The organism is Lysobacter gummosus (assembly GCF_001442805.1).
GTDB classification, from domain to species: Bacteria; Pseudomonadota; Gammaproteobacteria; order Xanthomonadales; family Xanthomonadaceae; genus Lysobacter; species Lysobacter gummosus.
Genome location: NZ_CP011131.1, coordinates 3,781,150 through 3,838,820, shown reverse-complemented (window position 1 = coordinate 3,838,820; position 57,671 = coordinate 3,781,150). Strand labels below are relative to the sequence as shown.

41 protein-coding genes (2 of these 41 only partly in view) are annotated in these 57,671 nt (G+C 64.6%); 30 read left to right on the top strand and 11 right to left on the bottom strand.

Translation table 11 applies throughout. From position 1 onward, the window contains the following. From queA to LG3211_RS15610, 11 genes are all read left to right on the top strand, one after another. Window positions 1-439 carry the final stretch of a tRNA preQ1(34) S-adenosylmethionine ribosyltransferase-isomerase QueA gene (queA, locus tag LG3211_RS15650; RefSeq protein WP_057943647.1) on the top strand. It extends 608 nt beyond the left edge of the window, so only the last 439 of its 1,047 coding nucleotides appear in the window; its start codon lies beyond the left edge, outside the window; its stop codon occupies window positions 437-439. A gap of 88 nt (window positions 440-527) precedes the next feature. Beyond that, the gene (gene tgt, locus LG3211_RS15645; protein ID WP_057943646.1) at window positions 528-1,634 is read left to right on the top strand and encodes a tRNA guanosine(34) transglycosylase Tgt; all 1,107 of its coding nucleotides are present in this window, start codon (window positions 528-530) and stop codon (window positions 1,632-1,634) included. A gap of 276 nt (window positions 1,635-1,910) precedes the next feature. Continuing rightward, window positions 1,911-2,276, top strand: a complete 366-nt coding sequence (gene yajC, locus LG3211_RS15640; RefSeq protein WP_057943645.1) for a preprotein translocase subunit YajC — start codon at window positions 1,911-1,913, stop codon at window positions 2,274-2,276. A gap of 58 nt (window positions 2,277-2,334) precedes the next feature. Further along, window positions 2,335-4,197 carry a protein translocase subunit SecD gene (secD, locus tag LG3211_RS15635; protein WP_057943644.1) on the top strand — a complete coding sequence of 621 codons (1,863 nt, stop codon included), beginning with the start codon at window positions 2,335-2,337 and terminating at the stop codon, window positions 4,195-4,197. Window positions 4,198-4,212: 15 nt separating this feature from the next. Further along, the gene (gene secF / locus LG3211_RS15630) at window positions 4,213-5,178 is read left to right on the top strand and encodes a protein translocase subunit SecF (protein WP_057943643.1); all 966 of its coding nucleotides are present in this window, start codon (window positions 4,213-4,215) and stop codon (window positions 5,176-5,178) included. 139 nt (window positions 5,179-5,317) lie between these two features. Then, window positions 5,318-6,175: a class I SAM-dependent methyltransferase gene (locus LG3211_RS15625; protein WP_057943642.1), complete on the top strand. Its 858-nt coding sequence runs from the start codon at window positions 5,318-5,320 to the stop codon at window positions 6,173-6,175. A gap of 225 nt (window positions 6,176-6,400) precedes the next feature. Then, window positions 6,401-21,127: a LysM peptidoglycan-binding domain-containing protein gene (locus tag LG3211_RS15620; RefSeq protein WP_057943641.1), complete on the top strand. Its 14,727-nt coding sequence runs from the start codon at window positions 6,401-6,403 to the stop codon at window positions 21,125-21,127. Between the two features lie 9 nt (window positions 21,128-21,136). Further along, window positions 21,137-21,601 (top strand): hypothetical protein, encoded by a 465-nt coding sequence (locus tag LG3211_RS15615; RefSeq protein ID WP_148648939.1) that lies wholly within the window; start codon window positions 21,137-21,139, stop codon window positions 21,599-21,601. Then, window positions 21,601-21,972 (top strand): hypothetical protein, encoded by a 372-nt coding sequence (locus LG3211_RS25800; protein WP_148648938.1) that lies wholly within the window; start codon window positions 21,601-21,603, stop codon window positions 21,970-21,972. Before LG3211_RS15615 ends, LG3211_RS25800 begins: the two co-directional genes overlap by 1 nt. 331 nt (window positions 21,973-22,303) lie before the next feature. Continuing rightward, on the top strand, window positions 22,304-22,609 hold the full coding sequence (locus tag LG3211_RS25795; RefSeq protein ID WP_148648937.1) for a hypothetical protein: 306 nt from the start codon (window positions 22,304-22,306) through the stop codon (window positions 22,607-22,609). A gap of 345 nt (window positions 22,610-22,954) precedes the next feature. Then, on the top strand, window positions 22,955-25,006 hold the full coding sequence (locus tag LG3211_RS15610; RefSeq protein WP_148648936.1) for a hypothetical protein: 2,052 nt from the start codon (window positions 22,955-22,957) through the stop codon (window positions 25,004-25,006). A 491-nt stretch (window positions 25,007-25,497) separates the two neighbouring features. Here the strand turns inward: LG3211_RS15610 and LG3211_RS15605 are convergent, their stop codons facing one another. Then, the gene (locus LG3211_RS15605; protein WP_057943638.1) at window positions 25,498-25,764 is read right to left on the bottom strand and encodes a hypothetical protein; all 267 of its coding nucleotides are present in this window, start codon (window positions 25,762-25,764) and stop codon (window positions 25,498-25,500) included. 230 nt (window positions 25,765-25,994) lie between these two features. On the opposite strand from LG3211_RS15605, the gene LG3211_RS25790 reads away from it, so the two are divergent. Together LG3211_RS25790 and LG3211_RS15600 are read left to right on the top strand one after the other, a co-directional pair. Then, a complete protein-coding gene (locus LG3211_RS25790) occupies window positions 25,995-26,330 on the top strand; it encodes a hypothetical protein (protein ID WP_148648935.1) in 336 nt (111 codons plus the stop codon). Further along, entirely contained in the window at window positions 26,327-26,614 is a 288-nt protein-coding gene (locus LG3211_RS15600; protein ID WP_057943637.1) for a hypothetical protein, read from the top strand. The genes LG3211_RS25790 and LG3211_RS15600 overlap by 4 nt, the downstream gene beginning before the upstream one ends. A gap of 613 nt (window positions 26,615-27,227) precedes the next feature. On the opposite strand, the gene LG3211_RS15595 is transcribed toward LG3211_RS15600, so the two are convergent. Together LG3211_RS15595 and LG3211_RS15590 are read right to left on the bottom strand one after the other, a co-directional pair. After that, window positions 27,228-27,479 carry an XAC0095 family protein gene (locus LG3211_RS15595; RefSeq protein ID WP_148648934.1) on the bottom strand — a complete coding sequence of 84 codons (252 nt, stop codon included), beginning with the start codon at window positions 27,477-27,479 and terminating at the stop codon, window positions 27,228-27,230. A gap of 350 nt (window positions 27,480-27,829) precedes the next feature. Further along, the gene (locus LG3211_RS15590) at window positions 27,830-28,648 is read right to left on the bottom strand and encodes an inositol monophosphatase family protein (protein WP_057943635.1); all 819 of its coding nucleotides are present in this window, start codon (window positions 28,646-28,648) and stop codon (window positions 27,830-27,832) included. Window positions 28,649-28,744: 96 nt separating this feature from the next. Here LG3211_RS15590 and LG3211_RS15585 point away from each other — a divergent pair, with 96 nt between their 5' ends. The 3 genes from LG3211_RS15585 to LG3211_RS15575 all read left to right on the top strand — a co-directional run bounded on the left by LG3211_RS15585 (window position 28,745) and on the right by LG3211_RS15575 (window position 32,832). Next, window positions 28,745-29,608, top strand: a complete 864-nt coding sequence (locus LG3211_RS15585; RefSeq protein ID WP_083512574.1) for an RNA methyltransferase — start codon at window positions 28,745-28,747, stop codon at window positions 29,606-29,608. A 252-nt stretch (window positions 29,609-29,860) separates the two neighbouring features. Continuing rightward, window positions 29,861-30,694, top strand: coding sequence for a phosphate/phosphite/phosphonate ABC transporter substrate-binding protein (locus LG3211_RS15580; protein ID WP_057945522.1), 834 nt, complete (start codon window positions 29,861-29,863; stop codon window positions 30,692-30,694). Continuing rightward, window positions 30,691-32,832 carry a putative bifunctional diguanylate cyclase/phosphodiesterase gene (locus LG3211_RS15575; protein WP_057943634.1) on the top strand — a complete coding sequence of 714 codons (2,142 nt, stop codon included), beginning with the start codon at window positions 30,691-30,693 and terminating at the stop codon, window positions 32,830-32,832. The genes LG3211_RS15580 and LG3211_RS15575 overlap by 4 nt, the downstream gene beginning before the upstream one ends. 408 nt (window positions 32,833-33,240) lie before the next feature. On the opposite strand, the gene LG3211_RS15570 is transcribed toward LG3211_RS15575, so the two are convergent. Both LG3211_RS15570 and LG3211_RS15565 read right to left on the bottom strand, forming a co-directional pair. After that, on the bottom strand, window positions 33,241-33,957 hold the full coding sequence (locus LG3211_RS15570; protein WP_083512573.1) for an exopolysaccharide biosynthesis protein: 717 nt from the start codon (window positions 33,955-33,957) through the stop codon (window positions 33,241-33,243). Further along, on the bottom strand, window positions 33,941-35,278 hold the full coding sequence (locus tag LG3211_RS15565) for a hemolysin family protein (RefSeq protein ID WP_057943633.1): 1,338 nt from the start codon (window positions 35,276-35,278) through the stop codon (window positions 33,941-33,943). The genes LG3211_RS15570 and LG3211_RS15565 overlap by 17 nt, the downstream gene beginning before the upstream one ends. A gap of 424 nt (window positions 35,279-35,702) precedes the next feature. Here LG3211_RS15565 and LG3211_RS15560 point away from each other — a divergent pair, with 424 nt between their 5' ends. Together LG3211_RS15560 and LG3211_RS15555 are read left to right on the top strand one after the other, a co-directional pair. Beyond that, window positions 35,703-36,329: a DUF47 domain-containing protein gene (locus tag LG3211_RS15560; RefSeq protein WP_057943632.1), complete on the top strand. Its 627-nt coding sequence runs from the start codon at window positions 35,703-35,705 to the stop codon at window positions 36,327-36,329. A gap of 10 nt (window positions 36,330-36,339) precedes the next feature. After that, a complete protein-coding gene (locus LG3211_RS15555) occupies window positions 36,340-37,467 on the top strand; it encodes an inorganic phosphate transporter (protein ID WP_057943631.1) in 1,128 nt (375 codons plus the stop codon). Between the two features lie 149 nt (window positions 37,468-37,616). On the opposite strand, the gene LG3211_RS15550 is transcribed toward LG3211_RS15555, so the two are convergent. After that, a complete protein-coding gene (locus LG3211_RS15550) occupies window positions 37,617-38,024 on the bottom strand; it encodes a hypothetical protein (RefSeq protein ID WP_057943630.1) in 408 nt (135 codons plus the stop codon). Between the two features lie 40 nt (window positions 38,025-38,064). On the opposite strand from LG3211_RS15550, the gene LG3211_RS15545 reads away from it, so the two are divergent. The 3 genes from LG3211_RS15545 to LG3211_RS15535 all read left to right on the top strand — a co-directional run bounded on the left by LG3211_RS15545 (window position 38,065) and on the right by LG3211_RS15535 (window position 39,615). Then, window positions 38,065-38,403, top strand: a complete 339-nt coding sequence (locus LG3211_RS15545) for an MGMT family protein (protein ID WP_057943629.1) — start codon at window positions 38,065-38,067, stop codon at window positions 38,401-38,403. A gap of 92 nt (window positions 38,404-38,495) precedes the next feature. Continuing rightward, complete coding sequence (locus LG3211_RS15540; protein WP_057943628.1) at window positions 38,496-39,218, top strand: rhomboid family intramembrane serine protease; 723 nt, start codon at window positions 38,496-38,498, stop codon at window positions 39,216-39,218. A gap of 67 nt (window positions 39,219-39,285) precedes the next feature. After that, on the top strand, window positions 39,286-39,615 hold the full coding sequence (locus tag LG3211_RS15535) for a hypothetical protein (protein ID WP_057943627.1): 330 nt from the start codon (window positions 39,286-39,288) through the stop codon (window positions 39,613-39,615). A gap of 15 nt (window positions 39,616-39,630) precedes the next feature. Here the strand turns inward: LG3211_RS15535 and LG3211_RS15530 are convergent, their stop codons facing one another. The 3 genes from LG3211_RS15530 to LG3211_RS15520 are packed head-to-tail and all read right to left on the bottom strand — an operon-like array spanning window position 39,631 to window position 42,391. Beyond that, window positions 39,631-40,563 (bottom strand): tetratricopeptide repeat protein, encoded by a 933-nt coding sequence (locus tag LG3211_RS15530; RefSeq protein ID WP_057943626.1) that lies wholly within the window; start codon window positions 40,561-40,563, stop codon window positions 39,631-39,633. Next, on the bottom strand, window positions 40,560-41,036 hold the full coding sequence (locus tag LG3211_RS26485) for a hypothetical protein (protein ID WP_057943625.1): 477 nt from the start codon (window positions 41,034-41,036) through the stop codon (window positions 40,560-40,562). Before LG3211_RS26485 ends, LG3211_RS15530 begins: the two co-directional genes overlap by 4 nt. Next, window positions 41,036-42,391: an ATP-binding protein gene (locus tag LG3211_RS15520; RefSeq protein ID WP_057943624.1), complete on the bottom strand. Its 1,356-nt coding sequence runs from the start codon at window positions 42,389-42,391 to the stop codon at window positions 41,036-41,038. The genes LG3211_RS26485 and LG3211_RS15520 overlap by 1 nt, the downstream gene beginning before the upstream one ends. 228 nt (window positions 42,392-42,619) lie before the next feature. On the opposite strand from LG3211_RS15520, the gene LG3211_RS15515 reads away from it, so the two are divergent. Genes LG3211_RS15515 through LG3211_RS15500 form a run of 4 tightly spaced genes read left to right on the top strand, consistent with a single transcriptional unit; the run spans window position 42,620 to window position 48,853 of the window. Beyond that, window positions 42,620-43,762, top strand: coding sequence for an AAA family ATPase (locus LG3211_RS15515; protein ID WP_057943623.1), 1,143 nt, complete (start codon window positions 42,620-42,622; stop codon window positions 43,760-43,762). Beyond that, window positions 43,759-44,178 (top strand): bpX5 domain-containing protein, encoded by a 420-nt coding sequence (locus tag LG3211_RS25785; protein WP_057943622.1) that lies wholly within the window; start codon window positions 43,759-43,761, stop codon window positions 44,176-44,178. The genes LG3211_RS15515 and LG3211_RS25785 overlap by 4 nt, the downstream gene beginning before the upstream one ends. Before the next feature lie 3 nt (window positions 44,179-44,181). Further along, entirely contained in the window at window positions 44,182-46,095 is a 1,914-nt protein-coding gene (locus LG3211_RS15505) for a hypothetical protein (protein ID WP_057943621.1), read from the top strand. 19 nt (window positions 46,096-46,114) lie between these two features. Beyond that, window positions 46,115-48,853: a bpX6 domain-containing protein gene (locus tag LG3211_RS15500; RefSeq protein WP_057943620.1), complete on the top strand. Its 2,739-nt coding sequence runs from the start codon at window positions 46,115-46,117 to the stop codon at window positions 48,851-48,853. A 67-nt stretch (window positions 48,854-48,920) separates the two neighbouring features. Here LG3211_RS15500 and LG3211_RS15495 read toward each other — a convergent pair whose 3' ends face one another. Continuing rightward, window positions 48,921-50,936, bottom strand: coding sequence for a M13 family metallopeptidase (locus LG3211_RS15495; protein ID WP_057945520.1), 2,016 nt, complete (start codon window positions 50,934-50,936; stop codon window positions 48,921-48,923). A gap of 311 nt (window positions 50,937-51,247) precedes the next feature. On the opposite strand from LG3211_RS15495, the gene LG3211_RS15490 reads away from it, so the two are divergent. The 5 genes from LG3211_RS15490 to LG3211_RS15475 all read left to right on the top strand — a co-directional run bounded on the left by LG3211_RS15490 (window position 51,248) and on the right by LG3211_RS15475 (window position 55,948). Then, the gene (locus LG3211_RS15490; protein WP_057943619.1) at window positions 51,248-51,874 is read left to right on the top strand and encodes an FMN-binding negative transcriptional regulator; all 627 of its coding nucleotides are present in this window, start codon (window positions 51,248-51,250) and stop codon (window positions 51,872-51,874) included. Between the two features lie 694 nt (window positions 51,875-52,568). Further along, entirely contained in the window at window positions 52,569-52,949 is a 381-nt protein-coding gene (locus LG3211_RS15485) for a hypothetical protein (RefSeq protein ID WP_057943618.1), read from the top strand. A 461-nt stretch (window positions 52,950-53,410) separates the two neighbouring features. Further along, window positions 53,411-54,187 carry a hypothetical protein gene (locus LG3211_RS15480; RefSeq protein ID WP_057943617.1) on the top strand — a complete coding sequence of 259 codons (777 nt, stop codon included), beginning with the start codon at window positions 53,411-53,413 and terminating at the stop codon, window positions 54,185-54,187. 86 nt (window positions 54,188-54,273) lie between these two features. Next, on the top strand, window positions 54,274-54,657 hold the full coding sequence (locus LG3211_RS25780) for a hypothetical protein (protein WP_148648933.1): 384 nt from the start codon (window positions 54,274-54,276) through the stop codon (window positions 54,655-54,657). A 310-nt stretch (window positions 54,658-54,967) separates the two neighbouring features. Then, the gene (locus LG3211_RS15475; RefSeq protein ID WP_222837510.1) at window positions 54,968-55,948 is read left to right on the top strand and encodes a zinc metalloprotease; all 981 of its coding nucleotides are present in this window, start codon (window positions 54,968-54,970) and stop codon (window positions 55,946-55,948) included. A gap of 261 nt (window positions 55,949-56,209) precedes the next feature. Here the strand turns inward: LG3211_RS15475 and LG3211_RS15470 are convergent, their stop codons facing one another. After that, window positions 56,210-57,671: the 3' portion of a M13 family metallopeptidase gene (locus LG3211_RS15470; RefSeq protein WP_057945519.1), read on the bottom strand. The gene runs 629 nt beyond the window's last position; 1,462 of the gene's 2,091 nt are visible here — the last part of the coding sequence; its start codon lies beyond the right edge, outside the window; it ends in the stop codon at window positions 56,210-56,212.

Sequence of the window (57,671 nt, the reverse complement as noted above, 5' to 3'; positions counted from 1 at the left end):
GCACGTGGGCGCCGGCACCTTCCAGCCGGTGCGCGCGGACCATCTCGACCAGCACGTGATGCACAGCGAGTGGCTCAACGTCGGCGCCGGCCTGGTCGAACAGATCCGCCGCACCCGCGCCGCCGGCGGCCGCGTGATCGCGGTCGGCACGACCGTGGTGCGCGCGCTGGAAAGCGCGATCCGCCTCAATCAGGACGCCGACGGCGAACTGCGCCCGTTCGCCGGCGAAACCCGTTTGTTCATCCTGCCGGGCTACCAGATCCGTTCGGTCGATGCGCTGATCACCAACTTCCATCTGCCCGAAAGCACCCTGCTGATGCTGGTGTCGGCCTTCGCCGGCAAGGAGCAGGTGTTTTCCGCCTACGAGCACGCGATCGCCGAGCGTTACCGGTTCTTCTCGTATGGCGATGCGATGCTGCTATGGCCGCAGGCGTCGTGATGCGGTTGTCCGGCCGCGCGCGCGGCGAGCCGCGTTTTCCTCTTTCGAACCACCGCGGCACTGCGTCCGCTTACTCCGGAGCAAGCGCATGAGCCGCATGTCCTTCCAACTGCTGGGCAACGACGGCGCCGCGCGCCGCGGCCGGCTGACGTTTCCGCGCGGCACGGTGGAAACCCCGGCGTTCATGCCGGTGGGCACCTACGGCTCGGTCAAGGGCATCATGCCCGAGCACGTCGCCGAACTCGGCGCGCAGATCATTCTCGGCAACACCTTCCATCTGTATCTGCGTCCGGGCCTGGACGTGATCGGCGATCACGGCGGTCTGCACGGCTTCGCCCGCTGGAACGGCCCCATCCTGACCGACTCCGGCGGTTTCCAGGTGTTCTCGCTGGCGCACCGGCGCAAGATCACCGAGCAGGGCGTGACGTTCGCATCGCCCGTGGACGGCAGCAAGGTGTTCCTCGGGCCGGAGGAGAGCATGAACATCCAGCGCGTGCTCGATTCGGACATCGTGATGATCTTCGACGAATGCACGCCGTATCCGGCGACCATCGATGTCGCGCGCAAGTCGATGGAGCTGAGCCTGCGCTGGGCCGAACGCTCCAAGCGCGCGCACGAAGGCAACGACGCGGCCTTGTTCGGCATCGTCCAGGGCGGCGTGCATCACGAACTGCGCACGCGCTCGGCCGAAGCCTTGAGAGCGCTGGACTTCGACGGCTACGCGGTCGGCGGCCTGGCGGTCGGCGAGCCGGAGGACGAGCGCAACGCCATGCTCGAACACACCTGCCCGCAACTGCCGGAAGACCGTCCGCGCTATCTGATGGGCGTGGGGCGACCGGAGGATCTGGTCGAATCGGTCGCGCGCGGCGTGGACATGTTCGATTGCGTGATGCCGACCCGCAACGCCCGCAACGGCCACTACTTCACCGCCCAGGGCACGGTGCGCGTGCGCAACGCCAAGTACGAGCGCGATCTGCGCCCGATCGAGGAAGGCTGCGACTGCTACGCTTGCCGCAACGGTTTCAGCCGCGCCTACCTGCGCCACCTGGACCGCTGCAACGAGATGCTCGGGCCGATGCTGGGCACCTTGCACAACCTGCGCTACTACCAGCGTTTGATGGCGCAGATGCGCGAGGCGATCGAGCAGGGAACCTTTACCGCCTTCCGCGAGTCTTTCTACGCCGCACGCCAGTAGAAAGCCGTTCGCCCGCAAAGCGGGCGAACACCCTGTCCCCCTCTCCCGTTCACGGGAGAGGGCAGGGGTGAGGGCCCGCCCCGCCGTTTCCGCCATCCCAGCCCCGGCCGGGCCCGGGATCGCGGCCAGGCCCAAAGGCCGGCGAACCGCGTCCGGCCCCGCCCGGACACCGGCGAACCCATCGAAAGCGTGCGCCGCGACCCATTTCGGCCCCGACCGTGGCCCCAACCCAGCCGTGGCATAATCCCCGGCTATTTTTCGTTTCAGGACATTCAGATGAATCTGCTCGACCTTCTGATCAGCCCCGCTTACGCCCAAGGCGCCGCCGGCGGCGCTGCGGGTCCGGCTCCGGGCGGCCTCTTCGGTGGCGGTCTCGGTGGCCTGGTCCTGCCGCTGGTGCTGATCGCCGTCATGTACTTCCTGATCTTCCGTCCGCAGATGAAGCGCGCCAAGGAACACCGCGGCATGCTCGAGAAGCTGTCCAAGGGCGACGAAGTGCTGACCAACGGCGGCATCGCCGGCACCGTCACCGATATCGGCGAAAACTTCATCACCGTGGAAATCGCCGCCAACGTGCGCATCCGCGTGCAGAAGGGCGCGATCGCCAACGTTCTGCCCAAGGGCACCTTGAAGTCGGCCTGAGCCGACGCCACGCCATCTTCAAACGCGGCGGCCGGGGAGGTCGCCGCAGGGGTTCTCGATGCTGACCTTTCCGCGCTGGAAATACTTCGTCATTCTGGTCGTGCTGATCATCAGCGTGATCTACGCGCTGCCTAACGCCTATCCGCAGGATCCGTCGGTGCAGATCACCGCGGCGCGCACCGGCGGCACCGCGATCGACGCGGCGCTGGCCAAGAAGGTGGACGGCATCCTGGCCGGAGCCAAGATCCCCTCCAAGTCGATCAAGGTCGAAGACGGCAACCTGATGGTGCGGCTCAACGACACCGATCAGCAGACGAAGGCCTCCGACTTGCTGCGCCCCCAACTGGGCAGCGACTACGTGGTCGCCCTGAGCCTGGCGCCGACCGTGCCGAACTGGCTGGCCTCGCTCGGCGCCAAGCCGATGCCGCGTGGCCTGGACTTGCAGGGCGGCGTGCACTTCGTGATGCAGGTCGATCAGGCCGCCGCGCTGGACAAGCGCCTGGAAGCCTACGTGGAAGACGTGCGCGCGACCTTGCGCGACAACTCGGTGCCTTACACCTCGGTCGTGCGCCGCGGCAACGAAGCCATCGTGACCACGCTGGCCGTCAACGCCGACGCCGACAAGGCGCAGAAGCAACTGCGCATCGCTTTCCCGACCCTCACGCAGAACCTCGATGCGCGCACCCTGACCCTGGAAGTGCCGCAGTCGGAACTGCAGCGCATCTCGCTGGAAGCGATCGAACAGAACCTCACCACCCTGCGCAACCGCATCAACGCCTTCGGCGTGGCCGAGCCGGTGATCCAGCGCCAGGGCACCGACCGCATCGTGATCCAGCTGCCGGGCCTGCAGGACACCGCCGAAGCCAAGCGCCAGATCGGCGCCACCGCCACCTTGGAATTCCGCGCCGGCGTGGGCGACCGCGCCGCCGCCGCGGCCGCGGTGCGCGACCACAACGTTCCGCCGGAAGCGCGCGTTTACTACGACCAGAACAAGCAGCCGGTGCTGCTGTCCAAGCGCCTGCTCGTTTCCGGCGATCAGCTGATCAACGCCGTGCCGGGCACCGACTCGCGCACCGGCCAGCCGCAGGTGAGCATCACGCTCAACGCCATCGGCGGCCAGCGCATGCTCAACCACACCCTGGAAAATGTCGGCAAGCCGCTGGGTATCGTCTATGTGGAACAGGTGCCGATCACCCAGATCGTGGACGGCAAGGAAGTGCGCACCACCCGTACCGAAGAGCGCGTGATCAGCAACTCCACCATCCAGGGCGTGTTCGGCAAGGAATTCCAGACCACCGGCCTGTCCCGCGAAGAGTCCACCAGCCTGGCCAAGCAGCTCAAGTCCGGCGCGCTGGCCGCGCCGATGACCTTCGTCGAAGAGCGCGTGGTCGGCCCGAGCCTGGGCGCGGACAACGTCAAGCGCGGCACCACCGCGGTGATGTTCTCCTTCATCTTCGCGCTGACCTTCTTCCTGGTCTATTACCGCATGTTCGGCCTGATCACCTGTCTGGCCCTGCTGCTCAACCTGCTGATGGTGGTCGCGGTGATGTCGCTGCCCTTCGTCGGCGCGACCATGAGCTTGCCCGGCTTCGCCGGCCTGGCCTTGTCGGTCGGCATGTCGGTGGACGCCAACGTGCTCATCAACGAACGAATAAGAGAAGAGTTGCGCGCCGGGATGCCGCCGCAGTCGGCGATCGCCACCGGTTACGACAAGGCTTCGGGCACCATCTTCGACTCCAACATGACCGCGCTGCTGGCCGGCCTGGCCCTGCTGATGTTCGGCACCGGCCCGCTCAAGGGTTTCGCGATCACCATGATCGTGGGCATCCTGACCTCGGTGTTCACCGCCGTGACCGTGTCGCGCGGCATCGCCACGCTGATCTACGGCAACCGCCGCAAGCTCAAGTCCATCGCGATCTGACGGGAGAACCCAGACATGAAAATTTTCCCGCTGACCCTGCTGCCGAACGACGCCAACATCAACTTCATGAAGATGCGGTGGGTGTCGATCGTCATCGCCGCGATCATCATGTTCGTCGCGATCGGCGCGATGGTGACCCGCAACTTCAACTTCGCCCTGGACTTCACCGGCGGCAACCTGGTCGAGGTACATCTGGAAAAGCCGGCGAATCTCGATGAGGTGCGCAACCGCCTCGCCGCCGACGGCTACGACAGCGCTCAGGTCCAGACCTATGGCGCCGGCAACGAGTTGCTGATCCGCCTGCAACCGCGCGAAGGCGACAGCACCGCGGCCGCCACCAGTCACGCCGCCGCGTCGGTGATGAAAGCGGTCAGCGTGGACGGCAACACCGGCAAGGTGCTGCGCAACGAGTTCGTCGGCCCGCAAGTCGGCAAGGAGCTCGCCCTCAACGGCCTGTACGCGCTGATCTTCGTGATCGTCGGCTTCCTGATCTACATCGCCTTCCGCTTCGAATGGAAGTTCGCGGTGGTCGCGATCATCACCACCTTGCACGACGTGATCGTGGTCGCCGGCTGGTTCGCCATCAGCGGCCACGAGTTCGACCTGACCGTGCTGGCCGGCATCCTGTCGGTGATGGGCTACTCGATCAACGACACCATCGTGGTGTTCGACCGCGTCCGCGAGAACTTCCGCTCGATGCGCGCCGACCCGGAAACCGTGCTCAACAAGTCGATCAACCAGACCCTGTCGCGCACGGTGATCACCTCCTTCGTCGCCTTCCTGACCGTGATCGCCCTGTACATCTACGGCGGCGGTTCGCTGCGCGGCATGGCCGAATCGCAGATGCTCGGCATCGTCATCGGCACCCTGTCCTCGATCTTCGTCGCCTGCCCGCTGTTGACCCTGGGCATCCTGAAGGTCACCAAGCAGGACTTGCTGCCCAAGGCCAAGGACGACGCGGCGCTGGCGCGCCGGCCGTAAGGGTTTGTGGTTGTTGTACGGAAAAGGCCGCGCATGTCGCGGCCTTTTTCGTTTTAGCCGGCGTTCGCGCCGATGGCAGTTTCGAAAAGGCCGTTCCGCATTGCATCATGCGTGTTCGGCATGAATCGTGAGAGTGGCGATGACCGCAAGCAACCAGCAACAGATCAACGATTGGAACGGCCCCGTCGGCGAGCGTTGGCTGACCTATAACGAGTGGCTCGACGAGCGCACCGCCGCCTACGGTCGCGCCGCGTTCGACGCGGCTGCGGTACGGCCCGGCGAGGCGGTACTGGACATCGGTTGCGGCGCGGGCGCGACCTCGTTCGAACTCGCGCGGGCGGTGGGCGCGGGCGGCTCGGTGATAGGCGTGGACGTGTCCGAACCGCTCATCGGTCGCGCGCGCGACCGCGCGCAGCCGCTCGGCCTGCCGGTCGAATTTCGCCTGGCCGATGCCAGCGCGCCGCTATTTCCGCCGCAAAGCTTCGACCTGCTGTTCTCGCGCTTCGGCGTGATGTTCTTCGACGACCCCGTCGCCGCCTTCACGCAATTGCGCAAGACGCTCAAACCCGGCGGCCGCCTCGCGTTCGCGTGCTGGCAGGAACCGGCGAAGAACGACTGGTACGTGCTGCCGTTGAACGCCATCGGCGGCATCGTCGAACAGGCGCCGATCGACACCCAGGCGCCCGGTCCGTTCAATTTCAGCGATCCGCAGCGAGTGCAGCGGATCCTGAGCGAAGCCGGCTTCGAGCAGATCGAACTGAAACCTTTCCAGGCGCCGTTCTATTGCGGCCGCGGCGACACCCGCGAAGCCGTCGCCGAGGATGCGCTGGAGCAGGTGTTCCGCGTCGGCCCGATCTCGCGCCTGCTGGCGGCGCAGAGCGAGGAGATCCGCGAGCGAGCGACCGCGGCGATTCGCGCGGCCTTGGCCGGTATCGCGACGGAGCAGGGGATCGAGGTGGGCGGCGCGACTTGGGTGGTTACGGCGCGGTCGCCTTGATCTATGTTGGGCGGTATTTCTCGCCTCCGAAACCGCTGGCTTGGCACCCTCGATCCCTGAGACGGGTTCGGGTTTCAATGTTTCCCACGCCGCTCAATCGGTGTGACGGATGCCTGGTTCAGCAAGTTCAGCCTAATTCCACGAGCGACTAAACTTTTCAAAAAAAGTGCCGAGAAGTCCATTGAGAGCCGCAAGAGCTGCGGCAACAACGGAACGGATAGGCACATGGTCGCGATCGTCACAGGGAATGGTCTGGGTCTGCAGTCGTCTTCGGCGCTGGGACTCGGCGGCAGGGGGCAGGTCGGCAGCGCGGGCTTCGGCAAGAGCGGCGAACAGGTGTTCGTCAACGCCGCGACCGGCAACCTGATCCTGCGCGACCGCGACCAATGGCTGCTCGGCCGCGGCGTGGACGCCGAGCTGTACCGGGCCTACAACAGCCAGGCGCAGCTGGTCGGCGAGGCCTGGCGCTCGGGCACCAGCAAGCAGGTCAACGGGCTGACCGGCACGGTCAATACGGCCGGCAGCACGGTCACGCGCACCGACTGGGACGGCAGCCGCACCACCTACGCCTGGGACACGGCGCGTTCGCTGTACGTGGCGACCTCCGGCGCCGGCACCCGCGACGCCCTGGCCTGGGACGGCGGCAACCAGCGCTGGACCTGGACCCAGGGCGGCAGCCAGTTGATCGAACGCTATGACGCCACGAAGAACGGCCGGCTGTTCGAAAGCGTCGATCGCGACGGCAACGCCGTGCAGTACAGCTACAACGCCGCCGGCTCGCTCAGCCAGGTGGCGACCGCCAACGGCGAGACGACGATCCTCGACTACGACGGCTCCAACCGTCTGAGCAAGGTCCGCACCGTCACCCAGAACGGCGCCGGCCCCCAGACCTCCACCGCGGTGCGCTACAGCTACGACGGCAGCGGCCGCCTGAGCACGGTGACCCTGGACCTGAGCCCGGACGACAACAGCGTCAGCGACGGCAAGGTCTTCACCAGCACCTACGCCTACGACGGCAGCAGCGCGCGCATCGCCTCGATCACCCAGTCCGACGGCGCCAAGGTCGCTTTCACCTATCAGCTGGTCGGCAGCGATTACCGCGTCGCCAGCATCGCCCAGACCAGCGACACCGGCGTGCTGCGCACGACCACGCTGAGCTACGACGTCGCCAACCGCCGCACCACGATCACCGATCCGCTGGGCCAGGACACGATCCTGAGCTACGACGACCAAGGCCGCTTGCTGCAGACCAGCAGCCCGGCGGTGGCCGGCGTGCGCCAGACCCAGGTGTTCACCTACAACGCCGACGGCCAGGTCGCGATCATCCGCGACGGTCTCAATAACGAGGTGAAGTACACCTACGATGCAGCCGGCAACCTGATCAAGCAGGAAGACGCGATCGGCACGATCGTCGAGCGCACCTTCGGCAGCGACAACCAGTTGCTCAGCGAAACCGTGTCCGGCCCGAACACGGTCACCGCGACGACGCGTTACGTCTACGACGCCGAGCAGCACCTGCGTTTCAAGATCAGCGCCGAAGGCCGCGTGACGGAGTATCGCTACAACGCCGAAGGCCAGATGACGGCGACGATCGGTTATGCGGACGAGCGTTATCTCGCGGCAGATCGCGGAGAATCAGCCCTGGCGAGCTGGGCGGCGGCGCAAGCCGCATTCGGCGAGCGCGTCGATTATGGCTACGATTTTCGTGGGAATTTGTTCCTGGAGACCCGTTATCTCGATCGCGGCGCCGACGGTATCGGCATCAATAACGGCGGCCTGATTTCGATCCGTTATGTCTACGATGCGCAGGGCCGTCTATTGCAACGCTATAAGGGGGAAGGCGCCGGAAGCGACGTCGAGCAGTTCACCTACGACGGCTTGGGCAGGACGCTGACCTCGACCGGCTTCAACGATGCGATAACAGTGACGCAGTACGACGATGCGCAGCGTCGTGTCGTGACGACATTCGCAAGCGGTCTGGTGCGCACCTCCAGCTACAACCATGCGGGTGAGCTGGTCGCATTGTCGGAATCGAGCAATGGGGTGGTTCTGTCGCAGGTGAGCTATCGCTACGACGCCGACGGCCGTTTGCGTATGACTGAAGACGCAATCGGCTCGCGTACGCACGTTCTGTACGACGAGGCTGGGCGGCGCGCGGGCGAGATCAGTGCCGATGGCGCGCTCACCGAATATCAGTACGACTTCAATAATCAGGTCATCAAAACCACACGCTACGCGAAAATTTCTTCCGCGCAGGCTACGTTGGTTAGTGCTGGCGGAAATCCGAAGCAGAAGATCACGATTAACGGCCAGACGGTAATGCTGACACTGGCTAACTCGGGAGTTAGACCGGCAGCAGATTCGACCGCGGACCGTTCGCAGTGGCGCTTCTACGACGCTACCGGACGTTTGTCCAAGACGGTCGATGCCGATGGGGCCTTGGTCGACTATGTCTATGATGCCGCGTCGCGACTCGTTTCGACCCTGGCCAGCTATAAGCGCGTGGACATGGCGGTATTCGCGGCCGACCCCAGCGCAGCGAACGCCGTGTCGCTGGGGTCGGCGTCAGATGCGGCCAAGAATCGCGAGACTCGATACCTTTACGACAGCGACGGTTTACTGCGCGGACGCTTGGATGCGGAAGGCTATCTGACTGAAACGTTTTACGATGGGGCGGGTCGCAAGATTCGGGAAGTGGCCTATGCGCGCCCGGCGATAGCCGGTAGCGACCTCGATCAGATTCGCCCCGGCCGTGACTTGGGCGATCGGACGCGTCATTACATTTATGATGCGCGCGGTCTCCTGGCCGCCGAAGTCGACGGTGAAGGCTACGTCACTCGCTATCAGTACGATCAGGCCGGCAACGTGTCATCGCGTCAGCGCGGCAGCAAGATCGCTCCTGTCGCCTTTCCACTGACTGCGTCGATGCCGTACCCCGGCAGTTTCACGGCCCGTGCCGAAGCAGGAACGGACGGGAGCTGGCCTCAGATCGAGGTGTGGGTGGATGGCGTTAAAGTACAAGCGTTCACGCTCAGCGCCAGTTCCAGCGTCCATAACTTCACGGCCCAAGTCGCATCAGGCGCGAATCATCGAATCGCGTTGGTCTATCCCGGTGCGAGCAGCGGGCGCCAGGTCTGGATCGAGCAAGCGAGTTTCGCCGGCGTCGCCTTCGACGCTGCCGGCGCGGTTTGGGATGCCGGTGGCGTGGCCGATTCGGGCGGCACCGCGCCGCGTCCGGCTTCCGGAACTCAGCAGCTGAACGAAGCGGGCGCCCTGCGCTGGGCCGTCAGCGCCACGACGCTGTTGACAGCGGTGAGCTACCTGCCAGGTGTGATCGAGACTACCGAATACCAGTACGACCTGGATGGGAGGTTGCTCAAGCAGACCGAGTATTCCTCTGCCGGAAACACGGTGTCGCAGTATCGCTATGACAGTCAAGGACGGCGGGTCGAACAAGATCGCGCGGGCCAGAGGTCTTTGTATCGTTACGACGCTCAGGGTCGGATGACGGGGCAGTTGTCCGGTGAAGGCGCCAAGGCGCTGGCTGCGCTTGAAGGCAACGCCACCGCTGCGCAGGTCGAGGCGGTTTGGCAGGATTGGGGTATGCGCTTCACCTATGACGCTGCCGGCCGCTTGGCATCGCGCGTGGATGCGTTGGATCGTACGACCTTGTTTTACTACGATTCGGTCGGCCGCCTCACTCACACCATCAATCCGATGGGAGAGGTGACCGAGCAGCGTTACAACATGTTCGGCGAGGTGATTGAATCCATCGTCTACGCCAAGCGCCTGACCTCATTGTCGCTTGGACAGATGTACGGCGGCCAGATGAGCGACTCGGCGTACGAGGCGATCGCTGCGCTCGACGACGCACAGGCCAGCCGAACCAGTCTTGGTTACGCCATCACCGGGCTGTTGAACCGGCGTGTCGACGCGCTAGGCGGCTATACCCAGTACGAGTATTCAAGTTTCCGCGAGGCCGAAAGCCTCTCGCAGTGGACCGACCGCGCCAACCGAGTGGCGGCCAATGAAGCAAAGACGTTGTGGGGCTACGATCGGATTGGGCGCCAGAACCGCCAGGTCGACGACAGTATCAATAACGGCCGTATCACCACTACGGCTTTCAATGCGTTCGGAGAAGCGAGCGCAGTCGATGTCTACGGTATTCGCCAGTTTCAGGGGTGGTACGATCATAACGGACGCTTGGTGTATCAGTTCGATGCGAATAACCTCTGGGCCTCAAGGGAGTACGATGCCTTCGGCAACGTGTTGAGCCAGACGGATCGTAGCGGAAACAAGGTCGAATACAGCTTCGCCGCGTTCAATCGCGAAGTCCGCACGACTACGGCTGAAGGTGTGGTGACCGTCGCCAAATACGATGCCTACGGGCATGTGATCGAACTGGCCGACGGTCGCGGCAATAAAACCATCTACGAGTACGACCAGGGCGGCCAGGTTGTCCGCGTGACAACGCCGACCGGGATCACGCGTTCGGTATACGATCAAGCCGGACAGGCTATTGAAACCTACGATGCCAATGGCGTTCGCACCACATACCAATACGATGCGGCGGGCAGGATGCTGGTGCGGCTGCAGGACCCGGACGGGCTGAAGATTCGTACGGCGTACGAGTACGACGCCAAGGGGCAATTGGTCCGCGCTACCGATCCGCTCGGGGTGGTGACCGAGACCCATTATGACCTGTCTGGTCAGAAGATCACGATCGTGGTGGACGCCGGCGAAGGGCGCCTCAACCTCACTACGACCTTCGATTACGACGCTTTGGGGCGAGCCTTAAGAGTGACCGAGGGCGCCGGCACTGCTTCGGCCAGAATCACGCTCAATACCTATGACAAGCAAGGGCAATTGCTGAGCAGTACCATCGACCCGGACGGTCTGGCGCTGAAGACTCAGTTCGCGTACTTGCGCGGAAATCTTTCCTCCAAGATCGATGCCAACGGCAATGTTGTTCGCTATGTCTATGACGAGAACAATCGTCTTACTCATACCGTCGATGCGACCGGAGCTGTCACGGTTCGCAGCTACGACGCGGATGGCCGCCTCGTCGAATTGCGTTCGTTCGCCCTGCGTATCGATCCGAACTCGCTCGGGTCGAGCCCGACTGCGGAAGATATAAACGAAAAGTTTCAGCTCGATCCGAGCGGACAGAGGGTTCGCTACGCATACGATCAAGACGGTCGCTTGCGGTACGCGGTGGATTCGCTCGGATATGTCGCCGAGTCGATTTACGACAAGTCAGGCAACATCGTAAAGAAAGTGGCTTATCAGGCGGCTGTCGAGGTAGGCGGCTCGCTATCGGTTGCGGTGGTCGCCGCCGCGCTCGCTGCGCAGGGGGCGGCATCGCACTATGACGACCGGATTTCAAGGGCTGTGTACGACGCTGTTGGTCGCGCGATATTCACGATCGACAGCTATGGAAATGTTGTCCGGAACCGTTACGATGCCAACGGCAACCTGCTGTCGCAGGCTAAGTTCCAGGGCATGTATATGCAAGCCGCGCCGGCCGACCAGGCCGCGCTGGAAGCATGGGCTTCGTCGTTCGACACGTCCGCGATCTCTGAGCAGCGCTGGGTCTACGATGCTGCCGGGCGCGCCATCTGGAATGTGGATGCCGGCGGCCAGGTAACTCGCACTTACTACGACGCCGCGGGTCAGCGCCGCAAGCAAGTGCGGTACGGGCAACTGGCTGCTGGAACGGCGCGGCCGTCCACGTACAGCCTCGACGGCATGGCCGCGTGGCAAGCCCAATACGGCCAAGGCGACGCGCGCGCGACACAGCCCACCACGCTTTGGTTCTATGACGCCGCGGGACGCGTCGCATTCAGCTATGACGCGGAAGGCTATTTCTCACAGACGCAATACGACGGCATCGGAAATGTCGTGTCCAGTACGCGCTACGAGCGACAGTGGGGCGCGTCCGGCGGCGATCGCGAGATCCTGCTGAGCGACAGCGGCGTCGATTTGTCGGCGCTCCTGGTAGGCTCCGGCAAGCAGACGACCCAATATCTTTACGATAAAGCCGGGCGCGTTTCTGATCGCATCGATGCCGCCGGTGGCCGAGTCCATTACCAACGTGACGCATTGGGCCAGGTCGTCGCTGAGTTCGCGGCTTGGGGTACCAGCCAGCAAACTATCATCGAGCGTCGTTACGATGGTGCCGGTCGCCTGATCGAGGAAACCCGAGGTGCGCGCAGTTTGGCCTCGGCGACCGGCCGCTACGTCTACGACGCGTTTGGCCGGATGGTCGCGAGTATCGACCCTCGCGGCGTGGAGCTGGCCGAGTCGGATTCACAGTGGGCCAAGGAACAGCGTAAAGCGCTGGGCTACGTAAGCAACAACGTGGCCTTGCCGGCGAGCAGCCTGAGCGCGGCGCAGAAGGCCGAACTGCTGGCGCGTTATACCAGCCGCTCCACCTACGACCTCAACGGCCGCCTGCTCAAGTCCATCGATCCGCTAGGCGCTACCGTAAGCCGGACCTACAACGCCTTCGACGATGTCGCAAGCGTGACCGATGCGATGGGCCGGGTCGGCTATTTCTACTACGACATGCGTGGCTTGATCACGGATCATGTCGATCCCGAAGGTTATCTGACCCGCACAGAACGCGACTCATTCGGAAATCCTACGAATGTCACACGCTTCGGTCTGCGTGTGGATCCGCAGCGCGATCTGACCCGGCCGCCGTTGCTGCCTGCCGGCAGCATCGAGGCCACCACCGAGATGCGCTACGACCTGCTCGGTCGTCTGGTCAAGACCATCGATGCGGAATCCGGCGAGGAATCCTTCACTTATGACGCATTTGGAAATCGCGTCACTTACCTCAATAAGCTGGGCGGCCTGACCCGCTACGATTACGACAAGCTCGGACGAGTGCGGCAGGAAACCTTGCCGATCAAGACCGTGAATCGCACCACCGGCATCGAAACTGAGGTGATTAACCGTTACGAGTACGACGCGCACGGCAACCGTGTACGCAGCATCGAATCGGCGGATGGCAAGGAAGCACGGGATGTCCGCTTCGGCTATGACGCGTTGAATCGCAAAATCTCCAGTTCGAGCATCGTCGCCTCCGGCAGCGGCGACGTCACCGTGAATGAGGCTTTTGTTTACGATGCACACGGCAATCTGGTTCAGAGCACCGACGCCAATAACCGCCGTACCCTCTACTATTACAACGAATCCAGCCGCTTGTCGGCTCAGGTCGATCCGACGGGGCTGTTGACCGAGTATGTGTACGACGCGGTCGGGAATCTCATCCGTTCGAGCGCTTATGTGCAGCCGGTAGCGATTCCGGCCGGACCTGCCGATCCAAAGCCTGCCGGCAGCGGCGAGGCGCGCATCACCGCCTATGGCTACGATGCCGTCAACCGTCGCGTTTCCTCGGCGATGAAGAACATTCGGGTGTGGGGCAAGGACGAAAAAGGCGACGACGCGATCCTCGAACCGCGCGATGTCGCCGAAAGCTGGATTTACGACCTCGGCGGCCGGCTGCTGCGTCATACCGACGCCAACGGAGGGATTACCCGCAGCTACTACGATGCACTGGGCCGCAAGCGTCTGAGTGTCGACGCGGAAGGATACGGAATATCCTACGTCTACGACGCGGAAGGTCACGTCGTACGTGAAATGCGTTACGCGCAGCGCTATAGCGGCAACTTCCCCGAGGCGCCGGATGGGGCTGCGTCCGGGTTCAATCTGGATGCGCTGCTCGCCGGCTGGCCGCAAGACGGCAAGGACCGCATCACCGAGTACACCTATGACCTGATGGGGCGGCGCTTGACCGAGTCGCGGCTCAACGTGGCGTATGGCGTGGTGAACGGGTCCGGTCAACTGACGCAGGCTGTCGGCAACGCGATCACGAGCTACGGCTATGACGCCGCCGGCAATCTTCTGCGCCGCACCGATGCCAACGGCAACGTGTTCGGTTGGGAATACGATCTTAGCGGACGAAACACCGCGGCGATTCTGCCGTCAATGGTCGATTACGCCGGTCGCGCGGTGTCCGCGCGTACCGAATACCGCTATAACGGTCTCAACCAAGTGGTTAGTGAGACGCGCCGGGGCGTAGTCGCGGGCGAGAATCAGGCCGACAGCTACGACTACGGAAGCGGCGGACGTTTGCTGTCCAAGACCAATGCGCTGAACTACACCGTCCGCTTCGGCTATGACGCGGTCGGCAACATGACGTCGATGAGCTACGTGCGCACCGACTCGGCCGGCGTGCAACGTACCGAAACCTTGCAGACCAGCTTCGATTCGGGCAATCGCGAGATTCACCGGGTCACTGTCGGCAGCGACGGCAGTCGTAGCGTGGAGCGCCGAACCGCTTACAACCTCTTTGGCGATGTCGTGGGACGAGGCACCGGCGTTGGTAGCATCTTGCAGGAGTTCGCCGAGTACGACCTGGCCGGGCGCATGATTCGTAGCAACATGGAAGGCGGCGCGGTCAAGCTTCACGCGTACGACGGCAACGGCAACGCCGTGGTCAAGATGGAGTCGCAGACCATCGATCTGAAGGATGTTGCCTACCAAACCGTACCCGGATTGTCGGGCGTATTCACCACGATCACGCTGTACGACAAACGCAATCAGGTCGTTGACGTCATCCAGCCTACGATGACTTCGGATCCGGATCGTTGGAATTTCAGCCCCACGCCGGCCAGTCCAACCCGTACCGGCCAGATCTCCGTCGGCGTCGGCGGTCCAGTCGGGGGGCCGCCGACTGTGCCGCAGCTCAATGCGGCGACCCACGGCGGCTTGTCCATCAATGGTGACGGCGGTGCGATGGCGCCGATCTCGAACTCCGCCGGCTTCGAAAAAAGTGGCGCCCATGGCTCGGTACCGGACACGGTGACCTTCACGCTCAATCTGCCCGATTACACAGCGCAGTTCGGGCCTCAATACCAGATCCGGGTTGTAGTCAGCGGTGAAGAGTCTTACTGGGTAGGGGGCAGTCCGCAAATTCCTGGTGAAGGCGGCAGTGCCGGTGGCGCGCTTGATGGCCAGTTCGTAGGCACGCAGGCCGATCGGCGCGCGACGATTCGTATGCCCTCTTCCTACCACGAAGGCGGGTTCCTGCCGTCCGATGGCGAGATCAACGGCAGGGCCAACTTCTCGGTCACGGTGTTCGTGATTTCCCGGTCGATGGGCGGCGGGCGTGAGTACCAGATCGCGCAAGGCACCGGTAAGGCTGATGCCCGGGGCAGCGCTTATAGCGCGGAGTTCTACTTCAAACAGCCGGTCGAAACCTTCGTCGTGCTCAATCCGGTTGCGCCGTCGGTGTTCTCGATCGGTACCATCCGCATGCCCAACGACGCGTTCGCCGAAGACAATACGCCGCGTCTGTACTACCGGACCTGGAACTCCAACGGTACCTTTCAGGAACTGTCGATCAGCCGCAGCGCTGCGCAAGGTGTGGCCACGGCCGATATCTCCGGCTTACCGGCAGGGGACTACGAGGTGCTGTATGTCTCGGTAAAGAACGACGGCACGCTGATGCGCCGCGAGCGTTACTGGATGCGAGCCGGGGCAGGCGCGGCGATAAACATCGAGGCAAATCAGTTCTCGCCGGCGTACTTCGTCAACGGCGTAGGCACGTTCATCTGGAGCGGGAATTCACTGCACGTCTTGGATCTGCGCGCGGTAAATGGGGTCAAGGCTGTCTGGTCCGCGGTCGAATACCGACGCAAGGGAACGCAGGACGCATGGGCGATCGATTACATTCCCTATCTCATCCCGACCAACAGCTTCGTCTGGACTCCTGCCGGCCTCAGTGGCGATTACGAAGTCCGCGTACATGCCTCGTATCCCGGCGGCGGCGGCCATTCGGTGGGTGAGATGACCATCGGCGCCGCGCCTCGCACGCAGGTGGGTTATGAGCACGATTCGAACGTGCTGCGTTTCGGCAACTTGCCGCTGGGCGCGACCACCGCGAGCTTCTCGCTCAAGCGCCCCAACGGAAGCATCGCGCTCACTGTCAACGACCTGCCGATCAACAACGGCTTGCTGGTGTGGGATATCCCGCAATGGTTGCTGGACGAGGCTGGAACCTCGTTCACCGAATACACCCTGGACGCCACCCTAAGCAGCGCCGGCCGGACCATCCCCGCGGTCACCTACGGCGCCAGTGGCAAGGTGCAGATCGGCCCGATGCGCCAGCTCAACCACACCATCGCTGTCGCCGCCGACTTGTACACCCTCAGCCTGAGCCCGCCGCCGCCGGCCACCGGCGAGTACGCGGTGTTGCATTACCGTCCGGAAGGCGATCTCAATCAATCCTTCCAAAACCTCATCGTGCGCCGGGCTGCCGACGGAAAGTTCCATTGGGACGCGGTCGGGTTGGATAAGAGCAAGATCTTCGAGTACTACTACGACGTCTACGCCACCCTCGATCAGGCACAGAATCCCGGCGGCGCAGTAAGCCAGGGGCGCTACAACGGGTACTTCCTGCCGGTGGCGAATGGCTCCTCGGCGGAGGTGCGCTGGGTCTACAAAGACCTGCAAGAGAGATCGGATAAAATTATCCGGAGCCAGAGCTGGAACGCATTCGGCGAGATCGCCACCGAGACGGTCAGCGTCGATAACACAGGCAACCCGAACGTCAAGAGCCTTGAATACAACACGCTCGGCAAGTTGACGCGGGTGCGCGACCCGAGCGTCAAGGTCATGTACGCCAATGGCTACGACAAGGAGCGCGCGCAGCCGGAACAGGTCTATTACTACGATCTGGCCGGCAGCGTGGTCGGTTATCGCGACGCCAACAATAATCTGACTACTCAAGCCTGGAATTACGGCACCGCCAAGCCCAGTCTGATTGCGGAGTGGCACCCCGATGGCGGCGTCAAGCGCTTTGAGTACGACGTGCTCGGTAATCAGCGGGTAGCCATCGACGAGTTGGGCTACCGCACCGATTACAGTTACGACGCGGGCAACCGCCTGAGCCGGATCGATCGCCCGGCACGCACCGACGGTCAACGCGGCTGGGATACCTACGCCTACGACGAACAAGACCGCCGCATCCGCCACACCAACATCCTCGGTACCGACACTGCCGATTACAGCATCGAAGGCGAAGTCAGTCAGACCGTCAGCGCCGAAGGCCGCATCACGCGCTACACGGCCACCTGGGATGCGTTGGGCGACGGCGGCAACGGCGTGTGGGAGCGCGTCACCATCATCTCGACCGAGGCAGCCAACGACAAGCGTTCGACCGACATCGTCAACGCCTACGGCCAAAAACTGCGGCACCAGGATTTCGGCGATCACCGTTTCGTCTACCGCTATAACAAGGCCGGTCTGCTCGCCAGCACTAATATCGAAGGCGCCGCCGACAACCAGGCCACGGTGTATGAGTACTACAACAACGGCTTGATCAAGACGCTCAACGATCAACGCAGCGGCATCGTCGCGCGCTACGAATACGACCGTAACGGCAATCGCACGTTCGAAGGTCTGACCGGTAGCAGCGGCGCGTGGGTGTTCCAGCAGTCGACCGCCCAGTACGACGAGTTGAACCGTCTGATTCGCGTCCAGGACCCGCGCTACGTCATCGATTACTCGTATGACGCGCAGGGAAATCGGATTCGGATGAAGTCCTCCTACGTCGATCCCATCACCCTCACGCTGGATGAGAGCAAAGGCCAGACCTATTGGTATCGCTACGACAGCATGAACCGCTTCACGGTGACGATGGGCGCGCTGCGTGGCGGCGAGGCAGCCAACAAGGACGACACCTCGGTTTCGGTCTGGGAAGGCCCGTTGGGCGGCGACGGCGTCACCATCGGCTATAACGCCGCCGGCCAGCGCGGCCTGGCCACTTACGCCAGCGATGGTCACACCGAAACCTATCGTTACGACGCGATGGGTTACCTCACCGACACGATCGTCAACAACATCGCCCGCGCCAGCCGCGTCAACGATCTGGCCGGCCGGGTGATCGACTACTACGAACGCGACAGCAGCGGCGCGGTACGCAGCCACATCACCCACACCTGGGATCGCGACAGCCTGCTCAAGCAAGATCACGATAACCTGAATAACAAGGGCACCAAAACCTATCGCCTGGCCGACGGCACAGTGAGTTACACCGAGACCTACGGCGAGGCGACCGTGGTCAAGAGCCAATACAGCTACCAGTGGTTCGACAGCGCCAAGCAGACGAAGATCGATATCCAGGCCAGCAACCCCGATAGCCCGAATTGGCAGCCGGGCTTCACACGTTTCGTCTACGACGAGATGGGACGGATCAAGACGGCGGTGGACGACAAGGGTCATCGCGCATTCGTCTATCAAGTGGATGGCGAGGGGCGGATCCTTCAGCGCGATGAGTGGATCGGTGGTTACGTCGATGGTGCTGGCGTCCCCCACGACTCGGCCCAGAATCGTAATCACAGCTACTTCCTGTTCGACGATCGCCAGGTAGGCAATGTCGGCAACGACGGCATCGACCGCATCGACTACGTCAAGGAACTGGCGCAGAACCAGGCGCCCACGGGCGCTCGCAACGACGACCGGCACAAGCGCTTCACGCCCGTGTCGGGTGTGGACTTCGATCAGAACTACCAGCCGATCAACAGCCTGTACCCGACCGCGGCACCGGGCAGCTACATCGTCAAAGCCGGCGACACCCTGCAAAGCATCGCCACCGCGCTGTGGGGCGACGGTGCGATGTGGTACCTGTTGGCCGACGCCAACGGCTTGGCGCCGAACCAACCCTTGATCGCCAACACCGTGCTGACGGTGCCGAACAAGGTCACCAACATCCACAACAACGCGAGTACGTTCAAGCCGTACGACGCGGGTGCGGCGATGGGCAATACCAGCCCGACGGTGCCGGAACCGCCGCCGCCGCCGGCGGCCAAGAAGGGATGTGGTGGGTTTGTGCAGATACTTGCGCTCGTCGTCGCGATCGTGGTGACGATCTATACCGCGGGCGCGGCATCCGGGCTCTTGGGATGGGGGGGCGCCGCCGCCGGTGCGGCGGGTGGTGCGGTAGGTGCGATCGCAAGTCAGGCGGTGTTGATCGCGGGTGGTGAGCAAGAAGGATTCGACTGGAAGGGTGTGGCGCTGGGCGCCATCGGCGGCGCGGTGGGCGGCGCGCTTTCGAGTGTGAATTTCGGTGTGACCAGCTCGTGGGGGCAAGCGGCGATACGCAGCGCGGTGGGCAATATCGCCACGCAGGGAGCGGCGAAGGTACTGGGGGTTCAGGACGAATTCGATTGGAAGAGCGTTGCGATCTCCGCGGTGAGTGCGGGGGTTGGTAGTTTCGCCGGCGATAATATTGCCGATTACGGTGCCAAGCGAGGCTGGAGCGGCAATACCATAACGAACGTATCGCGATTTGGTCAGGACGCGGCGACCGGAGTGGTGAGCGCAGCGGCGCGAGGTAATTTGTCCAGCCAGGTGCTCTTGAGTGTCGGTTTGGATGCGTTGGCCAGCACCCTTGGCAGTTCGATCGCCGATAAGCAAGCATCGGATACACAGCAGCGGCTGGATGCGGCACTTGCACGCACAAGCCGTGAAGTGGGTATGCAAAATGACTTGAACCTCCAAGCCGATCTGGCGTTGGATCAGTCCAACCGAGAGGCCGAACTTGACCTGCAACTGTCGGGCCAGTTGGCAATTCGAGAGGGTCTGATCGGCGCGCAGATCGATGGCGATATGGCATTGGATCGGTCGTTTGATCGCAGTGTGGCGCGCACTGAAGCGAGAATGCGTGCCGAAGCATCGATGGCAAGACAAGCGGCATTGCATCAGGCTTCAGCTGCCCCCACCCACGGCTGGCTCAATGCTTATGGTGCTGCCGCGCCACAAGCCGCTGGGCCCTTCCGCATGCTAGGTGTGAAGGATCGTGCGCGGGTTGCCATGCCTCCTGGGTTTTCCAGACAGGCCAACTTGCCTACGATTCGTCAAGGCCTCAATAAATTGCCTATGCCTGTCGGTGTAGGGATCGGTATGGTCGTGGGTGTGGGCAGAGAAGTCGGCAACATGGTCGTTGGGCTGGGCGAGCTAGGAATGACTCTGGCCGGTACGACCGCGTACCTATCCACCGGCGGGTATGTTGGCGCAGATCAGTTCGACGCGTGGGCCGGTATGGTCGGCGGAGTCAAGGATCTTGCGTGGAACACCCTGGGTCACAAGGCGTATATGGAGACAGGGGGCTGGGTCGGTGAGGACCAGCACAAAGCCTGGCTTCGTTATCCCGAGATGGCCGATACTGCGTTGTCGGCCTGGACCGCAGAGACGGTCGGACTCTATGACCAGCAAGACTACATTGGTTATGGGATGAATGCGGGTGGGGCGGCTACGCTGATCGGTACTGCCGTGGATGGGGCGTTTGCGCTCAAAGGTTTTGGGGTTTCTACTAAACTGGGGAGCACCTCTGAGTTCGCGGCTGTTGCAGACACCGTGCCAAATCGCATGGCCGAGTTGCAGGCCAAGTATGGGCACCTGAGTGCACCTGAGCGTCGTGCGTTGTTGGACGCGAAGGTCGAAGCTAATGCAGAGCGTTGGGTTGATAATCTGCAAGATCGAGTAAATCATCAGTTCGCGAAGCAAGGTCGATCAGAAGAGATGATGGCGCACTTCACCGATAAGCATGCGCCTGATATTCCCCTGAACGAACTTTCGTTGCGATCGACGGATGCCCGGCACCCTAGAACCTGGGAGCCTCTACCAAGGAATCAACCCAGCTCTCAGTTTGGAGACTGGCGGACGATGATGAATGCCTTGAACGAAGCAACCACACGTCAATCGAGAGGCCTAGGTCTTTACACCAACACAGCAAGGGCCGAAGTGGCTGGATACTCCAATAACTTGGTTGGTTGGGGATTCAGGCCAAGAACCGGTAATGCCCTCCACAGCTACAATTCGTGGCTAGTGCGTTTCGATGAGCCCACAGGTCTTCCCTTCACCGCTTATCCAGGTCCATAACGCGTGAGTATGAAAAGCCACGATCTGAAATATCCAAGCGTCGTAGTTGACATGTTGCTCGGATTCGTAAATGGGCTGAATGAGTACGATCGAGAGCGAGGCTTGAAAGATACTTATGGAATGTATGACCCATCCAAGAGAAAAGATTGGCAAAAGCTTTTTTTTGAGGATGGCTTTGTCCGTTACGGTTTTCGCTTTGGGCCAAACGGGCCAATTGACTTCGATACAGTCATTGTCAGTGTGAATGTTTTACTGGAGTCATTGCGGGATCCTGGCTTTGACTGGGATTGGCTTATCACTGAGAACGATGGCTACTTCGAGATGCCGTCGTTCTGGACCATCATTAACGCGCGTTTGATTTTTGAGGAAGCATATCGCGCGGTATATCTGCATTGGCAGGCCGCCATTTGCAATCGAGGGCTATCGCTGCCTGATCCCGAACTGTTGGGCATTCCGCAGTTGGAGACGATTTAATGGCCTTTCCCGTGCATTTGCCACCACGCTCACATCAACGTCGTCCGGAAGAGTTTCGCTACTTGCTGATGTTGCTCGATGCTCTGTTGGAAAATCCCAGTGGGGTTTATCGAATCGAGGCCACTGCAGGCATGGTGATTTCGAACAATGCGCGGTTGCGCGAGCTTCTTACCATGCTCACCCGTGCCAAGCGCTTGGATGCACTCTTTGATGAACTGGCCGATGCGCTCTTTCCAGGCACTGAGAAAGGTCAGCTTGGAATCTTGGCGTTCACAATAGGCGGTGCCAGGTATGCATTTCGTTTTACGGAAGAATATGGGCCTCCAAACTTTCGTTGGAGAATTGAGCCGATAACTTTTTCTGTGGAGTAAACATAGGCGTCTTCATCGTCTAGGAAACAAGAGTCGCAGACGGGGCTGCACCGTCTGCGTTGATTCGATATTTGGGAGATTGTACCGTCCGTTGGGCGAAACAGGCGTTTGATCTGCGTAACGCCAATCGTGCCAATGCGCGCGAACTCATGTCTGATCGAGTGAGTGCGGATAGGCTGATACGAGAAGAGCCAAATATGACTTGGGACCATATGATTCAGCTCAAGCAAAGTCGAGGATTGTCCGGCGACGATATTTATCAAAGCATCTTGCAAACCTCGCAGAAGACGCGCGCCGATGTCAATCGCCGATTTGGTCTGGAGTAACTGAAATGAATGCCCCTCTCGTAACTAAATGCAAGAACAAAAATGGCGAGACCGAATATCATCTCGAGTTCGATTCGGCATGGGATGGATTTGACTCTTTTGTTCAATATCTTCAGAGGCATTGGAGCGCTGAAGTTTCGGAGTTCCGTGACGATGTCTACTCAAGAAGATGGGTGTTGCGCGTTGATGGTGTGCCCGTCAGCGTTTATCACGATAGTCAGATAGGGAACTACTTCTTGAGGGAGGATGGCGTTTCTGATCAACGCCAACTGGAGCAAATAGAAGAAGATTTGGTGCGCCGGATGAGTTGATGTTGCAAGCAACGCGGAGCCTGCAGTCAGCATTTTCGGGCTCCGAGGTGCCTGCTCTACAGCTGACCTGCTGGCAGCAGAAGCGCCACATCCCCATGTAGTAACTGGGCACGCGGGCTATTCGTTCGATGGCGGACGAACCATCTATGGCTTTGGACCGATTCTGACCTCGTAACTGTTGCAAATCTCGATCGTGTTTTGACTGCAAGTGAGATCGATGGCCTAGGCGCTACCAGCCCGACGGTGCCGGAACCGCCGCCGGCGGCCAAGAAGGGATGTGGCGGATTTGTCCGCATCCTCGCCTTGGTCGTAGCCGTAGCCGTAGCCGTAGCCGTAGTCGTAGTCGTGGCCGCGGTCGTGACTTACTACGCCGGCCCGGCACTCGGTAGCAAGGTGTTCGGCGCAATGATTGGCGCTGCGGCAGGTTCGGTAGCCAGCCAGGGGGTTTTGATCGTAGGCGGCGAACAGAGCGGGTTCGATTGGAAGGGCGTAGCGCTGGCTGCAGCCGGTGGCGCGATAACCGCCGGCCTGGCTTCGCCTGCGGTCAGTCAGGGCTTGAGCGAGGTGGGCATCACCAGTGCCTGGGGGCAGGCCGCCGTCAGGGCGGCGGTCGGCAACGTGGCCACGCAGGGTCTCGGGAATGCGCTCGGAGTGCAGGAGGGGTTCGACTGGAAGAGCGTGGCGATCTCCGCGGTGAGCGCCGGTGCGGGTAGCTACGCCGGCGATAAGATCGCTGACTTCGGCGCCGCTCGGAGCTGGAGCGCCGACACCATCAGGAACGTAACGGTGTTTGGTGCGACCGCGGCCTCCGGAAGCATCAGCGCGGCGATGCGCGGCAATTTGTCAAGTCAGGTTCTTCTGAATGTTGGATTGGATGCATTGGCTAGCACGATGGGTTATGCAATCACCGACGCCGCGGCAGCCAAAACAGCCGAGAAAAACGCCAGCGTGGGGAGTGTGGAACGGCAGGCGATTCCGCTTGAAACCCGTGATGTTGTTGTCGATGACATAGCGATGGACATCGGCGGGGCTGTCATGACTTCGGGCTTGGCGGTGGGCCGTTCAGTGCGTTCGATGGCGTCGCCGGCGAGCGCGTCGCTTGTGGAAGCGGCCGTTGGGTTGAGCGATCACATCAACAGCCCTTCGGAGGAGCGCTATGTCGATGAGGTCGTCAGGCGAGCGCATGAAGCGGGCCTTGAACCACCCGATACGCGGTCTTATCCGATGGTTAGGGCTTATGCCGAAAACGGCTATGTGAATCCTGGCGGCCGCGGCAGGGTCGCGGCGTATGGCGATCCTGTTGGGATGGCCAGCAATCGAGACGTCGATCGACTGGTCAGAGACGGTCAGGGGTGGGGCGTTTTAGCCAACGCGGCTATTGAGGGTTCTGCGTTACGTCTTGGAGGAATTTCCGAGTACCGGGCCCCGAGCCCTGTCACTTGGATGGGAACTGGCTCGGCCGCCGCATGGCGCGACATGAAGACGGCGCAGTCCAACTATCACTTGGGACCGGTAGCGGCACCGATTGGCTATCTGGGCGGCGCGGCCAAGTCCCTCTTCGAGATGGGCGAGTTCGTGTTCGGTGCCGGAAAGACGCTCGCGGGAACCATGGCTTATGTATCGAGCTTTGGCGCGATGGGGGGTGAAGATTTTGCCGCCAGTGCCCGAGTTGTTCGCAACATCGGCGGTCTGGCGGGGAACCTCCTGGGAGGTGCGGCTTATCTCCAGTCAGGTGGGCAGGTCGGCGAGCAACAATATGCAGCGTCCCTGGTTTATGCGGGCGCGGCAAGGCAGGGCGCTGAGGGATTCTGGGATGCTAGCCACGGCGCCTGGGGCCGGGGCGAATACATGCAGTCGGGTGCTTCGGTCGGCGTCCTGTTCGGACTACCGATTCCCTTGGATGAGGGAGTTCAGCTTGCGCGGGCGGTGAATGCGCTGGAAGATGTGGTTGATGCTGCGCGTGTGGCGGAGTCTGTTGCGAACACCCAACGAGTCGCATCAGCGGCAGCGCCCGGCGCAAGGGTCTCGATTGGCGGAGTCGAAGCCACCGAAATTGCTGGACGCCTGACGCCTACTCAGATGGCTGGGTTGCAAAGAGAGGCTGGCACGGAGTTTGCGCAGATATACTTGACTGGTCCGGGCCGCAATGGTGGCGGCGGAAGCTACTATTTGATCCAGGGAGCGGAGGGCGGAGTAAACATTCCCATTGGCCCAAATGTTCGTTGGATCAATCACACACACCCAGAATACTTGAATGGAAGCCTGGTCCCCTTGAGGGCTAGCGGTCCAGATCGTAATGTACTTCGATTGTTGCAGGAGTCGGGTTCTCCACAGTTGAGGACGCAAGTTGTTCCGCAAGAAGCTCAGCCGTTCTATTTTTGGAGGAAGAATCAGTGATCCCCGATATTGATAAATATTCTTACCTCTGGGACGGCTCCCAAGGAGGGTGGGTCTTGTTAGTTGCGCCAGACCTGCAGGGTGGGTTTTGTATTTTCAACGAGCTGACGAGCAAACTCTTTCATATGGATGACGAGCAATTGAACGTTCGGCTATGCGAACGAATGAAGACCGCCGGTTGCAAAGTTATCGATAGCCTTCCGAGGAAGGTGCCGCCAATTGAGGCCAAGCCTATTTCGTAGCTGCAAACAAGCCGCTCGTCTATTTGGATATCGATGCCAGAGAACTTAAGGACACCCATCCCCCAGCCTGATAACACCAGCCGGACTTCCATAAAGCTCGCAAACAACAAGTATCTGCAGCCCGGTGCTCGCCGGGCCGGTTCTTAGAGGCAGAGGTTTTGTGCGCCCATGAGGCAGCTCTGATGCCTTCGGTCAAAGTAACGGCCGGATACTTCAGGAGAGCTTTGCCGCAACGCCGACACCCTTGAGTCAGCGCTGACCAAGCTGCTGCGCGATATCGATCAAGTCCTGAACCTCACCGACCGCGCGCCAGTAGCCCGAACCAATCGACCTCACCCGTGTCGTCCAGCGATCAGGCTGCGCATCGAGCCTCGCCAGCACGCTCGGTGCATCCAGGGGAATGGAGTCTGGTTTGCCTGGGCGGATCTGCTTTCCGGTCCACTCCAGCAACGCCAGGTACTCGCCCAGTCGTACCGGTAGGCATGCCACCAGCGACCCGGCAATGGGCCGCAGCATGGCCTCAGCGGATTAGCAAAGAGCGGGCCTGTGTCATGGAGTCAGCATCTCTAATTTTTCGAACGGGGCACAGCCAGAAAAATCTGATCTTGTGGCCAGGCTATTGAGGGGTGATGGGTGTCCTCGTTTCTCCATCGCGCTTCTCCTTAAAACTGCTAAGTGAAGTTCCTAAAATGACACCAGAGCAGATCGCAGAGTTCTTACGTCGAGTTAAGGATGGAGGATGAATTATGGCTGTTGAAGTAGTTTTTCTTGTTGGGGATGTTTTGAAGGACAAAACAGGACGGGTCGTATTCGTCGGATATCCAACTGAGGGCAGATCTGTTCGTGTGGGGGATAAATTTATCCAGTGTTACGAAGTGCCTCGTACATTGGATGACGTGCTTAATGAGCGTCCTATGGCAGAGCCAGTAAACCAACGCGATATAGTGTTAACCGTTACCGCAATTGATTCGATGAGGAAATTGATTGCGGAGTTGCCACTCGGCGTAACAGGTGCGCTATATCTCTCCGGTGATGGAATTGAGCATGTGACAAAGAATACTTTCTTACGAACGGCTGATTGAACCGCCTCCGCGACGTGCTGGCCGCAGCCGGTTTCGGCGCGGCCGAACTGCAACCGTTCTCCACCCCGTTTTATCTCGGCCGTGGTGCCATCCGCGAAGCGATGGCCGAAGACGTGATGGAGCAGGTGTTCCGGGTCGGGCCGGTCGCGCGTTTGCTGGAGGCGCAGAGCGAGGGGATCAACGCGCGAGCGCGCGTAGCGATTCGTGCGGCGTTGTTGAACATTGCCGGCGATGAAGGCTTGGAGGTCGGAGGCGCGACTTGGATCGTCACCGCTCGCGCTTGAATCCGTGATGCGGCGTTCGATCTGGGGAGCGCGGGTTTTCGAATGTCCTGGTTGGACGCTGGTAAGGCGGTTCTAGGATCGAAGGCTGATTGAGCGGCCCGGAGCCTCGTGCGCAAGCGGCAAACATCCAATCGCAAGTCGAAATGCCTCACGCGCAACCCTGAGCTCGCGTGCAAAGCTCGAAGGTTTGCGAGCGCGAAGCGCAACGGGGCAAGCGCGAAGCTCGCGATCCCGACCGCAAGTCGAAACGCTTTGCGGTCGGCGCGTTGATATCGCTCGCAAAGCTTTTTGCTTTGCGAAACCAAGGCTCAAAGTGCCGCGCGCAAGGCGGCGAATGCCGTGCTCGGGGCGCCTGTGGTTCGCGGTCGGGATTCTGCGGCTCTCACTCGCAGGTTCAAGCCTTGTGTCTGGCCCGTCGAGGCTCAAGCTTGTTGCGCGGAGCGCGGGTGTCGGAGCGATTCGATGCGGCTTCGCAGTCGGATGGCTCGCGCATCGGTCCAGGAGAGCCGGGGGCTGCCCCCAGTGGGGCCGGCTTGGGACGCGGGGCGTCGCGTTTGCGGTGTACGGGGCTGGTACCGGAGCGCGAGGCGGCGGCGGTCGGGTGGAACGGGGATCAGGCCGTGCGCATGGTCTTGAGGTTGCGATCCATCTGCTCGGCCCAGAGCCAAAACACTTGCGCGAGCGCGCTGCGGCGGGATTGATCGCGTTGGGCGAAGGCGGGCGCGGCTGAGGTGACCGGGTCGATGGTGCCGGCGATGCCGATCAGTTCATCGTAAAAGGCTTGCAAGGCCAAGAAGGTGTCGATGGGGACGACCACCGTCCGCGTGTGCGGGGTGGGCGGGGTTTTTCGTGGCATGAGCGGCATTCCTTATCCATGGACTAAGGGCCCGCACAGCGCGAATGCGCTGGCGGGATGTCGGGAGGCCAGAAACCGCGAACAAACGGCGGGCGTATTCCCCTTGCGGGTGTTTTATTAGCCGCCCTCCCGACGCAGACTCACGCCGGTTTTCGTCCGTACCGTAAAGGTGCGGGCAAAAAAGCCCACCGATTGACGTAGGTGGGTACCGTTGTTCGGGAGTTTCTAGGCTCCGACGCCGAGATTGATAGTTAGAAAACCCGCTGTCAACAGGTAATTGCGAGAACTACAAAGCAAAAAAACGCCGCGATAATCGCGGCGTCTTCTATTCGCACATCTTTGATGCAATTACTCGTGCATCAATCGAACGCAGCCGCATACCCCGTATTAACAATCCGATTCTGCAACGCATCGGCAATCTTCAAATTCCCCGCGACGATCTGCCGCGGCGGCAGCCCGCGGTTGTCCATCGGTCCGGTCGAGCGGCCCTTGAAGTCGGTGACCTTGCCGCCGGCCTCGCGCACCATCAGCACGCCCGCCGCCACGTCCCAAGGCTTGAGCCCGGCTTCGAAGTAGGCGTCGGCGCGTCCGCAGGCGACGTAGGCCAGGTCGAGCGCGGCCGAGCCGGTGCGGCGGACGTCTTCGGCGTCCACCAGCAGGTTGTCCAGGCACTTGAGGTGGGCGCTGGCGCGGGCGCGTTCGCGCGGCGGGAAGCCGGTGATGAGCATGGCGCCGGTCAGGTCCTTGCGCTCGGCGATGCGCACGCGCTTTTCGTTGAGCTGGGTGCCGCTGCCGCGACTGGTGGTGAACAGGTCGTTGCGCAGGGGATCGAAGATCACGCCGTGGGTCGGTTCGCCGTTTTCGCACAGGGCGATGGACACGCAGAAGTGCGGGATGCCGTGCAGGTAGTTGCTGGTGCCGTCGAGCGGGTCGATCACCCAGGTGAAGCGGGCCTGGCCGAGCGGGCCGCTTTCTTCGCCGAGGATGGCGTAGTCGGGCGTGGAGCGGCGGAATTCCTTGATGATTTCGGCTTCGGCCAGGCGATCGACTTCGCTGGCGTAGTCCATGCGGTCCTTCTCGACGATGTTGAGTGCGTCCACGCGGTACATGTGGCGCAGCAGGACGTTGCCGGCGGCTCGGGCGGCTTTGACCATGAGGGTGACGGCGGGTTTCTGCATGGCTTACGGCCTCGAACGGATGAGGTGGAGAAGGACTGACGGGGGTAAAGAGCGGGCCGGCGCCTGTGGCCGGGGCGGGGAGTTTACCATTTGCGCATGAACCACGATCCCCGCGACGAACTCGCCGGCGCCCAGGCGCCCGAAAATGCCAACTCACTTGAGGTAGCCGCGCCCGCCGCCGCCCCCACGCCCACCCCGGCCGGACCGGTCGATCCGGCCGCCGCCCATACCCGTATCGTCCTGGTCGGCACCCAGCACCCGGGCAACATCGGCTCGGCGGCGCGGGCGATGAAGACCATGGGCCTGTCGCGCCTGGTCCTGGTCGCTCCGGAAAAGCCGCTGGACCGCGACGCCTACGCCATGGCCGCCGGCGCCGACGACGTCCTGGAAGCGGCCGTCGTCCTGCCCGATCTGGCCGCGGCGGTGGCCGACTGCCACTGGGTCCTGGGCTGCACCGCGCGCAGCCGGCGGATCGCGCTGGAGGAACTGGTGCCGCGCGAGGCGGCGGCGCGGGTGGACGCCCGCGCCCGCGGCGGCAGCGAGGTCGCGCTGGTGTTCGGGCGCGAGCGCACCGGCCTGGACAACGAAGAATTGCAGTTATGCCACGCCGCCGTGCACATCCCGGCCAATCCCGACTACAGCTCGCTGAACCTCGGCGCGGCGGTGCAGGTGCTCAGCTACGAGCTGCGCATGGCCGCGCTGGCCGCGACCGCCGCCGGCGGCGCCTTCGAGCGCCTCGACCCGCCAGCCTCGCACGCGCAACTGGAGGGCTTCTTCAGCCAACTCGGCGAGGCCCTGGACGCGATCGACTTCCACAAGGGCCGCGCGCCCGAATCGGCCATGCGCAAGCTGCGCCGGCTGTTCCTGCGCGCCGACCTGGACGAGCGCGAGGTGCGCCTGCTGCGCGGCGTGCTGGCCGATGTGGAGCGCATGGCGATGCTGGCCGGGCAGCGCCGCTGAGCGCGTGTGCGTTGGAATACGCCGGCCGCCGCCAGCGCGGCCGGCGAGGGGGATGAGTGGAAAGTATCTGCAAGGCCGCGGTTTCGATTACGCTGCCCTGGCAATCCGACCAGGTGACGACGGTTGATCGCTAGCGCTCGGTGTTTCGGTTGGTTGTTCGGGCTCGCCCTGCTCGGGGCCGGGGGCCCGGCGGACGCGTCGCCGGCGACGGTCGATGCGCGTGGCCGTGCCGAAGAAGGCCGCGACGCCCACGTGCTGGTGCTGGGCCGGATCAGCGACGATCCCAAGGCCCATTACGAGCAGCTCAAGCCGCTGCTGGACTATGTCGTCCCGCGCATGGCCGATGTCGGCATCCGCGAAGGCCGGATCCTGATGGCCAAGGACGTACAGCAGATGGGCAGCTATCTGCGCCGGGGCCGGGTCGATTGGGTCAGCGAGACCGCCGGCACCGCGATGCTGCTGCATCAGCGCGCCGATGCCCGGCCGATGCTGCTGACCGAGCGCGACGGCGTCAGCCACTACCACAGCGTGTTCTTCGCCCGCCGCGACAGCGGCCTGCGCTCACTGGACGATCTGAGCGGGCATAACGTCGCCTTCCAGCGCCCGTCCTCGACCAGCGCCTACTTCGTGCCGGCGGCGACCTTGCTCGAACGCGGGCTGAGCCTGGAAATCCTGCTGTCGCCGACCGACCGCATCAACCAGGGCGCGGTCGGCTACCTGTTCGCGCGTTCGGAACTCAACATCTCCACCTGGGTGCACAAGCGCTTGGTCGATGCCGGGGTGATGAGCAACCTGGACTGGAACAACCCGCGCCGGGTGCCCGATGCGTTCCGCCGCGATCTGGTCGAGATCGGCCGCAGCGAAGAATATCCGCGCGCGATGGAAGTGGTGCGCCACGACCTGGACCCGAAAGTCGCCGCGCGCCTGCGCGAGGTGCTGATCGACGCCGCCGGCGATCCCGATGCCGGCGAGGCGTTGCTGCGTTTCTTCAAGACCACGCGTTTCATGCCGATCGACCCGGCCTCGCAACGCGCGCTCGATCACCTCGCCCTGGGCGTGGCGCGCGTGCGCGCGGAGGTCGAATGAGACTGCGCGCGGGCTTGCAGGCCAAGTTCCTGTCGATCATGGGCCTGGCCTTCCTGGTCGTGGTGGTGTTGATCGCGTTGCTGCTGCACCGGCAGGAGCGGATCCAGAGCGAAGTGGTCGGGGTCAGCCGCGACGCGATGCGCGACAGCTTCGTGGAAAGCCTGCGCCGCCACGGCGAAGGCGAGGTCGCCCAGCTCGCCAGTTCGCTGACCAACCCGGTGTACTACTTCGACCTGGACGCGATCGGCGAACTCAGCCGCGCGGCCATGACCAACCCGGGCGTGCGCTACATCATCGTCTACGACAACGAGGGCAATATCGTCCACGACGGCAGCGAGGAAATTCCCAGCTACGGCAAGCGCATGGACGATGCGATGGCGGCGCAGGTCGTCGCCGCGCGCGCCATGCACACGCAGTGGGGCGCGAACACCTTCGACGTGTCGGCGCCGATCAAGATCGGCCAGCAGCGGCTGGGCGGCGTGCGCGTGGGTTACGACCTCAAGGCCATGCGCACCTACCAGGACGGCGCGCTCGACAAGCTGCGCCAGCGCCTGGACGCGTTGGGGCGCCTGCAGTTGCTGTGGGTCGGATTGCTGAGCGTGGGCCTGCTGGCGCTGGGCGCGCTGATGGTCTGGCTGATCCAGAGCTGGCTGGTCAAGCCGATCCGCGAACTGGCCGATGCCGCGCGCGCGATCGAGGACGGCCAGTTCGGCCAGTTCGATCACGTGCCCGCGGCCGGCGACCACAACGACGAAGTCGGCGACCTGATGCGCGCCTTCGGCCGCATGAGCCAAAGCCTGGCCCGCCACGATCGCGACATCCGCCGCATGGCCTACACCGATGCGCTGACCGGCCTGGCCAACCGGCTGGCGTTCCGCGAATCGCTGGATCAGCGGCTGCTGCACCTGCGCGGCGACGGCGGCCAATTGGCCTTGCTGTTCGCGGACATCGACGATTTCAAGCGCGTCAACGACACCCTGGGCCACGATGCCGGCGACGAAGTGCTGCTGCAGTTCGCCCGTCGCATCGACGAAACCGTGCGTCGCATCGGCGGCGAACTGGCCTTGCTCGCGCGCTTCGGCGGCGACGAGTTCGTGATCCTGGTCGAGGGCCGCCGCGAGCGCAACGGCGAGGCGCGCACCGTCGCCAGCCATCTGGCCGAGGTGCTGGTGGCCGAACTCGGCCAGCCGATCATGGTGCATGAGCGCCAGGTATTCCTGGGCACCTCGATCGGCGTGACCCTGTACCCGGAAGACGCTTCCGGCGCGACCGCGCTGATGAAGAACGGCGACATCGCCATGTATCAGGCCAAGGTCGCCGGCAAGAACTGCTACCGCTTCTACAGCCGGGCGATGGACCAGGCGGTCGAACGCCGCGTGCATCTGGAGCACGAGCTGCGCGGCGCCTGGGATCGCGGCGAACTGAGCCTGGTCTACCAACCGGTGTTCCGATTGGGCGACGGCAAGATGGTCGGCGCCGAGGCGCTGCTGCGCTGGAAGCATCCCGAGCAGGGCCTGATCGCGCCGTCGGTGTTCATCGACGTCGCCGAGCAGAGCGGCCTGATCGAAACCCTGGGCCCGCAGGTGCTGCGCGCGGCCTGCGAGGACGCGGTGAGCTGGCACGACGCGCAGCCCGGCAAGGACCCTTTATTCGTCTCGGTCAACGTATCGCCGCGTCAGCTGCGTAGCGGCGACCTGCCTAACGTGGTCGCCGCCTGCCTGCACGAAACCCGGTTGCCGGCGCAGCATCTGCATCTGGAGTTGACCGAGACCGCGGTGATCGGCGATGAGACCCATGCCAGCAACTTGCTGTCGCGGCTGCGCACCAGCGGCGTCAAGGTGTGGCTGGACGATTTCGGCACCGGCTTCTCCGGCCTGAGCCATCTGCGCCGGGTGCCGGTGGACGGCGTCAAGATCGACCGCAGCTTCATCGCCGACGTGCTGCGCGACCCGGACGATCTGGCGCTGACCACCGCGATCATCGCCATGGCGCATTCGCTGGGCATCATCGTGGTCGCCGAAGGCGTGGAGAAGGAAGGGCAGTACGCGGTGCTGCGCGAACGCGGCTGCGATCTGGCGCAGGGGTATTGGCTGGGGCATCCGGTGAATGCGCAGGAGTTTTTGGCGTTGTTGGGGTGATGGGCGGACGGTGTGGCGTGGTTGCGCTGTCATTGCGCCGCATCTTCCCAGGCCGTCATTCCGGCGAACGCGGCTCCGCTTTACTTCGGCGGAGCCGAAGATCCAGAGACGTCAGCGTCATCTCTCAGAACGTCATTCCCGCGAAGGCGGGAATCCAGAGACTTCAGCGTCATCCTTCCAGTCCGTCATTCCCGCGAACGCGGGCTCCGCTTTACTTCGGCGGAGCCGAACATCCAGCGACTTCAAAGGTTCTCGCACGAAAGGCACTGGATTCCCGCGTTCGCGGGAATGACGATTTTGGAAATTCGAAGCAACGGGTGAGAGGGTCCCATTACTTCGAAAGGCCGAAGCATCGGGTGAGATGACGTCATCGCTTCGAAAGCTCAAAGCAGCGACACAGACAACCCCTCAGCCCAACTTAGCCCGAGCCAACGCAATCCACTCCGCCGCTGCCTTCGCAAGACTGCCCGACAACACCCCGAACACCACCACCGCGACGCTTCCCGCAACCCACGCGATCGCCATCAGCTTGCCGTCGCGTTCCAGCAACGCGAACGCGAACAACAGCAGCAAGGCGCCGAACAAGAAATTGGTGAACGGAATCGGCAGCGACAACAGGATACCGAGCAGCACCAGCAGCAAACCGGTGAAGGCGTTGGCGGCGCGATGATCCAGCAGCGCCGGCGCGCGCGGGCTGACGAAACGCTCCAGCCGCGTCAGCCACGGCGCTAGCAGATTGCGGAACTTCACCATCGCGCCGCGATGCGGCCCGCGCCGGGCGATGAAGCCCGGCAGCCACGGCCTGCGCAGGCCGATCAGCAATTGCAGTCCCACCAGCACCACCAGCGGGCCGCTGATGGCGCCGCCCACGCCCGGGATCGGGATGAAGGCGGGCAGGGTCGAGACGAACAGCAGCATGCCGAACGAGCGATTGCCCAGGCCGTTGAACACGTCGCCGAACTTGACGACCTCGTCCGGGTCGCCGGCGACGATGGCATCCAGCAAGGCGCGGGTGCCGGCTTCGTGCGGGCGCTCGCTGCGACGGCGATCGTCGCCGTCGTCGTCGCGACCCTCGTGCCGCGGATCGCGCCCGCCGTGCCCGCCGCGATCAGCCGCCGACGTCATCGTCGTTGGACTCGGCGGGCTTGGGGTGCTGCTGCTGTTGCCGCTGCAGCAGCAACTTGTCGATGCGCGGGCCGTCCAGATCGATCACCTCGATCCGCCAGCCGGCCCAGGAGAAATGCTCGCCCACGTGCGGAATGCGGCCGAAGTGGGCGATCACCATGCCGGCGACGGTGTGGAAGTCGTGCTCGTCCTCGTTCGGCAGGCGTCCGCCGCCGATGACTTCGCGCAGTTCCTCCAGGCCCAGCGCGCCATCGACCAGATACGAGCCGTCCTCGCGCTGCACCACCGGGCCGGGCTGATCGTCCGATTCGGTGGTCTGCACGCGGCCGATCACCGCGCCCATCAGATCGTTGACCGTGATCAGGCCGGTAACGTCGCCGTATTCGTCCACCACCAGGGCCAGCGACTGCTGTTCCTCGCGGAAGATTTCCAGCAGCTTCAGCGCGTGGGTGGATTCGGACACGAACAAGGCTTCGGTGAGCTGCGCGAACAGGTCCGGCAGCCGGTCCTCGCCCAGGCTGGCCAGCAGCGACTTGGCTTCGAGCACGCCGAGCACGTCCTGGTCGCTGCCGCGGTACACCGGGAAGCGCGAGAACGGCGATTCGCGCATGCTCGCCAGGTTGTCCTCGATGCTCGCGCCCGCGTCGAGCCAGGTGATGCGAGTGCGCGGCGTCATCAGGCTGTCGGTGGTGCGGTCGCCCAGGCTGAGCACGCGATTCATCATCTTGCGCTCGTCGGCGTCGATCACGCCCTGCTCGTGGCTTTCGGTCACCAGCATGCGGATCTCTTCTTCGCTGATCTCGCTGCGCGCATCGTCCTTGATGCCGAGCAGGCGCAGCACCAGGCGGTTGATCGCGCCGAGCGTGGCGACTACCGGCTTGGCGAAACGGGCCAGCCCGGCCAGCACGATCGCCACGGAGCTGGCGATCTTCTCCGGGTTGGTCAGCGCCAGCCGCTTGGGAATCAGCTCGCCGAAGATGACCTGCGCGGCGGTGATCAGGCCGACCGCGGTGCCGATGCCGATCGGACGTGCGTATTCGATCGCGCCGGGGAACACGCCGCCGAGCCAGCCGGCGATGGCCAGGCCGATGGACTCGCCGCCGAAGGTGCCGGTAAGCACGCCGATCAGGGTGATGCCGACCTGGACGGTCGAAAGCAGGTTGTCCGGGTGCTCGGCCAGTTGCAGGGCCATGCGGGCGCCGCGGCTGGTCTCGGCCATCTGCTTCAGGCGCAGCTTGCGTGAGGTCATCAGCGCCATCTCCGACATCGCGAAGAAAGCGTTGAGCACGATCAGGGCCAGGACGATCAGTAATTCCAGCATCAGCAGCGCCTCCAGTGGCCTGTGGGTTCACGGAAGCAGCGGGGGCGGTGATGGGAAGGGGCCAGCGATGCGTGGCCAGGCGGCGGTTTTGGGTCGTCGTCCATTGTGTGGTGCGGGGAAGGGAAGGGTGGCCGAGCCTGAACAAGCCAAACGGGGCCGGCGCCGATCTTAGCAGGCCGGCGCGGCGGCCCTTCGTGAAAGCCGCCGGTGTGGGCGGAACTGCAAACTCGGGCGGTCCGATGGCCCTCCCGGATCGCAGGACCGGGCCGCCGAGGTGGGCGGGCGGACATCAAACCGTCATAATCGCGCCCGCAAACCCCGCCCCGGCACACCGAGGCGCCCACCACCGGTCCGGCGCCGCCGTGCCGAATCCCGAATCCGCCGTGGCCGGCCTACACCGTCCCTGGCCCAGAGGCTCCCCAGCATGTTCTCCCTGCAGACGATTTTCGGCCAAGGCAACCAGTTCTACACCCTGCTCGAAGAGGCCGCGGTGGCGGCCCACGACAGCACCAAGGCCCTGCACGAAATGCTCAAGGCGGCCGACCGCCAGCCGGCCCTGGACGCGTTCAAGCTGGCCCGCCAGCGCGAGCGCGAGACCTCCGACAAGATCAGCCAGGAGCTGGTGGACAGCTTCATCACCCCGATCGAGCGCGAGGACATCGAGTCGCTGTCCACGGCGCTGTACAAGATCCCCAAGCAGGTCGAGAAGTTCGCCGACCGTTATTCGCTGGCCACCCGCCACCTGGAACACATCGACTTCGCGCCGCGCGCGGCGATGCTGGAACAGGCCGCCGGCGTGGTGGTGAAGATGGTCCACCAGCTGCGCCATCTCAAGCTGGAGCCGATGAAGGCGCTCAACGACCAGTTGCGCGCGCTGGAAAACGAGGCCGACCGCCTCATGCTGGAGCTGTACCGCGACATCTATTCCGGCCAACTCGACAACCTGCAGATGTTCCTGCTCAAGGAGTTCTTCGAGATCCTGGAAAAGGCGATCGACCGCTGCCGCGAGGCCGGCGTGGTCGCCTACCAGATCGTCCTGAAAAACTCCTGAGGCGCGCGCGATGCTTACGCTCGTCATCGTGGTAGTGCTGGCCGCGCTGATCTTCGAATACGTCAACGGCTTCCACGACACCGCCAACTCCATCGCCACGGTGGTCGCGACCAAGGTGCTCTCGCCGATGCAGGCGGTGATCCTGGCCGCATCGACCAACCTGGTCGGCGCCCTGTGGGGCACGGCGGTGGCCAAGACCATCGCCTCGGGCCTGATCGACGCCGGCGTGGTCGAGGTCGGCTCGCAGCTGATCCTGTGCGCTTTGCTCGGCGGCATCATCTGGAACCTGATCACCTGGTGGCTGGGCCTGCCTTCCTCGTCCTCGCACGCGCTGATCGGCGGCCTGTGCGGCGCGGCGCTGGCCGCGGCCTCCAACAACTGGCACGCCGTGGTGTGGTCGCATCCGGCCGAACCGATCTGGAAGAGCGCCGGCGTGCTGTGGAAGGTGATCGTGCCGATGTTCACCTCGCCCGTGCTGGGCTTCACCGCCGGCTTCCTGGTGATGGGCGTGCTGTTCGCGATCATCTCGTTCATGGCGCGCAGCGGCGGCTTCCTGCGCCGCGCCGCGCGGCCGCGCTGGGTCAACGGCTTCTTCGGCAAGGCGCAGTTGGTCAGCGCCGCCGGCATGGGCTTCGCCCACGGCATGAACGATGCGCAGAAGACCATGGGCATCATCGCCCTGGCGCTGATGAGCGCGCAGTCGGCCGGCACCCTGGACAGCCTGCCGTCGTGGCTGGCCTTTCTGCATCCCTCGCCGGGCGCGCTGGCCAATAACGACATCGACCTGTGGATCAAGCTGACCTGCGCCGTGGTCATGGCCGCCGGCACCGCCGCGGGCGGCTGGCGCATCATCAAGACCCTGGGCCACAAGCTGGTGAAGCTGCATCCCATCCACGGCTTCGCCGCCGAGACCAGCGCCGCCTCGGTGATCATGCTGGCCTCGTCGCTGGGCATTCCGGTGTCGACCACGCACAACATCTCCGCCGCGATCATGGGCGTGGGCACGGCCAAGCGTTTCAACTCGATCAAGTGGACCGTGGTCGAGAAGATGATCTGGGCGTGGATCCTGACCATCCCGGCGGCCGGCGGCATCGCTTACATCTTGTTCGAGACGATGCGGTTCCTGGGCTGGCTCTGAGTCCGGCGAAGGGATACGAAAAGGCCCGCCGATCGCGGGCCTTTTTCTTTGCGCCGCCGCGAGGTCTCTGCGGCCCTTCCACCAAAGCCGCCTGCCACAAACGAAAAGCCCTCCGATGTCGGAGGGCTTCAGGGACCGCAAAACCGCGATCAGAGCAAATCGCCGTCCGCCGACAGCACGCGTTCCATCCGGTCGCCCACACCGCCGATCTCCATCACCAGCCGCTGCACTTCGGCCGCGTCCAGCGTTTCAAGCGGGCGGTTCTCGCACAGTTGCAGATAGGGCACGCCGTCGAGGTCGCCGATGGCCAGATAGCCGACGTGGCTTTCCCAGTTGAACGCCAGCGCGCGGCGCGCGTCCAGGCCGGTGGTCGGCGCGATCGCGGTGCTGACCCGCAGGAACGGGCGACCGTCGTCGTCCTCGAGCTCGGACAGGAAGATGGCCTGATGGCGGGTGCCCTGTTCGAGCGAGAGCTCGATGCAGATCACGCCCTCGTCGTGGACGGTGAGGTGGAACCCTGACCGGGTCAGTTGGTGGCGGATTTGTTCGAATTGCATGGGGGCGACTCCAGCGCGTTGCAGCGCATATGCTACCGCGATGGACAGCGAAACTGCCGCCAAACTCATCCGCGCCGCGATCCGCGCCATTCCCAAGGGCGAGGTCGCCGGCTACGGCGAGGTCGCGCGCCGCGCCGGCCTGCCCGGGCGCGCCCGTCTGGTCGCGCGCCTGCTCAGCGAGAACGACGACGCCAAGCTGCCCTGGCACCGGGTGCTGCGCTCGGACGGGCGCATCGCCTTCCCGGAGGGCTCCAAGGGCTATCGCGAACAGTCCCAGCGCCTGCGCGCGGAGGGCGTGCGGGTCGAAAACGGCCGCGTGCGCGGCCAGCGCGCCGCGCCGAGCGTGGACGAGCAGATATGGGGACCGGCGCAGGACTGAACGGGGATCGTGCGCGAGCACGTTCTGCACGCCGCACTCACGTCATCGCGGCTGCGCCGCGGCTACCATAGCGGCCGATTCGAGGAGCCGCGATGTTTTCCAGTATTCCGTCGGTCACCAGGAAACTGCTGATCGCCAATGTCGTTGTATTTCTGCTGCAATCCCTGTTGAGCCTGAGCGAGTCCACGCGCGGCTGGGCGTTGTGGTTCGAAATGTGGCCCTGGGTGCCTTCGCAGTTCAGCGTCGATGGCCCGGGCTTCATGCCCTGGCAGTTGCTGACCTCAGGCTTCATGCACGGCGGCGTCGGCCACCTGGTGTTCAACATGCTCGCGCTGGTGATGTTCGGCGCGTCGCTGGAACACGAATGGGGCGCCAAGCGCTACGCGATCTATTACTTCATCTGCCTGATCGGCTCGGCGCTGCTGCAGCTGCTGTTCGCCTCGATCGCGATCTACGAAGGCCAGCTGTATCTCACCCTGGGCGCATCCGGCGCGATCTACGGCCTGCTGCTGGGCTACGGCATGCTGTTCCCGAACCGCCGAGTGACCTTGCTGCCGTTCCCGATCGTGCTCAAGGCGCGCACGCTGGTGATCATCTACGCGCTGGCCTCGGTGTTCTACGGCGTGTTCACCACCGGCACCGGCGTGGCCCACTTCGCCCATCTGGGCGGCATGATCGTCGGCTGGTTCGTGATCCGTTACTGGCGCGCGCATCCGCCCAGCAGCGGTGGCCCCGGCGGCGGCCCGCGCCGCGATCCGCGCGTGGAAGCGCTGCGCGAGCGGCGCAAGGCGTCGAAGTTGCGGGTGGTGAAGTAAGGCCCTTGTACCCGGTCGCGCCGGCCTCCATCACGGTAGTTCCGTGAGCCGACAAGGAGCGAGGTCCATGCAGATGCCCGCCGCGACGTGGTTGCCGATCCTCGGCTACGCCGATTTCTACGATATCCCGCGATGGCTGCTGGCGGGCGGCCAGGACCACGGCTTCTGGCTGCTGGAATCGCGGTTCGACGATAGCGCCGACGACTATTCGCCGTTCTTCCGCGCGAAGTTCGTCGGCAACGAGCCCGACGCGGCGCGCGCCGCTTTCGATGCGGGTTCGATCGCGGGCGAGGCGGCCACCGATGAACTCATCGCCGTGCGCGACATCCAGTTCGATCCGACCGTCCGCGCCCGCCTGATGCGCCGGCCCGGCCAGGCGCAACCGGCGCCGCGCTGAGTTCCAGCGGGCCGGTCAGAACCCCGGCCGCAGCTTCACCTGCTCCAGTTCCTTCTTCAGCGAGCGCCAGAACAATCCCGGCGCGATCCAGGTATAGGCGCAGAACGCCAGCCACGCGTAGGAAATCGGGCCGGTCCATTGCGGATAGCCTTGTTGCGGCAGGGCGATCAGGGCGATGCGGTAGATCAGGAAAATACCCAGCAGCAGCACCACCGCGCGGGTGCGCGAGCCGGCGCTGACGAAGCTCTGGAAGCGCCACCACAGGCCCAGCAGCCAGCTGCGGCGCGCCTTGACCGCGGCCATCAGGGTCAGCGCGTCGGTGTCGGTCGGGTCGATCTGCAAGGCCCACACGGCGTGATCGCGGGCGCTGTCGGTGCGGCCGGCGGCGAGTTCGCAATGGCCCAGCACGCACAGGGCTTCGACGTGTTCCGGATTGGCGTGCAGCACTTCGCGCGCCAAGGCTTCGGCGCGCGCGCGGTCGCCGCGGCGCAGTTCCAGCGAGGCGAGCAGGGCCGGGTAGTCGGGATCGTCCGGATCGAGTTCGCAGGCCAGACGCGCCTGTTCCAGCGCCTGCGTATCGCGGCCCCAGGCCAGATACAAACGTGCGAACGCGTCGGCGATCTGGGCCGAATCCGGATCGAGCGCGCGCGCCGCCTGCAGATGCGATTCGGCGATTTTCAGGTTGCGCTTGGCGATCGCGGCGATCGCCGCGGCCAGATGCGCGAACGGCGATTCGGGCTCCAGCTCCAGCGCGCGCTGGGCTTCCAGATTGGCCGCGTGCAAGCGCTTGCGCTTGACCAGGCACAGGGCAAGGAAGGCGTGCGCGTCGGCCTGCTCGGCGTCTTCGCCCAGCAGGCGCAGCAGCGCGTCGATGGCTTCGTCGATCTGGCCGTGCGCGTAGTAGCGCTCGGCCATGCGATACAGGTAGTCGCTGCCGCGCGCGCTCATTGCAGCACCAGCTTCAGCATCGGCGGCCATTGCGACATGTCGAGCGCGCCGCGTCCGACCACCGCCAGCAGGATCATCAGCGGCAGGCCGTTGCGCGCCTGCCCGCCGTAGTACTCCCAGATTTCGAAACAGCGCTGCTGCATCAGATACAGCGCATAGGCCACGCCGAGCTTGAGCAGCAGGATCGACAGCATCGCGTAGGGCACCTGCGCCGGCGACAGCAGGTCGTGGTATTCGCCGGCGTAGATCGCCAGCGCCAGCAGCGGCCCGCCGATCACGCTGACGGCGATGCAGCCCCATTCGCGCCAGCGCGTCGGGCTGCCGAGCGCGGCGCTGTTGAAGGCGAACCACAGCAGGCCGAAGCCGCCGCCGGCCAGCATCAGGGTCAGCAGCGGCCACAGCGGATCGACCGCGTAGCGCGACCATCCCGACGGCAGGGGCTCATCGGGCAGGCGATAAGCGCCGGTCGCCATCAGCCGCCTCCGTGGCGCTTGAGGAATTCCAGCACTTCGTCGTACTGGCCGCCCTGGTTGGCGTAGCGCGCGTGGTTGCGCGCGGTGGTCAGCCATTCCAGCGTGGTCGAACGGGTGTCCTTGAGCGCGCTGCGCAGATGGTTCATGGTCAGCGGCGATTCGCGGCCTTGTTCGATCGAATCCTCGATCGCTTCGTCGATCGCGGTCTCGACCAGATTGCGCAGGTCCGCGCCGGAGTAACCCGAGGTCAGCCGCGCCAGTTCGGCGGTCTCGATGCCGTCGGCCAGCGGGCGCTCGCGCAGCAGCAGGTCCAGGATCGAACGCCGGGCGGAGTCGTCCGGCGGCGGCACGAACAACACGCGGTCGAAACGGCCGGGACGGCGGAACGCGGCATCGACCGCCCACGGCACGTTGGTCGCGCCGAGGATCAGCACGCCCTGGTTGTTCTGGGCGAAGCCGTCGAGCTCGGTGAGGAACTGGCTGACCAACTTCGCCGAAGTGGCTTCGCGCGAATACTGGCGCTTGCCGCCGATCGCCTCGACCTCATCGAAGAACACCACCGCCGGCGCGGTGCGCCGCGCGGTTTCGAAAATCGCGTGCAGCTTGCGCTCGGACTCGCCGATGTACATGTCCAGCACGTCGGTGATGGCGACGTTGTAGAAGCGCGCGCCGCATTCGCCGGCGGTGGCGCGCGCCAGCAGAGTCTTGCCGCAGCCGGGCGGGCCGTACAGCAGGATACCGCCGCCGGAGCGGCGCTTGAAGCGCTCGAACAAGGACGGCTTGAGGAACGGGGTGATGATGCGGCGGCGGATCTGGTGTTTGACCTCATCCAGGCCGCCGACATCGTCGAAACCGATCCGCGCCTGCGGCGGCTGCAACAGGCGCGAGACGTCGTCGGCGTCGGTGTCGTCGTTGGCGAGGCTGGCCTGCAACTGGCCGGACTGGATGCGCTTGGCGTTGGCGAAGGAAATCACCTTGCCGGCCAGTTCCGTCGCCAGCGCGGAATCTTCCAGCGCCGGATTGAGCGCGATCGCCTGCTGGTACAGGCCGCGCGCCTGATCGCGCTCGCCCTGCGCCAGCAGCGTGCGGGCGCGGGCGAACAAGCCGGCCGCGGAATTTTCCGGCGCCACCCGCAGTACCAGTTCGTCGCGCCGGTGTTGCAGCAGCAGGCGCAGCGCGGCGTCGCGCTGGGTGGCGTCGCTGAGCAGCACGTCACCGGACAGGTCCAGCGCGCGGCTCAGCGCATCGGGGTCGGCCTCGGCCAGGCAGGCATTGACCACCAACATCCCCAGCGCGGGGTTGTGCGGGCTGGCCGCCAGCGCGGCCAACAGATCGTCCAGGGAGGTGTCGGGCATGAAGGCATCCTGGCCGGACGGTGAGGTCGCGGCAGCGTACTGAAGTGACCGGGACAAACCGGTCGGGACTCACAATCGTACCGCGACATCAGTTGCGGTTCGGCAAGGCTCGCGCCTACAGTTCGTCACAGCGGCCGTATTCCAGGGGGAACGAGGCCTCGGGAACGCGTGCCGTCCCTTCAGCCGCTTGCGCCGCTCGCGCGCCGCCAAGGATCCAGGCCGCCCGACATGAGTCTTCCGAATCTTCCCACCGACGCGCAACAGGCCGCGGCCCGCGTCCGCGACGCCGTGCACGCGGCCACCACCGGCCTGGTCGAGCGCGAGCAGCTGGCCGAGCTGATCGTGCTGGCGGCGGTCGCGCAGGAACACCTGCTGATCCTGGGCCCGCCCGGCACCGCCAAGAGCGCGGTGGTGCGCCGGGTCGCCGCCGCGCTGGGCGGGCGTTATTTCGAATACCTGCTGGGCCGCTTCACCGAGCCGTCGGAGTTGTTCGGCCCGGTCGATCTGCGCCGGCTGCGCGAGGGCGTGGTCGAAACCGACGTCACCGGCATGCTGCCCGAGGCCGAGGTCGCGTTCCTGGACGAAGTGTTCCTGGGCTCCACCGCGATCCTGAACACCTTGCTCGGCGTGCTGAACGAGCGCCGCTTCCGCCGCGGCCACACCCAGATCGCCTGTCCGCTGCGGGTCTGCGTCGGCGCCTCCAACGCCTTGCCCGACGACGAATCGCTGGCCGCCTTCGGCGACCGCTTCTTGCTGCATCTGTTCGTCGAGCCGGTGCCGGATCATCAACTCGAAGCCTTGCTCGCCGGCGGTTGGCAGGCCGAGCGCGCAACCCTGAGCCACCGCACCGAGCTGGGCGATATCGACGCGCTGAGCCAGCGCGTGCCGCAGGTCGGCATGGAGCGCGCGCGCAGCCTGCTGGCCGATGCGATCCGCAAACTGCGCGGCGCAGGACTAAGCCTGTCGGACCGGCGAATCGTCAAAGTGCAGCGGCTGATCGCCGCGGCCACGGTGCTGGCCGGGCGCGAAGTCGCGGACGAAGCCGACTTGTGGCCGCTGTTCTACGTCATGCCGACCCGCGAGGCGCAGGCCGCCGCCCAGGATGTATTGCGCGACTCGCTGAGCGCGGCGGCCAATCCGACCCTGCGCGCGGCGGTCGAGCACGCGGTGCTGCAACCGGTGTCGCGGGTGGCGCGGCTGATCGAGGCGGCGCGCAGTTGCCTGGACAGCGACGCCGCCGCGCCCGGTGCCGGCGCGATCGCCGAAGCGCTGCTGCGCGAGATCGACGCCAACTTCAACCCGCAATCGATTCCGGCCGAACTCGCCGCGCAACGCACGCGCCTGATCCAGCGGGTGTCGGCTTCGGCATGAAGTGGGACTGGCGCCCGCAAGACCCGCCGCCACCGCCGCAGGGCGCGGTCGGCATCGGCCCGCAGGCTTCGCGCGCGCTGCTGCGCGCGCTGGAGCGATTGGACGATGAGGTGCGCGAGAGCCTGATGCTGACCGCCAACGCCGATGTCGCGGTGGTTACCGGCGCGGCCGCGAACCTGCCGTGGTTCGAGGGTGTGGCGTATGTCGCGCCGTGCGAACAGGCGCCGTCGCTGTGGCTGGTCACCACGCAATGCCCGGACCTGCCGCTGGATCTGCTGCAGCGGCAGATCGCCCGGCGCCATCCGCAGGCGCCGCTGCTGTTGCTGCGCGAACCGGCGCAGATCGTGCCCCTGCATCGCGCGCTGCCGGCCAGCGCGGCGCTGATCGCGCAGATCCGCGCGATGTGGCAGGACTGAGCGATGCAGCTGCCGGAAACCTTGGCGCCGTGGCGCGCTTGGCTGGATTGGTTCGATCCGGAGCTGGCGGTCATCGTCGGCGGCCTGCTGCTGCGCCTGCATCCGCTGCTGGGCGCGTTCCGCCTGCGCGCGCACGACGGCCGCGCCGAACCGGAGGGTGTCGATGATCTGCGCCGTCGCGGCAACTACGATCGCCTGCTGCTCAGCGAATGGGCGCTGGCCGACGCGGCGCCGGAGGAATTCGACCGCCGTGCCGCCGGCGGCGAGCATCTGTTCCTCAATCCGAAACTGGTCGCGCGCGAAGTCGATGCGCTGACCGTGGCGGTGTTCGACTGCGGCCCTTCGCAACTGGGCGCGATGCGGCTGGTGCACGCGGCGATGTGGATTCTGCTGGCGCAGCGCGCGCAGGCGGCCAAGGCGCGCTTCGCCTGGGGCGTGGCGCACAAACCCGGCGAGTTGCACACGGCCGATTCGCCGGAGCAACTGCGGCGCTTGTTCGCATCGCGCACTTTCGAACCAGATTGCGCCGCGGGCGATGCGCAGGCTGCTGCGGCCGCGTTGCCGCCGCGCGAACGATTGGAGCGCGAGTGGGTCAGCGCACTGGACCGGGCCGATCCCAGCCCGGGCGAGCGCTGGTCGATCGGCCTGCATACGCCCGGCTACGGGTTAGGCCATCGCGTCGATGTGCTGCGCGCCGGCGCGGAGGAATTGTCCGTGACGATCGCCTCGCGGCAGGCGCGGCGCGAGACGCGGTTGCGGTTGCCGGCGCCGGACTGGTCCGCGTTGTTGCTGCAAGGCCAGTTCGATCGCACGCAGCAGGTGAGCGTGCAGGCGCGGACGCAGGGCAGCGGCATGCTGTCGCTGCGGCATCCGCCGTTGATCTCCTTCGAGGCCAGGCACATCGCCGTGGCCTGGGCGAAGGAGAGCGCGGCGAACGTGTATCCGGTCCCGCGCCCGTCGCAGGACAAGATCAAGCTGTCCGTACCCAAGACTACGCGCTGGAGCAAGAGCAAGACCTTGCGCGCGGCGACCTTGAACGGCCGGCATTTCGCCGGACTGGTCGTGCTGCCTGGGCATGTGGAGTTCTGGCAGATGTCGGTCTTGCTGCGCGCGCCGCGCCAGAAAGACGACCGTGTCGAATCGCCCACGGCGGAGGGCCGATGGTGGCCGTCGGTTCTGCTCGACGGCAGCGGCCAGGCGCAGCGCTTGTTCGTGCTCGCTCCCGACGGACGCTTGCTGGCCTGGACCCGCGGTCCCGGACACCGCGGCCGTCGCAGCGACCTGGCCGTGCCGCAAAAGATCGGGCGCTATCCGATCGAATTCTGCACAGTCGCCGAGCACGTCCACGCCCTGGCTCAGTCCTCGCCCGGCGAGGTCTTTTATCTGCGCCACGGCGACGGCTATCTGGAATTGCAGGCGATCGGGTTCGGCGGCGATCGGCCGATCGAGCGCGTGGCCGTCCAGGGCGCGGTGAACGCGGCATTCGTGAATGCCCGAACCTGCGGGAATCATTGGGCCGGCGGCTTCTGTGTCGAACGCTCGGTGGGCGGACATGGCGGAGAACGTTCCAGCGTGTGGCGGGTGTTCGTGCGGCCGCTGCGGCGCGATCAATCCGACGCGCCGCAGGCCAGCGAATACGAAGCGGTTCTGCCGTCCGACTGGAAAGTGGTCGGCCTGGGTTCGGAGCAACAAGGCGAGCAATATCTGATCGCGCTGCGGCCCGACCGCAGGACGCTGATGCGCGTGGGCGCCAAGCATCGCAGCACGTTGTATCAGGCGTCGGCACCCATCGTTCAGGTCGCCGTGGCCGCTGGCACCGACCTGATTGCGTTGATCGATCAACAAGGGCGCTTGGTCGTGGTGCACGAGCGCAATCCAAGGGTACTGGTGCTCGAGGGGGCGAACCATGCCGGCTGAAATTTCAACAAGCGGCGCCATGCCGCCAGACGCGCGCAGCGACGTGCGTCATCCGCTCTGGCGCGGCTGGCAGACGGTCGCGGGCCTGTGGTTCGCGGCCGATCCGATGCCGCCACAGCGGCGGCTAGAACGCATCCTGCGCGCCTGGACGCCGGGCTGCCGCGCCTGGCGCTTCGATGAGGGCGACGTGCTGTACTTCGATGCGCCGCGGCCGATGCAGTGCGAGCAGGCCGGCGGTACGCCGCTGTGCAGGATCGGCGCGCACGGTCTGTACGGCGGGCCGCTGACGGCGCAGGAACTGGCCGCGCTGGCGCCGGCCGATGTGCATCTGGTGATCGGCGGACGCCTGCATTCGCTGAATTTCGCCCAGGCGCAGGCGCTGGACCCGTCGCTGATTCTCGACATCGACGACTACGCGCTGCACGACACTTTCGATTGCAGCCGCATCCTGCCCGCGCCGCGCCAAGACCGGCTGGCGAGCAAGGCGCTGCGCGAGGTGCTCGGCAAGCGCATTCCGCCGCCGAGCGAGGAGCGCGAATCGTTCCTGCATTCGGCCCGCGAGCGCGAAGCCGGACGCGGCGGCGCGGCGAAAACGAGCCTGCGCGAGCGCGTCATCGGCACCCGCGACGGCATCGCCGGTTGGCTGTTGAGCCGGTTCCCGTCGCTGGCCGGCGGCGGCGCGGGGCAGGGCGGACGCGGCGGCGGCCAGCGGGGTTCGCAAGGCAGCGTGTCCGCGCGCGGCGGCGCCGTGCAGCAACAGCGCTGGCGCGAGTGGCTGGTCAAGGCGGCGATGGCCAGTCAGGCCTCCAAGCTAATGGGCATGCGCCACAGCCTTTACCTGCGCCGGCTGATGCAGCGCTTCGACGAAGGCGACCTGACCGAAGCGCTGCGCCATGCCCTGCCGATCGACGGCGACGGCCACGATTCGCTCGGTCAGGCGTTCTCGCTGCCGGGGCGCCGCGACCGCCTGAGCCTGAGCAGCGGCAAGAGCGCGCACGCCAGCTTCGATTTCGGCGACTACGCGCGCGAGCTGCTGCGCAAGCGCTACCGCGCCGCGTTCGAGGCGCTGGACCGGCAGGGCAAGATCGACGAAGCGGTGTTCGTGCTCGCCGAGTTGCTGAACGCGCGCCAGGAAGCGCTGGACTATCTGATCCGCCACGAACGTTTCGCCCAGGCCGCGGAACTGGCGCTGGGCTGGGACATGCCCGCCGACACCATCATCCGTTTGCTGATGCTGGCCGGCGACAGCGAGCGCGCGGTGCTGGTCGCGCGCCGCGACAACGCCTTCGCCGCGGCGATCGCGATGCTGGAGTCCACCCACCCCGAACACGCGCTGAGCTTGCGCCGGCAATGGGGCCAGGCGCTGGTCGAACAAGGCCAATGGCTGGCGGCGGTGGACGCGGTCTGGCCGGACCCGGAATCGCGCGAACAGGCCGCGCGCTGGCTGCTCGCGGCCGAATCGGCCGGCTCGCTGCTGTCGGCGCGCGCGCTGGTGCAACGCGCCAGCTTGTTGCCCGATACGCTGCAGCATTACGCCGAACGCATCGCCGCCTACGCCGATCCGTCCTCGCCGGCGGCGTCGCGCGCCGCGCTCGGTCGCGCGCTGGCCGATTGCCAGTCGCGCAATCCGGCGCTGAGCCTGCTCGCCACCCATGTGCTGCCGGCGCTGGCGGCCGATCGCGGGTTCGGCGCGAACGAACTGGACGTGCGCGAGCTCAACCGCATCCGCGATCTGTCCGACGACCCGTGGCTGCGCGCCGATCTGCCAGCGTGGAAGCTGCCCGCGGTCGCTGCGGTGCGGCGGCTGTGGATGGCGACCGAACCGGTGTCCGCACGCATGCCCGACGAGATCGGCCTGCGCGCGCCCAGCGACGTGGTCGCGCTCGGCGAGGGCCGTTATCTGGTCGCGCTGGGCGAAGCCGGCGCGGCGGTGTTCGATCGCAGCGGGCGCTGCCTGCGCCGTTACGCGGTGCCGGCGTTCCGTCTGGTGATCGGCGACAGCGGCCAGGTCGCGCTGGCTTTGGCCAAGCGCGATTCGGTGTGGCGCATCGCCCGGCTCGATCTGGTCAGCCACGAAATCGCCGACCTGGGCGCGATGCCGCTGCAGTTCTTCGCCGATCGCTTCGACGGCATCGCCTGGTCGGTGGTGACCGGCGATCGCATCGCGGTGATCGACGCGACGCGGCCTTCGCTGGACCTGCTGTGGAGCGTCGGCGATCTCGGCGGCCCGGTCGCGCAGGCGCGGTTCCTGCAACACGACGAATTGTTCCTGGTGCCCGGACGCGCGCAGATCGTGGTCTGGCATTACCGCACCGCGCCGCGGCGTTCGCTGGTGTCGCGCGAACCGGTGGCGCTCGACGACGGCCAATCGGCGTTGCTCGATCCGCAGATGATCACCGCCAAGCTGCGGCTGACGGCGAACGAAAACGGCGGCGTGCATTTTGGCTGCACGGTGGGCCCGCACGATTGCAGCATCGATCTGGCCGCGCCGGAGCCGGGCACCGGCGAGGCCGAATGCGGCGTGATTCCGCTCGCGAACGGGTTCCTGGTGATGGTCTACGGCGTGTATCACATGCGCTTGTACCTGGTGCGCCGTGGCACCGAGATGCGCGCGCGCTGCGTGGCCGAGATCGATTGGCCGCAGACCCAGGTGCAGGTGCGCGAGCAACCCGATCGACTGGTGTTGTTCGATCGCGAAGGGCGGGTGATGGAGATCGATACGCAGACCTCGAAACTGCGTTCGCTGACCTTGCTGTAGCCGTGCTGGCCGCAACGAAAAAGCCCGGCGGATGCCGGGCTTTTTCTTGTGCGATACCGCTAGCGGATCAGGGGAAGACCTTGATCTGCTGATCGGCCTTGCGGGTCATCGCCGTGCCGGCCTTGCAGCCGAAGGTCTCGCCGAAGGCGGACAGATTCGACAGCGGCAGGTTGGTGCGCCACACGCCCGGCGCGTGGATGCCCGAGGCCGAGCGCTGCGCCGCGATTTCCGGGCTCAGCTGCTGCGCCCACAGGCCGGCCCAGCCCTTGAAGAAGGCCTGATTGGCGTCCTTGCTCGCCGCCGGCTGAGCGGCGCGGTAGGCGGCCCAGGACAGCTCGACGCCGGCCTGATCGGCGATGGCGACTTCGCGCACCTGATTGCCGTTGACCTTGGTCGCGCTCAGGCCCGGATACGACTCGGCGCTGTACTGCGCGGCGACGCGGCTGCCCAGTGCGTCCCAGGCCGAGACTTCGGCCGGAGTCCACCAGTCGCGCACTTCCTGCTTGGCGTTGACGTAGCGGCCGCGGCTGTCGAAGCCGTGCGTGAGTTCGGCGCCGACCAGCGAGCCGTAGGCGCCGTACTGCGCGGCCTCGGGCTTGCTCAGGTCCAGCACCGGCGCCTGCAGCATCGCCGCGGTCACGATCAGGCGGTTCTGGGCGATGTCGTAGGCCAGCGACGGCTCCTGCGGCAGCACGTCCCAGCGGCGGTCGGCGTTGCCGCGGCCGATGCGCTTCATTTCCTCGCGATGGCGCCAGGTGGAAGCGATCAGCATGTTGCTGCCGAAGCTGCCGCGGCCCATCGGCTGCACGCTGTAGTCCAGATCGCGCTTGGGAGTGCCGACTTCGATCTTGAGCTTGCCCAGCTTGGCGTGCGCTTCGGCCTTGGCGCTGTCGCTGAAACGGGTGTCGGCGTCGATGGCCTTGCCGAGCGCTTCGCGCACTTGGCCGGCGATCTGCTCGGCGCGCGCATCGGTGGCGGCGGGCAGGTAGCGCGCGGCGTACTCGTGGCCGACCATCGGGCCGGCGGCGAGGGTGATCGCGTCGAGCACCGCCTGCTGGCGCGCGGGCTGCTCGCGCTGGCCGCGCAGGACCTTGCCGCGGAAATCGAACTCGGCGTCGCGGAACGGCTTGGCCAGGTACGGCGCCATCGAATCGCCGATGCGCCAGCGCAGATATACCTTCCACTGGTCGGGCTTGAGCGTGCCGATCAGTTTGTCGAGTTCGGCGAACAATTGCGGATTGGCCAGCGAGACGCTGTCGTCGCTGACGCCCTGGGCCTTGAGGAAGTCGCCCAGCTGCAGGCCCTTGTAGGTCTTGGCCAGCGTGGCGACCTGCACCGGCGCGTAGTTGGCGCGCGGATCGCGCAGGTCCGGCAGCGGCTTGGAGGCGCGGGCGATGCGGGTTTCCAGATCGATGACCAACTGCGCTTCGGCCGCCAGCTTTTCCTTGGGCGTGCCGGTCAGGGTCAGGATCTTCTGCACGTAGTTGTTGTAGTGGCCCAGCAGCTGGCGCGTGTCGGCATCGCTGCGGGTGTAGTAGGCCGGATCGGGCAGGCCCAGGCCGCCCTGGCTGAAGTAGCCGATATGGCGTTCCAGGTCCTGCAGGTCGATGTCGGCGCCGAAGTTGAACAGCACCGGGATGCCGACCTGATGCAGCGCGGCGATCGAGGCGGGGATTTCCTTCGCCTTCTTGATCGCGTTGATGCGGCCCAGGAGCGGGGCGATCGGCTGCGAGCCGTCGCGCTCGACCGCCGCTTCGTCCAGGCCGCTGGCCCAGAAGTCGCCGAGCAGCTTCTGCACGTTGCCCTGCGGCGCGGTCATGGCGGTGTTGAGCAGTTCCAGCTGCTGGCGGCGCGCGTTGGCGGCCAGGGTTTCCAGCGAGGACACCGAGCCTGCGCCCGACAGCGGATTGGCGCGCAGCCAGTCGGCGTTGGCGCTGGCGTAGAAATCGGTGCAGGCGTTGGCGGCGGCCGGCGCCTTGGACTTGGCGGGAGCCTTCTTCTTGGCGGCATCGGCGGCGGGCGAGGCCAGACCGGCGATCAGGCTCAGGGCGAGGGCACAGGCAAGCGGGCGTAGGTTCGACATCGCGTATTCCATCCTGGGGATGGGCGAGTTTAACAACTGGGGTGGGGCGGGCGGTGAACGGGTTGGGGGTTCGGGTTGCGCGGGGCAGCGCGGCGGGCGGGGCGGGCGGCGGGCGCTGTGGGTGGAACCCGGGTGCCTGTACAGCTTTCTGGTGCGAGCCGGGTGAGTGCGTGGTGCGTCGTCGGGCCGAGACTTTCAGCGGCGGTTGCCTGGTGCGGTGGCGCGATGCCGGAACGATCGCGCGTCCGAAGCCTGCGCCGCGTGCGCTGCGATAGTATCGACGCCTCCCGCAACGCCGCACCGGAACGCGCATGTACCTGCCCAGAGCTTTCGCCGAAGCCGATCTCGCCTCGCTGGACGCGCTGGTGGCGCGCGACAACTTCGCCACGGTGATCACCGTGCGCGATGAGGTTCCGACCATCTCGCATCTGCCGGTGCTGTATCGCCGCGACGGCGACCGCATCGAGATCCGCGGCCACTGGGCGCGCCCCAACCCGCAGGCGAAGCATCCGGGTCCGGCAACCTTGATCTTCCACGGCCCGCACGCCTACGTGTCGCCGTCGTGGTACACCGACAAGGAAGAGCAGGCGCGCGTGCCGACCTGGAACTATGCCGTCGCGCATCTGCGCGGGCAGTTGCAGACCTTCGAGGACACCGAGTTCCTGGCCGCCGTGGTGTCGGACCTGAGCGTGAAGCACGAAGCCTCGGTCGGCCGCGACTGGCGTTTCGAGCCCGAGCGCGCCGATCACCTCAGCCAGCTGCGCGGCATCGTCGGGTTTCGTTTCATCGCCGATGGCACGGTGATGAAGTGGAAGCTCAGCCAGAACCATCCCGAAGCCAACCGCGTCGCGGTGGCCGCCGAACTGGCCGCGCAACCGCGGCAAGCCAGCCGCGAGATCGCTGCGTTGATGCAGGCGCGGGAGACTGCGCGGGACTGAGTCCGCGCAGCGGAACCTCGGTCAGGCCTCGATAGCGACGCGGCGATTTCGCGCCGTCGCGTCGCGGCTTGCGCCGCTCCTGCAGTCGGTAACACAGCCGCGACCGCTCCGTGCAGGAGCGGCAAAAGCCGCGGGCGCGCCAATGAAACCACTGCGCACCGCCTACCCTTGGCGACGAAGCGATCCCGGACGCTTTCCCCGAGTCCGCCGATAAGCGCTCAGTACAACGCAAAAAAGTCAGTGGTCCATCACCGGTCGTTGAGCGCTCGCGCGCCGGCAGAGGGGGCTCTGCATTTGGCCGAGCCGGAAGCGAATCCTCCGGTGCATCGAGGTTCTCTCAGCGACGCGGCGACGCAAGCGTCAGACCCTCTTCAAAGGGGGCGAATTGTCGTGGCGCGTTCGATGAGAGCGCGCCGCGAAAGCCCCGGGACATCCAGAGTCTTGTCGGACGATGCGAGTAAGGCGGGACATCTCGCTTGATTCGTGCGGTCGCGCACGAATCACGACGCCCCGCGGATGCGGGAGCAACTATTAGGACTTGTCTGAGTAGGGCCGCCATCGGATGGCGCGTTTATTCAAGCAGGCGTTGCTGGCGGATTGCGGATTGCATTCGCGGAACGGCCGAAGGTGGGCTGCCGGGATTGCACTCGCACGCCTGGGTATTTCGTATTTCCTTGATGTCAGGAGACTTGGTATGAGAAAGCTTGTTTCGGTGTTTTTGTTGTTCGCGGCGTTGAGCAGCGGTACGGCTGCGGCGGCTGAAGTTGTCTGCGGAACAGGAGTTGTCACCAGAATAGGGCACAGGCCCGGTACTTACATCGTATTGGGCTTCACGACGCAAAATCAGCCTGCGGCCTCCTCCGCTTACTTCTCGTGGGGTGGAGTGCAGTGGCTGAACATGGACTTAGACGGCGACCCTCAACGCTGGTCGTATTTCGAGCGGGACCTGCAGTTGGCATTTGCCTTGCAGATCCCGGTTCGAATCAAGAACAGCACGGGCGTCTGTTACGGGCGGGCGCAGGATTTCGACATCCTTCTATGCAACGTGGAATCGGACTGCAAATCCACCGATTGATGCATCGCCTGCTCCGCCGGAGTTTCGCTCGCCGCGCGCATGCCCGGAGCAGCACAGTGCTTTTGGCTTCCGGATTCGCGCGACAGCGCAAGCCTGCAAGCTCCGGGCCATCCATCAGACGATAGCGAATGCGCGCAAGTTCGCGTTCGGGTTCGAGTTCGAACTTCGCAGCCAACGCGTCGCGATGGGCGACATCGCACCCGGCTGCGCGGAATTTTCATGCGTCACCAGATTCACCAATGGGAGCGGCAATGATGAGCGGAAACAGACCAGCGGCATGGCTGAGATGGAGCCTTGCGCTTTTCTTCTCGACGTCCAGCCTGTGTTTTGCGCAGCCCGGACGCATCGACAATGCGCAGTACGCGCGCGTGGTAGGAAGCGCAAGCGTGCGTGGCCGGCATGCGCCACTCAAGTGGGGGCGGCTGGTCGGGAGAATAAATCCCGCAACCAGGTCTTACTCGATGTCTTACGTCACGGTGGATCGGTATGCCGATATCGTTATTCCGCCAGGGCCGGGAGTCGCAGGGCAGACCATACATTACGATTTCGCGCAAAGTTACCTGACGGCCATCAGGCTGTGGGCCGGGGAGAATTACCTGGGGGCTCGCGATGCGGCCAGGGCGGCCAATGGCGTTCCTTATCACGCCGGCGGCCCGCACGATACGACGGTTGAATTCCGTCTGTTTCCGGTAGCACAGCAGAACTGCAATCTGTTGGGTTACGCCGAAACCGAAACCAGGCCCATGTGCGTGTTGCTCAATCCGTCCCTCATGGGGCGCGCCGCCTCGGGAACCTATGCCGCAATGCGTGCCGCTGGTGTGATCGGCGACATATCCGTGGCCGAATACCTGGACATGGTCGTGCGGGAAACCGTCATCCATGAAGTCGGCCACGCGCTGGGTCTGATGCATACCTCGGAAGAACTGGGACCTACCACCGAGGGGCCGGATGAGTATCTCATCGAGATTCTTTCTGCGCCGAATACGACAGACGCCGATCCGTCCATCTTGGCCACGGGGCCGGATCCCGAGCCGCCGGGCGGGCTTTATCTGCACCAGCTGAGTCGGCGCTTGGGGCGCCCGGTCACCCTCGACGATATCCGGCCCAGCCAACGCGACTTGCAGGGCGCGAGCTTGCAGTGGCGCGGACTGACCCAGCGCGATGTGTCGGATCGGGTGCTGCGTTCGATGACCCGCTGCGTGCCGGCGCCTAATTGCACCGAGCACGACGAGTTATAGAACCAGGTGCGGCGAGTACGCGGATGCGGATTGCGAGCCTCGCACCCCTGAGTAGTTCGTATTTCCTTGATGTCAGGAGACTTGGTATGAGAAAGCTTGTTTCGGTGCTTTTGTGGTTTGCGACGTTGAGCAGCGGTACGGCTGCGGCGCAGGAAGTTGTCTGCGGAACAGGAATTGTCGACAAAATATGGGTCGAAGGCGGAGAGCTCACTTCACTGATGTTGAAGGTGCGAAGACAAAACGCGGACATCACCGCTTACTTGATGACGAATGATGGCAGATCGTGGATTCGCTTATACGCGGGCGACGACCCCAAACGCTGGTCGTATCTCGCGCGAGAACTGCAATCGGCATTCGCCTCGCAGGTCTCGGTTCGAATCAATAACCACAAGGGCGTCTGTCACGGGCCGGCGGAAGATTTCACCGTTCTTCTATGCAGCGTGGATTCGGACTGCAAATTCACCAATTGATGCATCGCTTGCCCCGCCGGAGTTTCCTCGCGGCGCGCGTGCCTGGAGCAACACAGCGCTTCTGGCTTCCGGATTCGCGCGACAGCGCGAGCCGGCGAGTTCCGGGCCATGCCGCCGCCGAAGCCTGGGCGTAAAAGGCGCGCGGCTCGATCCCGGATCGGGCCGCGACAGATCATCAGACGATAGCGAATGCGCGCAAGTTCGCGTTCGAGTTCGAACCTGCGCAGCCAACGCGTCGCGATGGGCGGCATCGCGCCCGGCTGCGCGGAATTTTCATGCGTCACCAGATTCACCAATGGGAGCGGCAATGATGAGCGGAAACAGACCAGTGGCATGGCTGAGATGGAGCCTTGCGCTTTTATTCTCGGCGTCCAGCCTGTGTTTTGCGCAGCCGGGGCACATCGACAATGCGCAGTACGCGCGCGTGGTAGGCCACGCAGGCCTGCATGGCCGGCATGCGCCGCTCAAGTGGGGGCGGCTGGCCGGGAGAATAAATCCCGCGACCGGGTCTTACTCGATGTCTTACGTCACTGTGGATCGGTATGCCGATATCGTTATTCCGCCAGGGCCGGGAGTCGCCGGGCAGACCATACATTACGATTTCGCGCAAAGTTACCTGACGGCCATCAGGCTGTGGGCCGGGGAGAATTACCTCGGCAATCGCGATGCGGCCAGAGCAGCCAATGGCGTTCCTTATCACGCCGGCGCGGAGGCGACGGTTGAATTCCGTCTGTTTCCAGTAGAACACCAGAACTGCAATCTATTGGGCTACGCCGATGTCGAAAGGAGGCCCATGTGCGTTTTGGTCAATCCGACCGTCATAGGGCGCGCCGTCTCGGAAACCTATGCCGCGGCGCGTGCCGCTGGCGTGATCGGCGACATATCCGTGGCCGAATATCTGGACATGACCGTGCGGCAAACCGTCATCCATGAAGCCGGACACACGCTGGGCTTGCTGCATACCTCGGAAGACCTGGGGCATCCCTCTGATGGTGGTCCGGATGCGTATTTCATCGAGATTCTTCCTGCGCCGAATACGACAGACGCAGATCCGTCCATCATGACCACGGTGGCGGGTCCCCAGCCGGTGGGCGGGATTTATCTGTCCCAGTTGCGTCAGCGGTTGGGGCGCCCGGTCACCCTCGACGATATCCGGCCCAGCCAACGCGACTTGCAGGGCGCGAGCTTGCAATGGCGCGGACTGACCCAGCGCGATGTGTCGGATCGGGTGCTGCGTTCGATGACCCGCTGCGTGCCGGCGCCTAATTGCACCGCACACGACGAGTTATAGAACCGGGTGCGGCCAGACCGCGGATGCCGATTGCGGGCGCGGAACCGGATCGACGCGATGCGCGGGGTCACGGTGGACGCATGGGGCCCGGGATCGGGTTCGGGTCGCGTGGACGCGGCGCACGAAGCTGCTCTTGCGAACAAGGTCCAGCGCCGCGGCCAAACTCAACGAGTTGTCGGCGAACAAAAAGGCCCGGGGATTCCCGGGCCTTTCTGGTCGTGCCATGCGATCAAGCCGCGGCGCGGTGCCGCGAGGTATGAATCACCAGATCACCACCTGCTTGTCGCCTTCGCGCACCATCGGCTGGCCGGGCTTGCACGAGAACGCCGCGGCGAACGCCGGCAGGTTCGACGGCGCGCCGATCGCGCGGAAGTCGGCCAGGGCGTGCTCGTCGGTCTGCAGACGCACCTTCTTCTCTTCCGGGGTGAAGTTGCGGCGCCACACGGTGCCCCAGTTGAGGAAGAAGCGCTGGTCGCGGGTCAGGCCGTCGGTCTTCGGGTCCGGCGTGTCGCCCGCGGCCTTCTTCATCGCGTCGTACGCCGTCGCCAGGCCGCCCAGGTCGGCGATGTTCTCGCCGAGGGTGTGGGTGCCGTTGACGTGCTGGCCGTTGCCGGCGTCGTAGCCGTCGAACTGCTTGATCAGCTTGGCGGTCAGGCCCGAGAACGCCTTCGCGTCGGCCGGGGCCCACCACACTTCCATGTTGCCGGTCGGCCCGAAGCGCGAACCCTGGTCGTCGTAACCGTGGGTCATCTCATGACCGATCACCGCGCCGATGCCGCCGTAATTGGTGGCGTCGTCGGCCTTGGGATCGAAGAACGGCGGCTGCAGGATCGCGGCCGGGAACACGATCTCGTTCTGCAGCGGGTTGTAGTAGGCGTTGACCGTCTGCGGCGACATGCCCCATTCGGTCTTGTCGACCGGCTTGCCGACCTTGCCCAGGTTCCACTTGTAGTTGAACTCGTTGGCGGCCTTGACGTTGGCGTAGTAGCTGTCGCGGCCGGTGCTCAGGCCGCTGAAGTCGCGCCACTTGTCCGGGTAGCCGATCTTCGGAGTGAAGCTGGCCCACTTTTCCAGCGCCTTCTTCTTGGTGTCCGCGCTCATCCAGGCGAGATTTTCGATGCGGTTCTTGAGCGACTGGCGCAGGTTCTCGACCAGCGCCTGCATGCGCTGCTTGGACTCGGGGGTGAAGGCGACCTTGACGTACAGCTGGCCCATCGCTTCGCCGGCCTGGCCTTCGATCACGTTGAGCACGCGCTTGCCGCGTTCCTTGAGTTCCTTCTGGCCGCGCAGGGTCTTGTTGTAGAAGTTGAAGTTCTCCTGCACGAACGCGTCGGACAGGTACGGCGAGGCGCCGTCGATGGTGTGGAAGCGCAGATAGGCCTGCCACGCGGCGACCGGCGTTTCGCCGATCATCTTGCTGACTTCCTCATGGAAGCCCGGCACCGCCAGCGAGAACATCTTCGGCACGGCCACGCCCTGCGACTCGAAGTACTTGGTCCAGGAGAAGTTCGGGGTCAGCTCGTCGGCCTTGGCCGGCGCGATCGGGTTGTAGTACAGCGAGACGTCGCGCGAGAGCTGCTCGCGGGTCTTGGAGGCCTTGGCCAGGCGGGTTTCGAACGCGATCACGTCGCGGGCCTGCTTGGCCGCGTCTTCGGCTTTGACGCCGCCCAGTTCCAGCACCTTGGCGATGTGCGCCTCGTAGGCGTCCAGCTTGTCCTTGAAC

What these genes read in the sequence shown, in the direction of transcription:
- tgt (WP_057943646.1), top strand. Translation starts at nt 528, where the DNA reads ATGAGCCGCATGTCCTTCCAACTGCTGGGCAACGACGGCGCCGCGCGC.
- yajC (WP_057943645.1), top strand. Translation starts at nt 1,911, where the DNA reads ATGAATCTGCTCGACCTTCTGATCAGCCCCGCTTACGCCCAAGGCGCC.
- secD (WP_057943644.1), top strand. Translation starts at nt 2,335, where the DNA reads ATGCTGACCTTTCCGCGCTGGAAATACTTCGTCATTCTGGTCGTGCTG.
- secF (WP_057943643.1), top strand. Translation starts at nt 4,213, where the DNA reads ATGAAAATTTTCCCGCTGACCCTGCTGCCGAACGACGCCAACATCAAC.
- LG3211_RS15625 (WP_057943642.1), top strand. Translation starts at nt 5,318, where the DNA reads ATGACCGCAAGCAACCAGCAACAGATCAACGATTGGAACGGCCCCGTC.
- LG3211_RS15620 (WP_057943641.1), top strand. Translation starts at nt 6,401, where the DNA reads ATGGTCGCGATCGTCACAGGGAATGGTCTGGGTCTGCAGTCGTCTTCG.
- LG3211_RS15615 (WP_148648939.1), top strand. Translation starts at nt 21,137, where the DNA reads ATGAAAAGCCACGATCTGAAATATCCAAGCGTCGTAGTTGACATGTTG.
- LG3211_RS25800 (WP_148648938.1), top strand. Translation starts at nt 21,601, where the DNA reads ATGGCCTTTCCCGTGCATTTGCCACCACGCTCACATCAACGTCGTCCG.
- LG3211_RS25795 (WP_148648937.1), top strand. Translation starts at nt 22,304, where the DNA reads ATGAATGCCCCTCTCGTAACTAAATGCAAGAACAAAAATGGCGAGACC.
- LG3211_RS15605 (WP_057943638.1), bottom strand. Translation starts at nt 25,764, where the DNA reads ATGCTGCGGCCCATTGCCGGGTCGCTGGTGGCATGCCTACCGGTACGA.
- LG3211_RS25790 (WP_148648935.1), top strand. Translation starts at nt 25,995, where the DNA reads ATGGCTGTTGAAGTAGTTTTTCTTGTTGGGGATGTTTTGAAGGACAAA.
- LG3211_RS15595 (WP_148648934.1), bottom strand. Translation starts at nt 27,479, where the DNA reads ATGCCGCTCATGCCACGAAAAACCCCGCCCACCCCGCACACGCGGACG.
- LG3211_RS15590 (WP_057943635.1), bottom strand. Translation starts at nt 28,648, where the DNA reads ATGCAGAAACCCGCCGTCACCCTCATGGTCAAAGCCGCCCGAGCCGCC.
- LG3211_RS15585 (WP_083512574.1), top strand. Translation starts at nt 28,745, where the DNA reads ATGAACCACGATCCCCGCGACGAACTCGCCGGCGCCCAGGCGCCCGAA.
- LG3211_RS15575 (WP_057943634.1), top strand. Translation starts at nt 30,691, where the DNA reads ATGAGACTGCGCGCGGGCTTGCAGGCCAAGTTCCTGTCGATCATGGGC.
- LG3211_RS15570 (WP_083512573.1), bottom strand. Translation starts at nt 33,957, where the DNA reads ATGACGTCGGCGGCTGATCGCGGCGGGCACGGCGGGCGCGATCCGCGG.
- LG3211_RS15565 (WP_057943633.1), bottom strand. Translation starts at nt 35,278, where the DNA reads ATGCTGGAATTACTGATCGTCCTGGCCCTGATCGTGCTCAACGCTTTC.
- LG3211_RS15560 (WP_057943632.1), top strand. Translation starts at nt 35,703, where the DNA reads ATGTTCTCCCTGCAGACGATTTTCGGCCAAGGCAACCAGTTCTACACC.
- LG3211_RS15555 (WP_057943631.1), top strand. Translation starts at nt 36,340, where the DNA reads ATGCTTACGCTCGTCATCGTGGTAGTGCTGGCCGCGCTGATCTTCGAA.
- LG3211_RS15550 (WP_057943630.1), bottom strand. Translation starts at nt 38,024, where the DNA reads ATGCAATTCGAACAAATCCGCCACCAACTGACCCGGTCAGGGTTCCAC.
- LG3211_RS15545 (WP_057943629.1), top strand. Translation starts at nt 38,065, where the DNA reads ATGGACAGCGAAACTGCCGCCAAACTCATCCGCGCCGCGATCCGCGCC.
- LG3211_RS15540 (WP_057943628.1), top strand. Translation starts at nt 38,496, where the DNA reads ATGTTTTCCAGTATTCCGTCGGTCACCAGGAAACTGCTGATCGCCAAT.
- LG3211_RS15535 (WP_057943627.1), top strand. Translation starts at nt 39,286, where the DNA reads ATGCAGATGCCCGCCGCGACGTGGTTGCCGATCCTCGGCTACGCCGAT.
- LG3211_RS15530 (WP_057943626.1), bottom strand. Translation starts at nt 40,563, where the DNA reads ATGAGCGCGCGCGGCAGCGACTACCTGTATCGCATGGCCGAGCGCTAC.
- LG3211_RS26485 (WP_057943625.1), bottom strand. Translation starts at nt 41,036, where the DNA reads ATGGCGACCGGCGCTTATCGCCTGCCCGATGAGCCCCTGCCGTCGGGA.
- LG3211_RS15520 (WP_057943624.1), bottom strand. Translation starts at nt 42,391, where the DNA reads ATGCCCGACACCTCCCTGGACGATCTGTTGGCCGCGCTGGCGGCCAGC.
- LG3211_RS15515 (WP_057943623.1), top strand. Translation starts at nt 42,620, where the DNA reads ATGAGTCTTCCGAATCTTCCCACCGACGCGCAACAGGCCGCGGCCCGC.
- LG3211_RS25785 (WP_057943622.1), top strand. Translation starts at nt 43,759, where the DNA reads ATGAAGTGGGACTGGCGCCCGCAAGACCCGCCGCCACCGCCGCAGGGC.
- LG3211_RS15505 (WP_057943621.1), top strand. Translation starts at nt 44,182, where the DNA reads ATGCAGCTGCCGGAAACCTTGGCGCCGTGGCGCGCTTGGCTGGATTGG.
- LG3211_RS15500 (WP_057943620.1), top strand. Translation starts at nt 46,115, where the DNA reads ATGCCGCCAGACGCGCGCAGCGACGTGCGTCATCCGCTCTGGCGCGGC.
- LG3211_RS15495 (WP_057945520.1), bottom strand. Translation starts at nt 50,936, where the DNA reads ATGTCGAACCTACGCCCGCTTGCCTGTGCCCTCGCCCTGAGCCTGATC.
- LG3211_RS15490 (WP_057943619.1), top strand. Translation starts at nt 51,248, where the DNA reads ATGTACCTGCCCAGAGCTTTCGCCGAAGCCGATCTCGCCTCGCTGGAC.
- LG3211_RS15485 (WP_057943618.1), top strand. Translation starts at nt 52,569, where the DNA reads ATGAGAAAGCTTGTTTCGGTGTTTTTGTTGTTCGCGGCGTTGAGCAGC.
- LG3211_RS15480 (WP_057943617.1), top strand. Translation starts at nt 53,411, where the DNA reads ATGTCTTACGTCACGGTGGATCGGTATGCCGATATCGTTATTCCGCCA.
- LG3211_RS25780 (WP_148648933.1), top strand. Translation starts at nt 54,274, where the DNA reads ATGAGAAAGCTTGTTTCGGTGCTTTTGTGGTTTGCGACGTTGAGCAGC.
- LG3211_RS15475 (WP_222837510.1), top strand. Translation starts at nt 54,968, where the DNA reads ATGAGCGGAAACAGACCAGTGGCATGGCTGAGATGGAGCCTTGCGCTT.